Genomic DNA, 56574 nt, shown 5'->3' on the forward strand with positions numbered 1-56574 from the left:
CACCTCGCGGCCGGCGACCGACGCGACCTCCAGTCCGTCGAAGATCGTGCCGCCGCCGTCGTTGCCCACGATGACCTGGATCCGCGGCTCCTGCTCCTGCGGCGGCAGCAGCAGCGCCCCGACGTCGTGCAGGAGGGCGAGGTCGCCGAGCAGCACCCGGGTGACGCCGGGTCCGCCGCCGGCCTGGCTCGCCATCGCGATCCCCGTCGCCGTCGCGACCGTCCCGTCGATCCCGGCGAGCCCGCGGTTCGCATGCACCGGGACCTTCTTGCCCGGCAGCACCTGATCGGCCACTCGCACGAGACGCGACGAGCCGAAGACCAGGCGGTCGTGGGGCCAGGTGGCGCGCCATACCGCGTCGACGAGCCCGGCACGGTCGATCGGAGCCCGGATGACCGACAGCTCGGCGGCGATGGCCCCGAGGCGCTCGCCGGGCACCGCCGACGACAGGCCGTCGGCATCGGGCGCGGGCGGAGTGAGATCGACGGATGCCTCGCGCGAGGCGTGCATCCACGCGCCGAGCCACGCGCGATCGGGGTCGCCGGTCGCCACGGCGATGCGATCCGCGGCGAGGGTCGAGCCGTTGAGGTTGAGCGGCTCGCCGGGCCCGCGGACCGCGACGACCTCGATGTCGGGGTCGGAGAGCAGCGCGGCCGCCTCGCGGCTGAGTGTGGGGTGGCCGAGGACGACCGCCCGCTCCACGCGCCCGCCGAGCTCGGGGTCGCGCAGCAGCGCCCGGTAGCCATGCACGAGGTGCCGTCCGTAGCGCGCGCCGCTCACGATCTCGGCGATGAGCGGCCAGCCCCCGACGTGGGCGAGCTCTTCGGCGTCGGGGCCGGCGTCTGCGCCCGCGATCACCACCGTGCGGGGTCCGCGCTCCAGCACGTGGGGCGCGTCCTCGGGCTCGGTGGGGACGTCGGACTCGCCGATCCCGCCGCCGCCCTGGTAGAGCGCGCCGGATGCCTCGTCCTCCGGGTCGGCCGCCACCGGCGGGCCGTCCGGGTGCCCCACGACCGTCGCCCGGAGCTCTGCCGCCGGGACGCCCAGCCAGGCCGGGAGGACGCCCGCGAGCGGCTCGCGGTAGGGAAGGTTCAGGTGGACCGGACCGGGCGACCGGGTCCCGGCGCCGAGTGCGGCCGCGACGGCCTCCTCGGCGACGGCGCGCAGCATCGCGCTCTGCTCGGTGTCGCCGTCGGGATCGGTCGCCTCGGGAACGGGGACGTCGGCTTCGAACCGGACCGTCGGAGCGAACATCCCCGGCTGACGGGTGGTCTGGTTCGCGCCGACACCGCGCAGCTCCGGCGGGCGGTCGGCGGTGAGGAGCAGCAGCGGCACCCCGGCGTGGTGGGCCTCGAGCGCCGCCGGCAGCAGGTTCGACACGGCCGTGCCCGACGTGCACACGACGACCGCCGGCATCCGGGTCTCCCGTGCGATGCCGAGGGCGGTGAATCCTGCGACGCGCTCGTCGATCCGCACGTGAAGCGCGATCGAGCCGCGTCGCTCCAGCTCGGCGGCGACGAGGGCGAGGGCCTGCGAGCGCGACCCGGGGCTGAGCACGACGTGACGGACGCCGAGCTCCACGAGCCGGCACAGCAGCGCGGCGGCGGCGTCCGTCGCGGGCGCACCGCCGGAGGGTGCGCCGGCGGCGCTGCGGACTGTGCTCACGTCAGCCGATGATCCCGCGCTGACCGCGGGCGTCGTCGTCGCCGTCCGCGGGGCGGATCGGCGGCTTCGCGGGCGGGATGCCGGGCGCGGCCGTGCCTCCCGCCGCCGCGGTGCCCGGCGCGGGCGCCTCGTCGGATGCCGAGGGGGCGGCCGGCGGGTTGAAGCGCGGGTCGTCGTCCTCGGCGTCGAGCTGGGCGAGCTCCTCCTCGAGACGGCGGATGCGCTCGTCCTGGTCGCTGATGGTGCCGATGCGGCCGAGGAACTCGGGGTCGTCGTCGGGTGCCCGGCGGGCGGCGGCGGACGAGCCGCGCGCGCGGCCGACGATGAGCCAGAGGATGCCGCCGAGGACCGGCAGCAGCACGACGATGAGGAGCCAGACGGGCTTGCTGACGCCGCGGTGCCGGGTCGGGGGCTGCACTGCGCAATCGACGATGGTGAAGACCCAGAACGCGGTCGCCACCAGGGCCAGAATCAGCAGCACCCGAGGCATATCCCCATCCTAGGCGGGCATGGCCCGGCGCGGGCGGTTCGCGATCCGTCCGTGACTTAACCGTCGCCCGAGCCCCGGTCGCGGTGAAACGTAGGATGGACGGGTGAAAGCGCGCTCGGCCATCGTCTACTCGGTGCTGCGGCTGCTGGCGTTCCTCGTGCCGTTCGGCATCCTCATGCTGTTCCCGGTCATGCGGACGTACTACTGGCTCGCAGCGATCTTCGCCGCCCTCATCGGGCTGAGCCTGTCGCTGCTGTTCCTGCGCAAGCCGCTCGAGGACGCGACGTCGGGGCTCGCCGCACGCCGCACCGAGGCGCGCACCGCTGTGAGCGACGAGGACGCCGAGGATGCCGCGGCCGATGCCGCAGCGTCGCCCTCCGCGCCCGCGGCTCCCGCCCCGCACGAGGCGGAGCGGCCGGACTCCCGGTCCTGACTCGCTTCCCGCCGGGCGACGGAGGGGTCAGCCGATGAAGGCCCACATCAGGAACGCGCCGTAGGCCACCGAGGTGAGCGACGTCAGTCCCAGCGCGACGACGAGCTCCCGCGGGACCCGGTAGGTCCACACGATGAGGATCGCGGGCAGCGCCGCGAGCAGCGCGAGCAGCGTCAGCCACGCGATCGGGTAGCCGATCCACGCGAGGAATGCCGCGATCGCGAAGGGCACGAGGACGAACATCGAGAAGAGCCACCGCGTCGCGGTGCGCCCGATGAGCACCGTGAGGGTGCGCTTGCCGGCGGCGCGGTCCTGGTCGATGTCGCGCAGGTTGTTCGCCAGCAGCACGGCGCAGGCGATGAGGCCCGCGCCGACCGCTCCGAACCACGCCTCCTGGGGCAGCGCGAGCGCCTGCACCCAGGTGGTGCCGAGCGTGGCGACCAGGCCGAAGAACACGAACACGAAGACCTCGCCGAGGCCGTAGTACCCGTAGGGCCGCTTGCCGCCGGTGTAGAGCCACGCGGCGACGATGCACACCGCGCCGACGGCGATGAGCCACCACTGCTGCGTGCGGATCGTGATGGCGAGACCGGCGATCGCGGCGATCGCGAAGAACGCCAGCGCCACCAGGAGCACGGTGCGCGGCTTCGCCTTGCGGCTCGCCGTGAGCCGCGCGGGTCCGACACGGTGATCGTCGGTGCCGCGGATGCCGTCGCTGTAGTCGTTTGCGTAGTTGACGCCGATCTGCAGCGACACCGACACGATGAGGCAGAACAGGGCGATGACCCAGTGGAAGACATCGGTGACGAGGATCGCCGCGCCCGTGCCGATGAGGATCGGCGTCACGGCGAGCGGCAGAGTGCGCAGGCGCGCCGCGCCGATCCAGTCGGCCGCGGTCGCCGGCTGCACGCGGTCGGGGGCGCGCGACACGTGCGCCTTCTGCGGGTTGCCGCGCGGGTGCTGCTTCTTCCGACCGGCGGTGCTGCGCTTCTTGCTGGGGGTTCCTGCCACGAATGCACATCATAGGCGCCCCCGGCCCGGGCCCCTGTGCGCCACCCCCTCGCGTGGGCGCGGCGCAGCACGCAGGATGGGGCCATGCTGAGCATCGGATCGACCGTCCTGACCGTGGAGGACATCGGACGCGCGGGCGACTTCTGGCGGGCCGCGCTCGGATACGTGAACCGCCGGGAGCCGAGCGACGACTGGGTGGTGCTCGACCCGCCCGGCAAGGAGCACTGGGCGGCCCCGGGGGCGAGTCTCGCGCTCTCGGTGACGGGCTACCCGCAGCACTATCCCCCGCGCATCCACCTCGACCTGTACGCGGAGGACCAGGCGGCGGAGGTCGAGCGGCTGCTCGGCCTCGGGGCGCGCGAGGTCGACTGGAACGACTACCCGGAGGACGCGGACTGGATCGTCCTCGAAGACACCGAGGGCAACCGGTTCTGCGTCGTGCAGACCGGCCCCTACCCGCCGTCGGCCGCGCCCGGCGCCACCCGCTCGTGACGTGCGGCCGGTCGGCGTTCAGTGCAGCGCGAGGACGGCGCGCCGGATGGCCTCGCGGTCGGGCTTGCCCGACGGCAGCAGGGCCAGCTCGTCGACCAGCACGAGGCGCGACGGCCGCGCGTGCGGGCCGATCTCGGCCTGCACCGCGGCGCGGGCCTCCTCGAGCTGGACGGCTTCGCTGCGACGGAGCACCTCGCCGCGCGAGGCCACGACGACGGATGCCTCGCCCCAGCGGTCGTCCGGAACCCCGACCACGACCGCACCGGCAAGGCCCGGGATGCCGCGGACGATCCGCTCCACGCGGTCGAGCGACACGTTGACGCCGCCGGACACGATGACGTTGTCGATGCGGCCGCGCACGCGCAGCACGCCGTCCTCGAGCAGCCCGGCGTCGCCGGTGCGGTACCACCGGGTGCCGTCGCGTTCGCGGAGGAAGGCCGCGGCCGTCAGCTCCTGCGCACCGAGGTAGCCGTCGGCGAGCGTGGGGCCTGACACCTGGACCTCGCCGCGCTCGATCCGCAGGCCGACGCCGCGCAGCGGCACGCCGTCGTAGACGCAGCCGCCGCTGGTCTCGGTGGACCCGTAGGTGCGCACGATGCGCGCGCCGATCGCGTCGGCGCGTTCGAGGGTCGCGGCCGGCAGCGCCTGGCCGCCGATGAGGATGGTCTCGAACGAGCGCAGCGCGGCGAGCACCGCGGGGTCGTGCTCCGCCGCGTCGAGCAGCTTGGACAGCTGCGCGGGCACGAGGGACGTGTAAGTGGGGACTCGTTCGCCCCGATCGGTCGACACCATCATGAGCGCCGTTGCCGCGAATGCCTGCGGCGTGAACGCGCCCGAGAGGATCGCCGGCTCGCGGTCGGCGACCAGCGAGCGCACGAGCACCTGGAGACCCGCGACGTACCCCGCAGGGAGCGCCAGCAGCCACGCGCCGTCGCCGATGCGGTCGGCCGTCGCGAGCGCGCTCGCCGTGAGGGCGTCGCGGCTGAGCACCACGCTCTTGGGCACGCCGGTCGAGCCGGAGGTGGTGACCACCACGGCGGTCCCCGCGCGCACCTCGCCCGGAAGACCGCTCACGAGTCCCAGCCCCAGCGCGGGACCCGCGCCGTGGAGGGCACCGCGCAGGCCCCGCAGGATCTCGCGCGGATCGTCACCGAGGACGGGTACCAGCTTCATGGCGTGCAGCAACTCCTCACGCGCGAGCCCGACGGGGCCGACGCCGCGCGGGTCCGGCCCCGCTCGGGGCGATGCTGAGGAGTTCCGGTCATCGCCGCGCTCAGAAGTGCCAGGGGTAGGGCGACCAGTCCGGGTCGCGCTTCTCGAGGAACGAGTCGCGGCCCTCGACCGCCTCATCGGTGCCGTACGCCAGGCGGGTCGCCTCGCCGGCGAACACCTGCTGGCCCACCATGCCGTCGTCCACCGCGTTGAAGGCGAACTTGAGCATGCGAATCGCGGTCGGCGACTTCGTCAGGACGGTGCGCGCCATCGCGACGGCCTCGCGCTCCAGCTCCCCGTGCGGCACGACGCGGTTGACGGCGCCCATCTCGTACGCGCGCTGCGCCGAGTACTCCTCGGCGAGGAAGAACACCTCCCGCGCGAACTTCTGGCCGATCTGGCGCGCGAAATAGGCCGAGCCGTACCCGGCGTCGAACGAGCCGACGTCGGCGTCGGTCTGCTTGAAGCGGGCGTGCTCAGCCGACGCGATCGAGAGGTCGCACACGACGTGCAGCGAGTGCCCGCCGCCGGCCGCCCACCCGGGGATCACGGCGATGACCACCTTGGGCATGAACCGGATCAGCCGCTGCACCTCGAGGATGTGCAGGCGCCCGGCCCGTGCGGAGTCGATGCTCGCCGAGCCGCCCCCGGTCCCCGAGCCTGTCGAGGGTCCGGCCGCTTCGCCGGCCTCGGCGGGCGTCTCGTACTTGTAGCCGTCGCGGCCGCGGATGCGCTGGTCGCCGCCCGAGCAGAACGCCCAGCCGCCGTCCTTGGGACTGGGACCGTTGCCCGTGAGCAGCACGACGCCGATGCGCGGGTCCTGGCGGGCGAGGTCCAGCGCGCGGTACAGCTCGTCGACGGTGTGCGGGCGGAACGCGTTGCGCACCTCGGGCCGGTCGAACGCGATCCGGGCGATCCGGCCGTCCTTCGAGACGTGGGAGGTGATGTCGGTGTAGCCGCCCTCGGGGGCGCCGGGCGCCGGCATCCACTCGTCTTCGTCGAACAGTTGCGAAACGCTCACCCGGCCAGCCTACGGCGGGCCGCAACCGGGCGTCATCTGCCGTCGGGCATCCGCGCCGCGGCCTAGCCTGGATCGGTGACCTCGACTCTTCGTGCTGCGGCAGCTGCCGCAGCATCCGCCGCCCTCCTGTTCGCCCTCGCCGCCTGCGCATCGCCCGCCCCCGAGCAGGCCCCGACGCCCACGGAGACCAAGACGGTGGCCGTGCTCGACGAGGCCTGCGCCGAGGACGCGGGCGTGACGGTCGTCGTCGACGCCTCGTCGCTGGAGGACGGCGACAGCAAGACCTGGTGCGTCGGCACCGACGAGACGCTCGCCGCGGCCGATGCGCTCACGCTCGTGGGGGTCGAGACCGAGGGCACCGAGGAGTACGGCGACCAGGTCGTGTGCCGTGTCAACGGCGTTCCCGCCGAGAGCACCGCGCTCACCGCGGAGGACGGCTCCGAGTACTTCGAGACCTGCGCGTCGATGCCCGCGGCGTTCGCGTACTGGGCGCTGTGGGTCAAGCCCTCGGGCGACGAGTGGGGCTACGCGCAGGAGGGCCTCTCGACGCTGCAGCTCGAGCCCGGCGACTCGGTCGCACTCCTCTTCACGGTGAACGGCGAGCCGGCCGCTCCGGCGACGTGACATGACCTTCCGGCCCGGTCCCCTGCGGGCGGCGGCGGTCCTCGCCGCCGTGTTCGTGGCGGCCCGGGTGGTGTACCGCGTGCTGTTCCACGGCGCCGACGGCGACGGCGTCGTGCTGCTGGCCCTGCCCGAGATCCGGCTGCCCGCGCCGTTCGCGCACGTCGTGCTGCTCGGCCCGGTGACGGCGGACGGGCTGTGGGATGCCGCCGCCGGCGCGCTTCCGATCGCGCTGGCGATCCTCGCCTTCGGAGTGCTGAACGCCGTCGTCGACCTCACCCGTGTGTTCGCACGCGCCTCACGGCGCGGCCCGCTCCGAGGCGTCGCGCGAGCGCTCGCGATCGCCGCGGCCACGCTCCCGTCGCTCGCCGACGGCGCCCGGGCGGTGGGGTTCGCCCAGCGGCTCCGCGGCGAGCGCGCCGGACCGCGCATGCTGCTCCCCCTGCTCGAGCGCACCCTCGAACGCGCCGGGAACGTCGCCGCAGCCCTCGAGCTTCGCGGCTTCGCGGGGCGGGGGCTCGACGGGGACTGCCTCATGCCCGTCGAGGCTCACGACGTGGAGATCGGCTTCGGGCCTGCCCGCTCGGGCCGGGGCGGACCGGAATCCGCGCCGGATGCCGTCTCGCGCGCCGACGCCCCGCGCACCGCTTCGGCGATGGCGGATGCCGCGAGCCCCGGCATACGTCTCCCCGCCGAGCTCTTCCTCCACGCCGGCACGCTGACCCTGGTGTCGGGCGCGACCGGGTCGGGAAAGTCCACGCTGCTGCGAGCGATCGCCGGCCTGCACTCGCACACCGACGGCGGCTGGATCTCCGGGTCGCTGGGCGTCGTCGGGCACGAACGTGTCCCGGTGCCGCCGCGCGACCTCGCGCAGCGCGTGGGCGTGGTTCTGCAGCATCCGCGCGAGGCGTTCGCGACCGAGCTCGTTCGCGACGAGATCGGCCTCTCGCTCGAGCTGCGCGGCGTGGCGCCCGTGATCGCCGCCGCGCGCGTGGCCGAGGTCGCCGAACGGGTCGGGGTCGCGAGCCTGCTCGACCGCCCCACCCGCGGACTCTCGGCGGGTGAGGCGACGCTCGTCGCGATCGCGGCCGCGATCGTGGAGCACCCGATCCTGCTCCTCGTCGACGAACCCCTCGCCGATCTCGACGCCGACGCCCGCCGGCGGATCGCCCGGCTGCTCGACGCGCTCGCGCACGACGCCGGCATGAGCGTGGTCGTCGCCGAGCACCGCGTCGAGTCCCTGTCGGGGATCGCCGATCTGGTACTGCGCGTGCGGAAGGGCGAGGTCGAGCCGGTCGGGCGAGGCGAGGTAGAGCGGGGCGACGGGGCTGTCGAGCGAGTCGACGGCGCCGAGGTCGAACGGGGCGGGATCGAGCGGCTCGACGGGCCTGTCGACCGGATCGACCACGACGTCCATCCGGTGGGGCCGGCATCGGCCGGGGCGGCCTCTGCGCCGCCGACGTCGGGTTCGGGGCGCTCCATAGGCGTTCGGGGCGCACCGGATGCGCCCCGAACGTACGCAGTGCGCCCCGAACCCGAGGAAGCGCCGGCGACCCTGGGTTGCGCCGGGCAGGAGCCGGTGTTGCGCGCGCGAGGCATCACCGTGCGCCACCGCGACGCGATCGCCGTGACGGGGGCGGATCTCGACCTCTACCCCTGCGAGATCGTCGCGCTCGTCGGACCCAACGGCGCCGGCAAGTCGAGCCTGCTCGCCGCGCTCGCACTCCCCGAGCGCGGAGACCATGTCTCGACGCGCGGCCGCGTGGCGCTCGTTCCGGATGCCTCCGACGACCTCTTCGTCAGCGATTCCGTCCTCGCCGAGTGCGTGCGCGCCGACCGCCGCGCCGTGAAGAGGGCGCCCGACGCTGCGCGCGATCCGCGCCGGCACACGCGCCGCCTGTTCGCCGGCCGGAACGAGGAGAGCCGCCGGAACGAGGACGCCATCGGTCCCATCGATCCTCTGTCCGGCAGATCTCCTCTTCTCGTCGGCCACGGCGGCTCGTCGACTGCCGACAGGTTCGCCGGCTTCCTCGGCCTCGACCCCCGCGACGCCGAGTTCGTGGCGCGACTCGCTCGGCATCCGCGCGACCTCTCCGCCGGAGAGCGGCGCTGCCTGGCGCTGGCCCTCCAGCTCGCCGCCCGGCCCCTCGTGCTCATGGTCGACGAGCCGACCCGGGGACTCGACCCCGCCGCGCGCGAGATGGTGTGGGCCGCCCTCGCATCGGTCGCCGCCGCGGGCGCCGCCGTGCTCGTCGCGTCGCACGAGCCGGGCTTCACCGCGCGCGCCGACCGCACCCTCGCGATGCACGCGGGCGTCCTCGCCGGCGAACACGCCGCTGCGACGACCGCACCGACGTCGGAGCCTGCCTCGCACGCCATGGACGCGTCACCGGACGCGGCCTTCGAGAAGGCGTCCGGGCTCGCAACAGAGGCCGACGCGATGCCGGATCACGAAGCCGCGACGACACCGGCCGCCTACCGCGCCACTCCCGCGCGGAACGGCGACACGAGCGCGCCCCCGACGACCCTGGCCACCGCCGGAACGCCGCCGACGGCACCGCGCGGGGCTGCGGCATCCGTCCCCCTTCGGCCCCTTCCCCGGCAGCACAGCGGGCTCCGTCGGCTGCCGCTGATCGCGCTCGCGGCGGCGAACCTCGTCGCCCTCGGCGCGTTCTGCTGGCCGCTCGTCGCCACCGCGGTGCCCGAGCAGGCGCACGCCGCCGTGCCGGTCGCGGCGCTCGCGCTCGTGCCGCTGGCCGCGCTGGTCGTCGTGGCGACGCTCGACGGCACGGTGCGATCGGCGCATCTGCTCGCTCTCCTCGGCACGCTCGCCGCGATCGGCGCGGCCGTGCGCATCGCGGGCACCGGCGTCGGCGGAGTTGAGGCGGTGTTCATCCTGCTGGTCCTCGCGGGCCGCGCCTACGGCGCACTGTTCGGGATGCTCCTCGGCATGGCGACGATCGCCCTGTCGACGCTGATCACGGGGACCTTCGGCCCGTGGACGCCCTTCCAGCTGTTCGCGTGCGCGTGGGTCGGTGCGGTCGCGGGGCTCCTCCCCCGACGGTCGACCTCGACACGGCGCGGGCCTCGGCGCTCGATCCAGCATCCGGGCTCCGCGGAGATCGCGATGCTCTGCGTCTACGGCGTGGTGGCCTCCTACGTGTTCGGCCTGCTGATGAACCTGTGGTTCTGGCCCTTCGCCGTCGGGTACGGCACCGGCATCTCCTACGACGGCGAGGCGCCACTGGACGTGAACCTCGCCAGCTTCCTCGTGTACTCGCTCGTCACCTCGACCCTCAGCTGGGACACGCTCCGCGCGATCACGACGGTCGTCGGGCTGGTCGTCGTGGGGCGACCGATCCTCGCCGCCTTGCGCCGCACCAAGCCGCTCGCGTCGCGGACGCCCGCCACTCGCGTACCGCGAGAGCGCGCCCCTGCCCTATCGTGAAGCGGCGTGGGTGCACACCACGCCGCCCCCGGGCATCACGGTCCAGCTCACGACGGAATGACGCGACGGATGCTGCGGGCCGCGGCATCCGCTCTCCTTCGCGTCTCGGGTCAGACCGAGAAGTACTTCGCCTCGGGGTGGTGGAAGACGAAGGCGTCGGTGGACTGCTCGGGGTGCAGCTGCAGCTCCTCGCTGAGCTCGACGCCCATGCGCTCGGGGCGCAGGAGCTCGACGACCTTGCGTCGGTCCTCCATGTCGGGGCACGCGGGGTAGCCGAGTGAGAAGCGCGCGCCGCGGTACTCGAGCTTGAACAGCCCGGCCGTCTCGGTCGGATCCTCGTGCGAGAAGCCGAGCTCGGAGCGGATGCGGGCGTGCCAGAACTCGGCGAGCGCCTCGGTCAGCTGCATCACGAGGCCGTTGAGCTCGTAGTAGTCGCGATACTTGTCCTCGGCGAAGAGCTTGGCGGTCACGGAGTCGATGTTGGCGCCGGCCGTCACCAGCTGTACCGGCATCACGTCGACCGCGCCCGATTCGCGCGATCGCACGAAGTCGGCCAGGCACAGGTGGCGGTCGCGGCGCTGGCGGGGGAAGTGGAAGCGCAGCCGGTCGGAGCCGAGCTCGCCGCCCGAACCTCCATCGGGCGCGAGCAGGCCGGGCACGCCGAGCACGGCGGACGGGTCGTCGCCGTGATGCAGCACCACGACGTCGTTGCCGTCCGACACGACGGGGAAGTATCCGTAGGCGACCGATGCGTCGAGCATGCCCTCGGCGAGGATGCGGTCGAGCCAGTACCGCAGGCGCGGGCGGCCCTCGGTGTCGACGAGCTGCTCGTACGAGGCGCCGTCCTCGCCGCGGCCGGGCTTGAGGCCCCACTGGCCCATGAACGTCGCGCGCTCGTCGAGGAACGCGGCATAGTCCTGCAGGGCGATGCCGCGGACGATGCGCGTGCCCCAGAACGGCGGCGCGGGGACGGGATTGTCGGATGCCACATCCGACCGCGCCGGCATGGCCTCGGGCTCCGTGAGGGTGAGCTTGGACCCTGCGGCGTGTCGTCGCTTCTTCAGCGCCGGCAGCCCGACCGTGGCCGGGTCGGCGCCGCGCGCGATCCTCACGAGCGGCTCCATGAGGGCGAGTCCCTCGAACGCGTCGCGGGCGTAGCGCACCTCGCCGTCGAACAGCGACGCGAGGTCGTCCTCGACGTAGGCGCGCGTCAATGCGGCGCCGCCGAGGATCACCGGCCACTTCTTCGCGAGGCCGCGGGACTGCAGCTCCTCGAGGTTCTCCTTCATCACGACGGTGGACTTCACGAGCAGGCCCGACATGCCGATGACGTCGGCGTCGTGCTCCTCGGCGGCGGCGATGATGTCGGCGATCGGCTGCTTGATGCCGAGGTTGATCACGTCGTACCCGTTGTTGGTGAGGATGATGTCGACGAGGTTCTTGCCGATGTCGTGCACGTCGCCGCGGACCGTCGCCAGGACGATGCGGCCCTTGCCCGAGGCATCCGTCTTCTCCATGTGCGGCTCGAGCAGCGCCACGGCCGTCTTCATGACCTCGGCCGACTGCAGCACGAAGGGCAGCTGCATCTCGCCGGCGCCGAATCGCTCGCCGACGACCTTCATGCCCTCGAGCAGGTGGTCGTTGATGATCTGCAGCGGAGCCAGCCCGCCCTCGCGGGCGAGGTCGAGGTCGGCCTCGAGCCCCTTGCCCTCGCCGTCGATGATGCGACGCTCGAGCCGCTCGCCGACGGGCAGCGCCGCGAGTTCGGCGGCCCGCTGGTTGCGCAGGGCCGCCGTGTCGACGCCGGCGAAGAGGTCGAGCATGCGCGCGAGCGGGTCGTACGTGACGTTGCCGTCGGCGTCGTGCTCGCGTCGGTCCCAGACCAGGTCGAGGGCGACCTGGCGCTGCTCCTCCGAGATCGACGCCAGCGGCACGATCTTCGCCGCGTCGATGATGCCCGACGTGAGGCCGGCCTCGACCGCCTCGTGCAGGAACGCGGAGTTGAGCACGCTGCGCGCGGCCGGGTTGAGGCCGAACGACACGTTCGAGACGCCGAGGGTCGTGTTGATGCCCGGGTACTTCGCGGAGATCTGCCGGATCGCCTCGATGGTCTCGATCGCGTCGCGGCGCGTCTCCTCCTGGCCGGTGGCGATCGGGAACGTCAGGCAGTCGACGATGATGTCACTCACCCGCATGCCCCACTCGCCGACCAGCTCGTCGACGAGGCGCGACGCGATCGCCACCTTGCCCTCGGTCGTGCGGGCCTGGCCGTGCTCGTCGATCGTGAGGGCGACGACGGCGGCGCCGTGCTCCTTCACGAGCGGCATGATGCGGCCGAAGCGCGACGTGGGGCCGTCGCCGTCCTCGTAGTTCACCGAGTTCACCACGGGGCGGCCGCCGATGAGCTCGAGTCCCGCGGCGATGACGGCGGGCTCGGTGGAGTCGACGACGAGCGGCAGGGTCGAGGCGCTCGCCAGGCGCGACACGACCTCGCGCATGTCGGCGGCGCCGTCGCGTCCGACGTAGTCGGTGCAGACGTCGAGCAGGTGCGCGCCGACGCGGATCTGCTCGCGGGCGATCTCGACGCAGTCGTCCCACCGTTCCTCGAGCATCGCCTCGCGGAACGCCTTGGAGCCGTTCGCGTTGGTGCGCTCGCCGATGGCGAGGTACGAGGCGTCCTGCTGGAACGACACATGCTGGTACAGCGACGCGACACCCGGATCGACCGCGGGATGCCGCTCCCCCGCGCCGCGCAGCGGGCGCAGGCGCTCGACGACCGCGGCGAGATGCTCGGGCGTCGTGCCGCAGCATCCGCCGACGAGACCCAGCCCGAACTCGCGCACGAACTGCTCGTGCGCCGTCGCGAGCTCGGCCGGCGTGAGCGGGTAGTGCGCGCCGTTCGCGCCGAGCACGGGAAGCCCCGCGTTCGGCATGCACGCGACCGGCACCGTCGCGTGCTTCGACAGGTGCCGCAGATGCTCGCTCATCTCGGTCGGGCCGGTGGCGCAGTTGAGGCCGATGGCGTCGACGCCCAGCGGCTCGATGGCCGTCAGCGCCGCCCCGATCTCGGACCCCATGAGCATGGTGCCGGTGGTCTCGACGGTCACCTCGACGAAGATCGGCAGTCGGATGCCGCGGCTCACGATCGCCTGACGGCAGCCGTTGATGGCGGCCTTGGTCTGCAGCAGGTCCTGGCTCGTCTCGACGAGGAAGGCGTCTGCGCCGCCGTCGATGAGTCCCTCCGCCTGCAGCGCGAACGTCTGCTTGAGGTTGTCGTAGGAGGTGTGCCCGAGGCTCGGGAGCTTGGTGCCGGGTCCCATCGACCCGAGCACCCACCGCACCCGCCCGTCGGCGGCCTCCGCCGCCTCGACCCGCTCGCGCGCGATGCGCGCCCCCCGCTCGGCGAGCTCGGCGATGCGGTCGTCGATGCCGTAGTCGCCGAGGTTCGACCAGTTCGCGCCGAACGTGTTCGTCTCGACGGCGTCGACCCCCACCTCGAGGTACGCGTCGTGGATGGCCGCGACGACGTCGGGCCGGGTGACGTTGAGGATCTCGTTGCAGCCCTCGAGCCCTGCGAAGTCGCCCTCGATCGACAGGTCGTACCGCTGCAGCATCGTGCCCATCGCCCCGTCGGCGATGACGACCCGCTCCCGCACGCCGTCCAGCAGCTGCTGCGACCGCTCGGGCCTGGGCACGCCCTCGATGTCGAGGGCGAAGCGCGGGGCAGACGGTGCGGCGGTCACCCCCGCGATCTTAGCCGCGGCGCCTCGTGCGACTGCGGTTCATGACGGATGCCGCGACGCGGCGAGTGCGGTCGGTGCGCGGCATCCGTCCCCGCCGATATCGCGCGTTCTCGTCGAGAGACCACGTCGTCGTCGCCCGGGACGTGGTCGCTCGGCGAGATCACGGTTTCTCGGCGGGAAGGAGGTCAGCCGTTCTTGGCGTCGCGCCAGCGCAGCCAGCGCTTCACCAGGTCGTAGTCCCAGTCCGGGCCGTGGAACGCGAGCGTGAAGAGGCGCACCCCGGCGGCGTGGAGCTCGTCGGCGAATCCCTCGCCGCGCTGGTGCAGCTCGTTCGAGATCACGAGATCCGACGTGTCGCGCTGCTCGCGCTCGGCCCACCGCTCGATGACCTCGAGCTTGCGCGGCAGCTCGTCGGGGCGCACGAAGCTGTGCCAGATGTCGGCGTGACGGGCGACCAGGCGCAGCGTCTTCTGCTCGCCCTTGCCGCCGATCATGACCGGGATCTCTCGCGTGGGCGCCGGGTTCAGCTTCTGCCAGCGCGCCTCGATGCGCTCCAGGCCCGCCGCGAGGTCGTCCAGACGCGAGCCGGCGGTGCCGAACTCGTAGCCGTACTCCTCGTAGTCGCGGGCGAACCAGCCCGATCCCGTCGCGAAGATGAAGCGGCCCACGCCGTCCTTGGCCGAGATGTGGTCGACCGTGCGGGCCATGTCGGCCTGCAGGTCGGGGTTGCGGTAGCTGTTGCAGTTCACCAGGGCGCCGAACTCGACGCGCTCCGTCTGCTCGGCCCACGCGGCGAGCATGGTCCAGGACTCGAAGTGCAGGCCGTCGGGGTCCCCCGACAGCGGGAAGAAGTGGTCCCAGTTGAACAGGATGTCCACCCCCATCTCCTCCAGACGCAGGACGGCGTCGCGGAACGCGGAGTACGGGGCGTGCTGGGGCTGCAGCTGCACGCCGAGGCGCACAGGAGTATCGAGAAGGGGCATGGGAAAAAGACTAGGGCCGCCGCGAGGGGGCGGTCCCCGTTCCGGCGGCTCCTCAGCGCCGTGCCCGCGCCGCCTTGAGGAAGGAGTCGATGCTGTCCCACGCGGCGATCGCGACGACGCCGAACGCGAACCCGGTCGTGACGACGGTCGTGACGGTGCCGGAGGAATCGGAAGGGATCACCGCGTCGAGAAACTCCGGGTTGACCAGCTGCTGCTGGGACAGCAGCCACAGCGCGCCGCCTGCCACGGTGAGGTTGAGGAACAGGTTCACCGTCGCCGACCCGATGTCCCACCGGCCCTTGGCGTACACCGAGATCGCCAGGAGCGCCTCGAGCACCATGACCGCGAAGAGGCTGCCGATCCACCAGGGCCACAGGCTCGGGGCGAGGAACGACATCCACCCGGTCTCGGGCGTGTACACGAACCCGACGAAGTGGTCCCACAGGATCGCGCCGGCAGCGATCGCGAGGAACACCAGCGATGCCACCAGGTCGCTGAGACCGGTGCCCCGCTCCCGGGGCTCGGGCAGGTCGTCGGGCGTCCAGCGGCTCACGAGCCCGACGTCGGCGCTGTGGGTGGACCGCTCGACGATGAAGAAGACCAGCGTCGTCCAGAAGCCGATGTGGACGATCACGCTGAGCACGACGCTGATCACCGAGCCGATGATCTCGCCGAACTCGGCCCCCGACAGCGTCTGGCCCAGCGCCACGCCGAAGGCAGCGCACACCGGAACGATCGCCCACAGCAGCTTCGTGAGGCGCCACCACGTGAGGTAGTACCGCGGACCCACCAGCCACAGCGGCCGGTCGGTGTACTGCGCGGCGAGCTTGTCGGGGTCGCCGAGCTCGACGAGCACCGCGCGCTCGGCGTCCGGGCGGGGCTCGCCCTGCTCCACGCGCGCCTCGACCTGGTCGTCGATCGATGCCCGCAGCTCGGCGGCGAGGTCGGCGCGCTGGTCGTCGGGCACCGTGCGCATGGCGGCGTCGACGTAGCGGTCGGTGAGGGTGACGGGGGTGGCGTGCATGTCAGTGCTCCTCGGGGAGTGCGTCGATCGCGGCGGCGATCGCGTGGAAGTCGTCGATGAGGGCCGCCGCCAGCCGGGAGCCGGTGGCGCTGGTGCGGTAGAACTTGCGGGGCCGGGCCTCGTCGGTGTTCCACTCGCTCGTGAGGTACCCCTGCTTCTCGAGCCGCCGAAGCAGCGGGTACAGCGTGTTGGTGTCGGTGGCGAACCCGCGCTCGCCGAGCTGCTCGAGGAGCCCGTAGCCGTAGCCCGGCTGCTCGAGGAGCCGAAGGCACGCGAGCACGACTGTGCCGCGCCGCAGCTCCTGCAGATGGGTCTCGAGGACCTCGGATTCGCTCATACCCGACACGATACTGTGTGTCACACAGTATCGTCAACCACACATTGTTCTGACGGGACTGCCCCGCGCGCGGACGAGGAGAACGGGCAGGATGGGGGCGTGAGCACTCCCGCACCCCTCCCTCCGCTCTCCGAGATCATCGCCGGCGCCCGCGTCGTGGCCCTGCCGCTCGTGACGCGGTTCCGCGGCGTCGACGTGCGGGAGGCCCTCGTCTTCGAGGGGCCCGAGGGCTGGAGCGAGTTCTCACCCTTCCTCGAGTATGGCGACGACGAGGCCGCGACGTGGCTCGCTGCCGCGATCGAGGATGCCTGGATGCCACGACCGCAAGCCCGCCGGGATTCCGTCGGCGTGAATGCGACGGTGCCGGCGGTGGACGCGGCATCCGTCCCCGCCGTTCTCGCACGGTTCGACGGCTGCCGGACCGCGAAGGTCAAGGTCGCCGAGCCCGGCCAGCGCCTGGCCGACGACGTCGCCCGCGTGCGCGCCGTGCGCGAGGAGATGGGGCCGGAGGGCCGCGTGCGGATCGACGCCAACGGCGCCTGGAACGTCGACGAGGCCGAGCGTGCCCTCCATGCGCTCGCCGAGTTCGACCTCGAGTACGCCGAGCAGCCCTGCGCGACCGTCGACGAGCTCGCGGAGCTGCGCCGGCGCGTGAAGTACATGGGCATCCCGATCGCCGCCGACGAGAGCGTGCGCAAGGCGGCCGACCCGCTCGCGGTCGCCCGCGCGGGCGCCGCGGACCTCCTCGTGATCAAGGCGCAGCCGCTCGGCGGCGTGCGGCGCGCGCTTGAGATCGTCGCCGAGGCGGGGCTGCCGGCGGTCGTGTCGAGCGCCCTCGACACGTCGGTGGGCCTGTCGATGGGCGTCGCCCTCGCGGCGGCGCTCCCCGACCTCGAGTACGACTGCGGGCTCGGCACGGCGTCGCTCTTGGCGGCCGACATCGCCGACCCGCCGCTCACCCCGCGCGACGGGGTTCTGCACGTCGGCCGCGTGAGGCCCGACCCGTCGCTGCTGGCCGCGCACGCGGCATCCGCCGACCGCACGCAGTGGTGGCTCGACCGCCTCGCGCGGTGCCACGCGATCCTCGCCGCAGCGGCCTGACCGCGGTCAGGCCGGATCGACCAGCGCGGTCGCGAGCCCCGCGGTGCGGTCGTTCACGAGCCGGTGCGTCTCGGCGGCGTCGAGGCCGGTCATGACGGCGTACGCCGACGCGTCCTCCCAGGTCTGCATGATGAGGCCCGCGAACTCGGCGGCCGGGAGCCGCAGCCGGAACCCGTACGACTGGGCGAGGCTCTCGATGAACGAGCCGACGCGCTCTGCCATGCCCTGCTGCCAGGCCACGTAGGTCTCGGCCAGCCGCGGGTCGCGCATGGCGCGGGTGCGGATCTCGCTGGTCAGCAGGATGCCCTGCTTGCGGTCGAACGCCACGTCCAGCAGCTGGCGCACCAGCGCGCCGGCCTCGAGGTTCTCCCCGCGGGACTGCAGCTCGGTGACGCGCTCGGCCACGGCATCGATCTTCTCGCCGGCGACGCGCTCGGTGAGGGCGAGCATCAGCTCGTCCTTCGTCTCGAAGTTCGAGTAGAAGGCGCCGCGGGTGAAGCCGGCGCGCTCGCAGATGGCTTCGACGGATGCCGCGTCCAGGCCGAGCTCGGCGAACACCTCGGCGGCGGCATCCAGCAGCTTCTGCCGCGTCGCCTCACGCCTCTTCGAGGTGCCGGACGCCTCGACCACGGGGGTGTCGCTCATCGGTCCTCTCCTCTTTCACCAGTCTCACACGGACTGTTCAGCTTCGGGCGCGCAACCCGCCTTACGATACACTCATGTATCCGATACAGCGCTGTATCGACAGATCCCGATCTTCCCACCCGTGAACCGGAGGCGCTGTGTCGACTCTTCTCTATGCGCTCGGACGCTGGGCATACCGCCACCCGTGGCGCGTGCTCGTCTCGTGGGTGCTGCTGCTGGCACTGGCCGGCGGCGGCGCACTGGTGTTCATGAAGGGGACCGACAACTCCTTCTCGATCCCCGGCACCGAGGCGCAGGAGGGCATCCAGCTGCTCGATCGCAGCTTCCCGCAGGCCAGCGGCACCAGCGCGCAGCTGGTGATCGTCGCCGCAGACGGTGACCGGGTCGATCAGGAGCCGTACGCCGCGGCGATCGACGACACCGTCGCGCACCTGGAGGACCTCGACGGCGTGATCGCCGTCACCGACCCGTTCGACGAGATGGTCACCGGGATGGTGTCGGACGACGAGTCGGCCGCGATCATCCGCCTGCAGTTCGACGGCCAGGCCACCGACGTCTCGGACGAGACGAAGGCCGGCCTGGAGGACGTCGCCGACGATCTGCGCTCGGCGCTGCCGGAGGGCTCGCAGGTCGCGATGGGCGGCGACCTGTTCTCGACCTCGGTCCCCGCGCTCTCGCTCATCGAGGCCGTCGGCGTGCTCATCGCGCTGTTCGTGCTGATCGTGACGTTCCGCTCGTTCGCGGTGGCGTGGTTCCCGCTGGTGTCGGCGCTGATCGGCGTCGGCCTCGCGATCGCGCTCATCTACGTGTCGACGGCGTTCGCGTCGATCTCGTCGACCACCCCGATGCTCGCCATCATGCTGGGTCTGGCGGTCGGCATCGACTACGCGCTGTTCATCGTGGCCAGGCACCAGGACCAGGTGCGCGCCGGCATCGAGCCGGAGGAGTCGGCGGCCCGCGCGACCGGTACGGCGGGCTCGGCGGTCGTCTTCGCCGGCGTGACCGTGCTGATCGCTCTCATCGGCCTCGGCTTCGCCGGCATCCCGTTCCTCACGACCATGGGCGTCGCGGCCGCCGTCGCCGTCGCCATCGCGGTGGTCGTCGCGATCACGCTGACCCCCGCACTGCTCGGCTTCGCCAAGAGCCGAGTGGCCGGCTGGGGGCACGGCCGGAAGCGCCGGGGGATGCCGCTCCCCGGCCGCTCACGGCCGGTCGGCGCCGCCGCCACCCCTGCCGCCGACGAAGCGGCGCAGGCTCCGGGGCGCCAGGCAGACGGCGCCTCGCCCGCGTCCCCCGCGGTGGCCGTGAAGAAGCCCAATCGCTGGGTGATGCTGGTGACCACGCACCCGCTGATCACGACGATCGCCGTCGTGGTGACCCTCGGGATCATGGCGATCCCCGCCGCGAGCCTCGGCCTCGCGCTGCCCAATGCCGGCGTGCAGCCGGAGTCGAGCCAGGCGCGGCAGGCGTACGACCTCACGGCCGAGCACTTCGGCCCCGGTGCGAACGGTCCCCTCATCATGACGGGCACGATCGTGACCTCGACCGACCCGCTCGGACTCATGGAGGACCTGGCCGCCGAGATCGAGCAGGTCCCCGGCGTCGAGGAGGTCGCGCTGGCGACGCCGAACGAGACGGCCGACACCGGGCTCATCCAGATCGTGCCCGAGACGGCGCCCGACGACCCCGCGACCGCCGACCTCGTCCGCGCGCTGCGCGACCTCGCTCCAGAGCTCGAGGACGAATACGGCGTCGACCTCCTCGTGACCGGCTTCACCGCCGTGGGCATCGACATCTCCGATCGCCTGGGCGCCGCCCTGCTGCCGTTCGGCGTCTTCGTCGTCGGCCTGTCGCTGGTGCTGCTGATGATCGTGTTCCGGTCGATCTGGGTGCCGATCAAGGCGGCGCTGGGCTACCTGCTGTCGGTCGCCGCGTCGTTCGGGGTCGTCGCCGCCGTGTTCGAGTGGGGCTGGGGCGCCGACCTCCTGCACGTCACCCGCACGGGCCCGGTCATCAGCTTCATGCCGATCATCCTGATGGGCGTGCTGTTCGGCCTGGCGATGGACTACCAGGTGTTCCTGGTCAGCCGCATGCGCGAGGACTACGTGCACGCACGCCGCGGCGCCGGCGGTCACGCCTCGCACAGCCGTCGCGACATCGCCATCGGGGCCGTGCGGTCCGGCTTCACGGCCTCGGCCCGCGTCGTCACCGCCGCGGCGATCATCATGTTCGCCGTGTTCGCGGCCTTCGTGCCCGAGGGCGACTCGTCGATCAAGCCGATCGCGTTGGGGCTGGCGGTCGGCATCGCCGTCGACGCCTTCCTCGTGCGCATGACGCTCGTGCCGGCGGTGATGACGCTGCTGGGCGACAACGCGTGGTGGATGCCACGGTGGCTCGAGCGGATCCTCCCCCACTTCGACATCGAGGGCGAGGCCGTCGAGCGGGAGCTCGCGCTCGCGTCGTGGCCGGAGCCCCACACGACGGCGGTCGTCGTCGGCGAGTCCGTCGGCGTCCGTGCCGACGCGGGTGGAACGGCCGGCGAGGTGGTCCTGTTCGAGGATGCCGCGTTCCGCGTGGAGCCCGGCGGTACCCTGATCGCCACCGGCGACCCGCGCGCCGCGCGCGCGTTCGCCCTCACGATCGCCGGCCGCTTGGCCCCCACCGACGGGCGCCTCCGTGTCGCGGGACACCTGCTGCCCGAGCGCGCGGCATGGGTGCGCGCGCACGTGGGCCTCGCCCTCCTCGGCGACGGCGACGAGCGCGTGCCCGCGCTGCGACGCGCTCTCGCCGGCAGGGCGAGCCTCGTCGTCATCGACGGGGTCGACACCCTGGACGCCGCCGAGCGCGACCAGGCCGCGGCGCTCCTGCGCGACGCGACGCAGTCGCTTCTCGATGACGCCCGCCTCACCCTCGTCCTGACCGCGCGCACCGAGAGCGCCGCACTCGCGCTCCTCGCGGACGCGCACCGGCCCGACGTCGCAGCGATCGCGCTGCGGGCGGGCAGCACACAGACCACTCGCTCCGCAGAGGTGAACGCATGACGCTTCCCATCGAACGCTCCCGCACGCGCCGGCCCGTCACCTGGCTGACGCTCATCGGCGTGCTGCTGCTCCCCGTCGTCATCGGCGGCATCCTCGTCGCAGCCCTCTACAACCCGGTCGAGCGCCTCGACGCCCTCACCGCGGCCGTCGTGAACGAGGACGAGCCGGTCACGATCGACGGACAGATGGTGCCGCTCGGCCGCCAGCTGACTGCCGGGCTCGTCGAGGGCTCGGACGAGCTCGACAGCAACCTCACCTGGAGGATCTCCAACGCCGAGGATGCCGAGGAAGGGCTCGCCGACGGCACCTACGCCGCCGTCATCACCATCCCCGAGAACTTCTCCGCCGCGGCGACGTCGACGCAGCCCGGCGAGACGCCCGAGCGGGCCACGATCGAGGTGACGACGCCGCCGGACAGCCTGATCGTGGACGACGCCATCACGGCGCAGGTCGCCACCGCCGCCGCGGGCACGATGGGCGCGCAGCTGTCGACCGTGTACCTCGAGAACGTGTTCCTCGGATTCACCACGCTCGGCGAGCAGCTCGGCAGCGCGGCGGACGGCGCGACACAGCTCGCCGACGGCGCCACGCAGGCCGCGGACGGCGCCGCCGAGCTGCCGGGCGGGATCACGGCGCTCGCCGACGGCACCGCACAGCTCTCGGACGGTGCGACGCAGCTCGCCGGCGGCGCCGGTCAGCTCGCGGGGGGCGCGAGCTCGCTGCAGTCCGGCCTCTCGACCATCGCGGGCAAGACGCGCGATGCCGCGGGCGGCGCGCAGCAGCTCGCCGACGGCGTGACCGGCGGCGCGACCGAGCTCGAGCAGACCGGGCTCGTCCCCGACGAGCTGTACGCGGGAGCCGACATGACCGCGACGCTCGCCGGCGACACGGAGGCGGCCGCCGCGAAGACGCTCGAACTCGCGAACAGGTGCTTCGCCGTCAGCAGCGACCCGCAGCTCTGCGTGGACCTCGTCACCCAGGCGACGATCACGCAGAAGACCGCCGAAGGTGCCGAGCAGGCGGCCCAGGGGACGGCGGGCGGGCTGCGCGCCTTCGACACCGGCGCCACCACCGAGTTCGCCGCCCAGTTCCGCGAGATCGCCGCGAACGTGTCCACACTGAGCGGCGGCCTCTCGCAGCTCGCGGGCGGCATCGACCAGTCCGCCGCCGGCGCGGGTGAGCTCGCGAGCGGCGCCGTCGGCATCCAGACCGGCGCGAACGGACTCGCCGCCGGCGCGTCGCAGCTCGCCTCCGGCGCCGACCAGGCAGCCGACGGCGCCACCAGCCTCGCCGACGGCGTGGCTCAGCTCGCGGACGGCACCGGAGAGCTCGCGAGCGGGCTGGCGACGGCATCCGATTCCATCCCCACCTACAGCGATGCCGAGGCGACGGATCTCGCCTCTGTCGTGGCGGACCCGGTCGAGGCGGAAGGCGTGGGCACCTCGCTGTTCGGCGCGTCGGCCGTTCCGCTGCTGGCGACGCTGGCGCTGTGGTTCGGCGGCCTGGGCACGTTCATCGCACTGCAGGCGGTGTCACGCCGCGCACTGACCTCGCGGGCGCCGTCGGCGCTGCTGGCGCTGCGCTCGTTCGCACCGGCCGCCGGCATCGGCGCGCTGCAGGGATTCCTCGTCGGCGGCGTGGTCCAGCTCGCGGCGTCGTACTCGTGGGCGGAGTGGACGGTCTTCACGCTGGTCTGCGTCGTCGCGGGCATCGCGTTCGCCGCGGTGAACCAGGGCTTGGTTGCGGTGTTCGGCGGTGCCGGCCGGTGGGTCTCGGCGCTCGTGGGCACGTTGGCGATCGCGACCGGAGTGGTCTCCACGGTGCCCGGCGTCCTCGCCGGCGTCGCCGCGCTGATGCCCACGACGCCCGCGTACCAGGGCATGGTCGCGGCGCTCACGTCGGCGTCGGGGCTGGGCGCGGCGATCGTCGGGCTGGTCGTGTGGACGCTGCTCGGGCTGGGGGCGACGATCCTCGTCGTCGCTCGCCGCCGCAGCACCTCGGCGCAGGATCTGGTCAAGGCCGTGCCCGCCGCGGCCTGACCCGCGCGCACGAAGGCCCGCGACCCCAAGGTCGCGGGCCTTCGTCATGTCAGGGGTGCGTCAGCACCGATTCGCCGGGCGGGTCCTCGGGCCCGCGCTCCTGCCGCTGTCGCCGACCTGCTGCGCGGAGCCAGCCGGGTTGACATCAAGACGCCGGGAGGCGAGGGGCACGATCAGGGAGTCAGCTCAGGCCGGAATAGGCGTGGAGGCCCTTGAAGAACATGTTCACGATGGTGAAGTTGAAGATCACGGCCGTGAAGCCGATGATCGACAGCCACGCGGAGCGCGCCCCGCGCCAGCCGCGCGTCGCTCGGGCGTGGATGTAGCCGGCGTACAGCACCCAGATGACGAAGGTCCACACTTCCTTGGTGTCGAAGCCCCAGTAGCGGCCCCACGCGTCGTTGGCCCAGATGGAGCCGGCGATCAGGGTGAACGTCCAGAAGATGAAGCCGAGGATCGCGAACCGGTACGCCAGCGACTCCAGGGCGTCGGCGCTCGGAAGCGTGCGGAGGAACCCGGGGCCGGTCTTGACCGTCCCGCTCTCGCCGGCGCCGTCGCGCGCCGCACGGTCGGCGGCAGCCACCTTGCGCTCGCGGCGGCCCTGCATGAGCTGCAGCACCGAGAGCCCGAAGGCGAGGGCGAACAGCGCTGTGGCCAGCGACGCGACGAAGACGTGGATGACGAGCCACACCGACTTCAGCGGATCCATGAGCGGGACGATGTCGGTGTAGAACCAGATCGCCGTGCCGCCCAGCAGAATGACCGTGAGGCCGGTGATGAACGTCCCGAGGAACCGCAGGTCGTAGCGGAACAGCACCCCGAGGTACACCGCGACGATGAGGAGCGTGCCGGTGAGGGCGAACTCGTACATGTTCGACCACGGCACGCGGCCCGCCGCGATCCCGCGGGTGACGTCTCCGCCGAGGTGGAACAGGAAGCCGAGCACGGTCAGGGAGGTGCCGATGCGCGCCCACACGAGGCGCTGGCGGCGGCCGACGGGGGCGTTGAGCGCCGCCTCCGACGCGACCTCCTGATCGCGGAGCCGCTGGACGGGACCCGAGCGGTCCGCACCGGCGCCGCCGGCGGCGACGAGCTGACGCTCGCGCACGCTGCGGGCTGCGGCATCCCTCGAGTCGACGGCGACCGCACCGCGGCGGGCGAGGTCGACGGCGTACCCGATGAAGGCCAGCGCGTAGACCGCGATGGCCGTCCAGACCAGGAGCACCGAGACCGAGTCGAGCGAGAACGAGGAGGCATCGGGCATGGGCTCAGTCTACTTCCGGGGTTGATTCAGGCCTCGGGCTCCGGTCGGGCGCGGACGAGGCGGCGGGGGCGGCCAGCGACGCGAGATGCTGCTGGGCGAGCTGGGCGACCGCTGCGTCGAGGGTCGGGTCCTCGCCGCGGGCGAGGCCGGCGTACTCCAGCCGGACCGTGTGGCCCTCGGTCGTGGCCTTGACCCACATGCGACGGCGGGGGACGAAGAGGGCGGCGAGCAGTCCAGCGGTTGCGAGCGTCGCGAACACGAGCACCCAGGTCGCCGACGCGTCCCGGTGGATCGACAGCGACACGTAGCGCTTGACGGACTCCTTGAAGTCGGCGGCGCCCTCCCCGGACTCGTCGTCGAACGAGATCGAGCCCAGCCCGTCGGGCAGGTCCACCGTCTCGCCGGGCATGAGCGCCAGCGCCTGCGTACCCGAGTCGCCGCCGGCGAGCTGCGTCATCTCGCTCGGATCCAGCGTGTACACCGACCGGGGGACGCCGTCGTTGATGCCGAGATCGCCCGAGTACACCCAGAACGTGAGCATCGGGTACTCGAGGTCGCCGTACACCGACGTGAACGCGCCGTTGGTGAGCTCCTGCGCGGTCGGGTAGAAGAACCCGACCAGGCCGACCTGCTCGCGCAGTCCGTCGGGCACCTTCACGACGCCCTGCGAGGTCATGTTGTTGTCCTGCGGCAGGAAGGGCACCGGCTCGGAGAACACGACCTCGCCGTCGGTGTCGCGGATCGTGATCGTCGGGGCGTAGCCGTTGCCCATGAGGTAGATGCGGTCGCCGGCGATCTCGAGCGGATGGTTCACCCGCACCTCGCCCTGCGCGGCGTCGGCGTCGGGGAACTGCGTCGTCAGGTGCGCGACGAAGTCCCCGGCCTGCCCCGCGCCCTGCTGCCCCGGAGCCACGTACGACAGCGAGAACTCGTCGAGCGTCAGCGCGTACGGCTCGAGCGCGTCCTCGTCGACGAAGCGCCCGGGGTTGAAGGACGTGTAGTCGAGCATCGTGTTGACCCACGTGCGGCCTTCGATGATGACCGTCTGCCCGGTGTAGGTGAAGCCGCCGCCGATGCCGACCGCGAGCAGGACGCCGACCAGCGCGCCGTGGAAGACGAGGTTGCCCGTCTCGCGCAGGTAGCCGCGCTCGGCCGACACCGACGTCGTCCCGGCCGCGTCGTACCGCTCGACCCGGTAGCCGGCCTTGCGCAGCTGCTGCCGCGCGGCGTCGATCGCGGTCGACGCGCCGGCGGCGGCCTCCTCGGCACCCGCGAACTCCAGGACCTCGGAGCGGTGCGCGTCCAGCCGCGACAGTCGGGCGGGGGTGCGAGGCGGCTGAGCCCGCATGGCCTTGTAGTGGTGCTTCGTGCGCGGGATGACGCACCCGACGAGCGAGATGAACAGCAGGATGTAGATCGCCGAGAACCAGGGCGACGTGTAGACGTCGAAGAGGCTCAGGTTGTCGAGCACGGGCGCGAGGTCGGGGTTGTCGACGAAGTACTGGCGGACGCCGTTCGGGTCGGCGCTGCGCTGCGGCACCAGCGACCCGGGCACGGCCGCGATCGCGAGGAGCAGCAGCAGCACCAGTGCCGTGCGCATCGACGTGAGCTGCCGCCATCCCCAGCGGAGCCAGCCGACCACGCCCAGTGCGGGCTGCTCGACGTCCGAGGCCGCCGCCGGCGCGTCGCCGTCGGCGTGGTCCGAGGGACGCAGGGTCCCTTCGACGGGCTCGGCGGGCGATGACGGGCCCGCCGGCGACTCAGAGCGGGGCCGGGACACTCGCGAACACCCCCTGCAGCTGAGCCATGATCGCCGTCCAGACACCCGTCACCATCAGCAGGCCGAGCACGACCAGCAGTGCGCCGCCGACGAGGTTGACCACGCGGATGTGGCGCCGCACGAACGACACCGATCTGGTCGCCCACCCGAAGCCGAGAGTGAGGAGCAGGAACGGGATGCCGAGGCCCAGCGAGTACGCGACACCGAGGAGCGCGGCGCGCGCGGCGGAACCCGAGTCGAACGCCATCGTGAGGATGACGGCGAGCGTCGGGCCGATGCACGGCGCCCAGCCGATCCCGAGCGCGACGCCCAGCAGCGGGGCCCCGATGAGCCCGAGGTTGCCGCGCACCTGCGGGCGCGCGATCCGCTGCGCGACCCCGAGCCAGCCGATGAAGACCAGGCCCATGGCGATGATGACGACGCCCAGGATGCGCGTGATGACCTCGGCGTACTCGACCAGGAAGCGGCCGAGCGTCCCGCCGAGCATCGCGATGCTGACGAACACCACGGTGAAGCCCGCGATGAACAGGACGACGCCGAGCACGAGCCGGCCGCGGCCGGGTCCTTCGACGACGTCCGGCGCCGGCGCGCCGGCCGCCGCAGCGCCGGTCCCGGTTCCCGTCGCCGAGGCCGTCGAGGCTCCCACCGTCACCGCGGCGGGACGCGGGCTCACCGCGCCGCCGATGAAGCCGAGGTAGCCCGGCACGAGCGGCAGCACGCACGGCGAGAGGAACGAGATCGCCCCGGCGAGGATGGCGATCGGGATGGCGACGAGGAGCGACCCGTCGGCCACCAGCGCGCCGATGCTCACGTCTCCTCCAGCGTCTCGCGCACCAAGGTCTCGAGGATCGACGCGTCATCGATCTGTCCGACCAGGCGTGCCGCGACGCGGCCGTCCTTGTCGAGCACGAGCGTGACCGGGACGGCGTTCAGCGGCGTCTCCCCCGCGAACGCGAGCTTGATCGAACCGTCCTCGGTGGCCAGCGCGCTCGGGTACCCGACGCCGTACGTCGACGCGAACGCCCGCGACGCCTCCGCGCCGTCGTACAGGTTCACCCCGAGGAACGACACGTCCTGGCCCTCGAACGCGGCATCGGCGGCGGCGAGCTCGGGGGCCTCGACGCGGCACGGCGCGCAGCCGGCGTACCAGAAGTTCACGACGAGCACCTGGCCGGCGTAGTCGGCGCTGGATGCGGTGCCGCCGGTGTCGAGGACGGCCTCGAAGTCGACCGGGTCGGTGCGCTCCGCGGCCGGGATCTCGACCACGCGGAAGCCGTCGGCGGCGACGAAGCCCTTGTTGTCACCCGAGCGGTACTGCTCGGCCAGCGGGTCCTCCGAACACGCCGCCAGCCCGGCGATCAGCCCGATGGCCAGGAGCGCGGATGCCGCAGCCCGCGCCCTCGCTCCGCGACGCGTCGTCCGCGGCCGGTGCCCGGTGGTCATACCGCCCCCACATCCACGGCGCCGGCCGTCGACGCCGGCTCCGCGTAGGCGGTCTCGGTCCACTTCCCGTCGACCATCTCGAAGCTCGTCACGCTCGACAGCGCACAGCGTCGCGCGCGAGGGTCGTGGCGCAGCGGGAGGCCCGCCACGGCGAGGTGGGTGATCCAGATGGGCAGCTGGTGCGAGACGACCACGACATCGCCCCCGTCGGCCGAGTCCCATGCGTGGGTCATCGCCGAGTTCATGCGGCCGACGACGTCGGCGTACGGCTCTCCCCAGCTGGGCAGCGCGGGCTTGCTCAGGTGCCGCCAGTTCCACGGATTGAGGAGGGCCATCATCATGCGCTTGCCCTCGAAGACGTTGGTGGGCTCGATCACACGCTCGTCGAGCACCGGCTCGAGCCCGAACAGTTCGGTGAACGCCTCGGCCGACTCCTGCGTGCGCTGCAGCGGCGAGGAGACGAGTGCCGAGACGGGGCGTTCGAGCGACTGCAGGTACTCGGCCGCCTGGCGGGCCATCCGACGCCCGTCCGCGCTCAGCCCGAATCCCGGAAGTCGACCGTAGAGCACGCGTCGGGGGTTGTGGACCTCCCCGTGACGCACGAGATGGAGGCGGTCGGCGGGCACCGCACCAGTCTACGTGCGCCGGTTCTGTGGGGCGGCTGAGCGTCAGTCCAGGTCCGGCTCGGCGCTTCCCGCGCGCTCGCCGAGGAGCGCACGGATGCGCACGACGAGGAACCAGCCGACCGCGAGCACCGTGACGCCGATGACGACGTACTGGAGGAGGTCGGCGTACCGCTCGACGATGTGCCACGACTCTCCGAGGAAGTAGCCCGACAGCACGAAGATCGAGTTCCACAGCAGGCTGCCGGCCGCGGTCAGCAGCGTGAAGCGCCACACCGGCATCCTCGTGATCCCCGCCGGGATCGAGACGAGGCTGCGGAAGATCGGGATCATCCGCCCGAAGAACACCGCCTTGCCGCCGTGCCGGCCGAACCAGGCCACGGTGCGGTCGATGTCCTCGGGATGCAGCAGCGGCACCTTCGCGGCGATCGCGCGCAGGCGCCCCAGCCCCAGCCACACCCCCAGTCCGTACAGGAGGAGCGCGCCGATCACGGAGCCCGCCGTGGTCCACACGAGCGCCTCCACGAGCGAGAAGGAGCCTCGGCTGGCGGCGAGCCCGGCCATCGGCAGGATGACCTCGCTCGGAAGCGGCGGGAAGAGGTTCTCCAGCGCGATGGCGACGCCGGCTCCGACCGGTCCGATGATCTCCATGAGCGACACGGCCCAGTCGGAGAGCGTGGTGAGCCACGAACCGTCGGTCGTCGCTGCGGTCGTCGTCGCGGTCGTCATTCGTCGGATCCCGTCCGTCGGTGGCATCTGGTGGCGGCGGCCGCGGCCCGTCCGGGCGCGACTCCTCCACGCTACGGAAGGAACATGGGCGAAACCCGGGGGCTGGCCCCCCGATCGCCGTGGGGGATGCCTGAGCCGCCGTCAGACGCCGGCTTCGGGCACTCCCGCGGCGGTCACGGTGAAGGCCAGCACGAGGGAGAGCACGATGAGCGCCGCACCGGCCAGCGGCACCCAGAATGCGAGGCGGCGCTTGACCATGAGCACGATGGACACGATCGCGGTCGCCGCGAAGGCCACCCACGGCAGGATCATGCCCATGAGCCAGCCCAGCGTGATCAGATCGGTGCTGCAGTCGCGGACGCCGCACGGGTCCGACGCCATCACGAGGAACATCCCCATGAAGGACGCGAGGCCGGCCAGCACGGCGTCGCCGACCAGGAGGATGATGGTGATGACCACGTCGAGGGTCCTCACGGGCGGTTTCGCCGGTAAGGGGGCGGCGTGGGGCCCGCCGGGATACGCGCCTGTCATGCCGGACCTCCAGCCGTCTCGCGAACGCCTCGCATGGATCGGAGGATAGCTCCTGCGCGGGCGGGCGGGCGACCCAGGCGGTCGGCAGCGCATCGCACCCCGGCGACCCGGCGTCAGCGGGGCGGAGCGCCACCCCAGGACGCGACCAGGTCCGCGGTGGCGTCGTCTCCGGCCGTCCGCGCGCTCTCGACGCACGCTGCCGCCGCCTGAGCGAACACCTCGTCGAATCTCGCCGGGGCACCCGAGCGTGCGGACGCGACCGCCGCCTCCACCATCGCCAGGCTCCAGATGTTCGATCGGATCTCGCCCGAAGGAGCCGGCCCGCCCTCGAGCGCGTCGAGGAATTCGGCGAGGGCGGCGTCCAAGCCCTCGGGCTCGTCCGCCGGTTGCCGCATCCGCACCGGTCCATCGCCGTCCTGCGCGCGCACCGACGTCTCGCCGTCCCACTCCACCGAGCCGCCGGCCGCGCTCGCCCGCCAGGCGCCGTTCCACGACGTCGTGAGCCCGTCCGCGCACCAGCTGCCGGAGTAGCCGAACCTCGCACCGTCCTCGAAACGGAAGACCGCGTGGGCCGCCGCCCCGCCGCGGTACCAGCTCCATGGCGGCGAGAACTCGTCGCAGAAGACGGACTCCGGTTCGCTGCCGAGCACGAAGCGCGCCTGATCGAACGTGTGGATGGCCATGTCGACGAGCAGCGGCGATTCCATCTCGTCGCGGAAGCCGCCGAAGCGCGGGTTCTGGAAGAACGCCGCGTCCAGCTGGGCGGCGCCGCCGTATGCCGCCACGGCGTCTCTGAACGCCCGCAGCCCCGGCGAGTGCCGCCGGGACTGGCTCGTCGCCAGCAGCGTGCCGCACTGCTCGCTGATGGCGGCGAGCGCCAGCGCGTCGGCCACCCGCGGCGTCACCGGCTTCTCGCTGAGCACCGGGACCCCGGCACGCAGAGCGGCCTCGCTGACCGCGCGGTGGGCGTCGGGGACGGTGACGTTGAGAAGCAGGTCCGGCCGGTCCCCCGTCGCCAACGCCTCCTCGACGGTCGCGACGCACGGGACGTCCCAGCCGCGCTCGCGTGCCGCCTGCTGCGCCGACGCGACCGACAGGTCCACCACCGCACCGACCCGCAGATCCGGCCGTCGGGCGACCGTGTCCATCCACGCGCGGCCCATCGCACCCGCGCCGACCAGGACGACCTGCCTCATCGAAGCTCCTCCCCGTCCCACGAGCGGGGCGTCGCGAACTCTCCGGTGCGGTGCATGGTCAGGCGCGGAACCTCGCGCGGCCTGTCCTGGAACGCCCAGCCGGCCGCGTTGCCGAGCACGCGCTGGATCTCGGGCTGGTGGTAGACGGGGTAGTCCTGGTCACCGGGCGAGAAGTAGAAGATGCGTCCGCGGCCGCGCGAGAACGTCATCCCCGAGCGGAACACCTCTCCCCCGGAGAAGCTCGAGACGAACACCAGCTCGTCGGGCGCCGGCACATCGAAGAACTCGCCGTACATCTCCTGCGCCGGAATGACGATCGGATGCGGCACGCCGGCCGCGATCGGATGCGTCGGCGCGACCGTCCAGACCAGCTCGCGGTCCTCGCCTTGGCGCCAGCGGAGGCTGCAGGTGGTGCCCATGAGGCGGATGAAGATCTTCGAGAAGTGCCCCGAGTGCAGCACCACGAGCCCCATGCCGCCCAGCACGGCGCGATGCACCCGTTCCACGACCGCGTCGTCCACGGCGTCGTGCCGCGCATGCCCCCACCAGAAGAGCACATCGGTGTCGGCCAACCGCTCCTCGGTGAGCCCGTGCTCGGGCTGGTCGAGCGTCGCCGTGTCCACGACGGCGTCGGCGCCGAGGACGGCCCGCAGGCCCGCGGCGATCGTCGCGTGCATGCTGTCGGGGTACAGGCGCTGCGTCGCCTCGTCGTGCTTCTCATGGTGGTTCTCGCCCCACACCAGGACCTTCATCGGACGCGACTGCGTCATTCCGTCTCCTCCGGCTCGATACCGTCCACATGCCACACCGTCGGCGGAGCGCGGCCGGGGACGACACGCCGATCTCCTCGCTGAGAGATCTCGGTACGCTCGTTCCTCGCTACTCGATCTTGACCCGCTGCGGGTCAACGTAGACTTGTCGACCGTGACTGAACGCGTCCTCGTCAACCAGCTGCAGGGTCTCTCCGACGGCCCCGTCTCCGTCTCCGGGTGGGTCGAGACCGTCCGCGACCAGAAGAAGGTGCAGTTCGTCATCCTTCGCGATGAGACGGGCGCGGTGCAGCTGGTGAATCCGGCGACGCGCCCGGCGGAGGACGGCTCGGAGCAGGATGCCGCGGCCCTCGCCCTCACCGAGACGATCTCGAACCTCGCGACGGGCACGTTCCTGACCGTCCGCGGCGAGCTGAAGCACGACGAGCGCGTCAAGCTCGGCGGCGTCGAGATCAAGATCTGGAGCCTCGACATCGCGGCCGCTGCGCTGCCCGAGACCCCCATCGCCGCCGACAGCGGCATGGACAAGCGCATGGACTGGCGATTCCTCGACCTCCGTCAGCGCCGCAACAACCTGATCTTCCGCGTGCAGACGACCCTCGAGCACGCCTTCCGCACCTACTGGATCGAGCGCGACTACATCGAGGTGCACTCGCCGAAGCTCATGGCCTCGGCATCCGAGTCCAATGCGGAGCTCTTCTCGCTGGAGTACTTCGGCGAGCAGACGGCGTACCTCGCGCAGTCCCCGCAGTTCTTCAAGCAGATGGCCCAGGTCGCCGGCTTCGGCAAGATCTTCGAGATCGCGCCCGCCTTCCGCGCGGACCCCTCGTTCACCTCGCGCCACGCCACCGAGTTCACCTCGATCGACGCCGAGATCAGCTGGATCGACTCCCACGAGGACGTCGCCCGTATGCAGGAGGAGCTGCTACAGGCAGGCTTCCAGGCCGTCAAGGACAAGCACGGCGCCGAGATCGAGGAGCTCTTCGGCGTCGAGGTGCAGGTGCCCGCGATCCCGTTCCCGCGCATCCCGCTCGCCGAGGCCCGCGAGATCGTCAAGAGCCGTGGCTACGAGATCCCGCGCACCGACGGCGACCTCGACCCCGAAGGCGAGCGGCAGATCTCCGCGCACGTCGAAGAGACGTACGGCCACCAGTTCGTCTTCATCACCGACTACCACCCCGAGATCCGCGCGTTCTACCACATGCGCGACGAGGAGACCGGGCTGACGAAGTCGTACGACCTCCTGTTCAAGGGTGTCGAGATCACGACCGGCGCGCAGCGCGAGCACCGCGTCGACGTGCTCATCGAGCAGGCGCAGGAGAAGGGCCTCGAGCCCGAGCACCTGGACTTCTACTTCGACTTCTTCCGCTACGGCGCCCCGCCCCACGGCGGGTTCGGCATGGGTCTCGCCCGCGTGATGATGCTGCTGCTGGGCGAGTCGTCCATTCGCGAGGTCACCTACCTCTTCCGGGGCCCCACCCGCCTCGCTCCCTGAGGCGGATGCCGCGGCTCAGCCGGCGAGCGCCGCGCGCAGGCGGTCGGGCGACACGCGCCAGTGGCCGTGCAGCTCGCCGTCGATGAGCACGACCGGGATCTTCTCCCACCACTGCGCGTACAGCGCCGGGTCGTCGGCGATCGACAGCTCCTGGATGTCGACGGCGTCCTCGGGCAGCTCGGCGACGACGGTCTCGACCACCTCGCGGGCCACGTCGCACAGATGGCAGTCGGGCTTGCCGATGAGGGTGACGGTGGTCATGCCGGCCGCTCAGCGCTCGACGGGAAAGCCCGAGGCGACCCAGTCGTTGGTTCCGCCGTCGACGTTCGTGGCGTCGTAGCCGCGAGCCTCGAGGGCCTCCACGACCCGGCCGGAGCGGCCGCCCACCGCGCAGATGACGTCGAACGCGCCGTCGGGGAGTTCGTCGAGCCGGCCGCCGATGGCCGACATCGGGATGTTGATCGCGCCGGGCACGTGGCCGGCGGCGAACTCGTCGACCTCGCGGACGTCGATCAGCGGAACGCCGGTGCGCTCGCGCAGCTGCTGGACGGTGATGGACTTCATCGATGCCTCTCGGGACGCGGATTCCGGATACACGAAGCGCCCCCTTCCGACGGTTGCTGGGCTTGTCGAAGCGCAGCGCCGTGGGGGCGCTTGGTGCGGATGCCGCTTACTTCTTGTTGCGGCGCTGGTGGCGAGTCTTGCGAAGCAGCTTGCGGTGCTTCTTCTTCGCCATGCGCTTGCGGCGCTTCTTGATGACAGAACCCACGGAGAACCTCACTATGTCGGGGTCTGGGCGCGGCGTGTGCGCACCCGGGAACGGGCAGATACGGAAAATGCCTCGGAACAGTCTAGCCGACGTCGGCGATCGGCCGTTGCAGGGCCTCGGTCACCGCCGTCTCGGGCACGCGATAGCTGCGACCGAACCGGACGGCCGGCAGTTCGCCCGAGTGGACGAGGCGGTAGACCGTCATCTTGGACACCCGCATCAACTCGGCGACCTCGGCCACCGTGAGGAAGCGCACATCAGGCAGTTCCGCCATGTCGATCCCCTTCCCCAGAAGTACTGCGATCACTTTAGACCGCCGCGGACCGGCGTGTAAACCGGGGCTGCTGTGAACTGCTGTGACGGATGGTGCTGGTGAGCGCCGTCATGCATCGGAGCGCTGGCGGGCGCGACGATCCCGCGCCTCGCGCGCGACCTGCCGCTCCATCTTCCGGGCATCGCGCAGCGCCTTCTCGGCCGCCCGCACCGCCCGCTGCGCCTCCCGGTACCGCTTGTCGTCGACGAGATCCGCATCGTCGGGAGCGAACCAGGACTCGCGGGGCGGGCGCTGCCCCTCCCCGATCGCCTGGATGTAGCCGCCTACGCCGTCGAGCCCGCGCGCGAGCGCGAACGAGAACGGATCGGACTCGTCCAGGAACGCCCCGGCCTCGATCGCGGCGCGCAGCTCGGGATACGCGTCGGCCGTGATCAGGGCTCGGAACAGCGCGTCCTCCTTGCGGGCGATCTCGTCGTCGCGAAGTCCCTGCTCGCGCTCCACCCGCGCGTAGGCGGCCAGCACCGTCCCCGCCCAATGCGCGGTGCCCGTGACGAGCAGCATCACGGCGAGGCGCTCTTCGTACGACAGCGGGGTGTCGGCGAGCGCGCTGAGGCCGGCATCCATCCACGCGGCGCTGTTCGGCGTCGCCGGCACGCCCGAGATCGGGATCTCGAGCACCCAGGGGTGGGCGAGATAGTGCTGCAGCTGCTCGCGGTACAGCGCCTCGAGCCGTTCCCGCCAGCCCCCCGCGGTCCGCGTCGCCTCCGAGGGTGCACCGGTGGCCTCCTCCTGCATGAGCAGCATGAGGTCGTCCTTGGCGCTGACGTAGCGGTACAGCGACATGGGCGTGAATCCGAGGCGGGACGCGACCGCAGCCATCGACACGGCGCCGAGACCGTCGGCGTCGGCGATCTCCACCGCCGCCTCGACGATGCGCTCCACGCTCATCTCGCGCTTCGGCCCCCGCTGCGGACTCGCGGCGATGCCCCACGCCAGGGCGATGCCGCGCGGGAGCTCGGGCTCGACTGCGTCCGTCATGCGGTCAGTCTAAGACTGTTTATGTTGTACACCTCATGATCGTGTGATACACAGTTAGTCGCATAAACAGTTTACGACGTACTCGAAAGGAACCTCATGCACTCCCCTGCCGCTCCGCCGGTCATCGTCGCCGACGGGCTCCGCAAGACGTTCGGCCGCGAGCGCGTCCTCGACGGCGTCAGCTTCGCCGTGGGCCGGGGCGAGGTCTTCGCCCTCCTGGGTCCGAACGGCGCCGGCAAGACCACCACCATCAATGTGCTGACGACGCTCGTCCGCCCCGATGCCGGCACGGCCGGCGTCGCCGGCTTCGACGTGACCCGCGAGCCCGAGCAGGTGAAGCGGCGCATCAGCCTGACCGGCCAATCCGCCGCGGTCGACGACGCCCTCACCGGCACCGAGAACCTGGTCATGCTCGGCCGCCTGTCGGGCCTGAACCGCCGCGCTGCCCGTGCCCGCGCCGCCGAGCTCCTGGAGCGATTCGGATTGACGGATGCCGCGACCCGCCGCGTCGGCGCCTACTCCGGTGGCATGCGACGGCGGCTGGACCTGGCGCTCAGCTTCGTCGTCGCGCCCGAGGTGCTCTTCCTCGACGAGCCCACGACGGGACTGGACACCCGCAGCCGTCGCGAGCTGTGGGACGTCATCCGCTCCCTCGCCGACGCGGGCACCACCGTCTTCCTCACCACCCAGTACCTCGAGGAGGCCGATCAGCTGGCCGACCGCGTCGCCGTGCTCGACGGCGGTCGGGTCGTCGCCGGTGGCACCGCCGCAGCGCTCAAGTCCCGCATCGGCGGCGACACCGTCGAGGTGCACGACCCGCAGGGCGCCCTCGTGCGCGAGGTCCCCACCGACGGCTCGGTCTCGGGCCTCCGCCGGGCCCTGGACGTGCTCGACGAATCCGGCGCCGAGGGCATCGTGACCCTCCGGCGGCCGAGTCTCGACGACGTCTTCCTCGCCCTCACCTCGCCCGACGGCCGCGGCGCACCGGGCGTCCGGCACTCCGACACCGCCAAGGAGCTCGCATGACCGCCCTCGCCCCTGTCCCCGCCCTCCGCTCCCGCATCTCCGGCCTGACCGCCGAGAGCGTCTTCGTCGGCCGGAGCCTGCTGCACTCGCTGCGGGACGGCGAGTCGCTCGTCATGGCGATCATGCTGCCGGTGCTGCTCATGGTGCTCTTCACCTACGTCTTCGGCGGCGCGATCGATCCGACGGGCGGCTACGTGGACTACGTGGTGCCGGGCATCATCCTGCTGTGCGCCGGCTTCGGCGCGGCGTCGACGGCGGTGTATGTCGCCAACGACATGAAGGCCGGGATCATCGACCGGTTCCGCACCATGCCCCTCCGGGCGAGCGCCGTGCTCACCGGCCACGTGGTCGCCAGCCTGCTGCGCAACCTGCTGGCCACCGGCGTCGTCATCGGCGTCGCGCTCCTCGTCGGCTTCCGTCCCACGGCCGGCGCGTGGGGCTGGGTGGGTGCGATCGCCCTCATCGCGCTGTACATCCTCGCGATCACCTACCTGTTCGCCGCGATCGGCCTGGCGGCAGGCAGCCCAGAGGCCGCGAACGGCTACGGGTTCATCATCCTGTTCGTGCCGTACCTCTCGAGCGCCTTCGTGCCGGTCACGACCATGCCGGAGTGGCTGCAGTGGGTTGCCGAGAACCAGCCGGTGACGCCCATCATCGAAGCGCTGCGCAGTCTGCTGCTGGGCACGCCGATGGACGACAACGCCTGGTGGGCCGTGGGCTGGTGCCTGGCGATCCTCATCGTCTCGTTCGCCTGGGGAGCCTGGCTGTTCCGGCGCAAGGCAGGACGGCGCTGACCGGCGCTGCGCCGGGCGACGACCGACGGCGGCCTCAAGGTTTGTCGCAGGTCACCGACCGGGCAGACGCTTGAGCGCGTTCTCCAGGGCGTGCTTGGCCGACGCCGCTGCGCGGCCGACGACCTCCGCCGCGTGAGCAGCGCTGTCCGGCAGCGCAGCGGCGGCGCCGTCGTCGGGCACGGCGGCGCCGTTGTCGTCGAGGAAGGGGACGAGCCAGTCATCGACCTCGTCGAGCGGGGCGGCGGACAGACTGTAGTAGCGGTGCTGGCCCTCTTCGCGCACCGACACCAGGTGCGCGTCGCGCAGCACCTTGAGGTGCTTCGAGACGGTCGGCTGGCTGGCTCCGAGCTCTGTGACGATGTGCGAGACGCTGGTGCCCCGGTCTCCGGCGGATGAGCGGTCGAGGAGGAGTCGCAGGATGTCGCGACGCGTTCTGTCCGCGATCACGTCGAAGATGTCCGCCATAGGCTCAGAGTAGTCGGGACCCCAGCGGAGTACCATGATGGCGCCCCGCGCCCGTCGACATGGGGTCGCACTGCACGAGGAGACCACATGACGGATGGCAGGCGAGGCGCCGCCGTCACCCCTGCGGCCCGGCTTCGCAGCGCCGGCCGCGGTGTCAAGGAGTACTTCCGCGAACTGACCCAGCGCTCCCCGGCACGGTTCGCCATCATCATCTTCCTGTCGCTGATCCTCGTCTTCACGGGCCTCTTCTCGCTGCCGATCGCCTCCGCGACCGGCGAGGTGACGCCCTTCGCCGACGCGTTCTTCACGGCCGTCTCGACGATCTGCGTCACAGGCCTGGCCACCGTCGACATGGCGACGCACTGGTCGCCGTTCGGCCACGTGCTGGTGTTCGTGGGCGTGCAGATCGGCGCGCTGGGCGTGCTGACGATGGCATCGATCCTGGGCCTGGTGATCTCGCGCCGTCTCGGGCTGCGCGCGAAGCTGATGGCCGCGAGCGACTCGAACCCGCTGCGCACCCACGGCGGTCCGGTCAACGAGGGCCAGACGGTGCAGCTCGGCCAGATCGGCAGCCTGCTGGCCACCGTGGCGCTGTCCACCCTCGTCATCGAGGCGATCATCGCCGTCCTCCTCTTCCCCGGCCTCATCCTCGCGGGCGTGCCGTGGAACGCGGCACTGTGGGAGGCGCCGTTCTACGCGGCGATGGCGTTCACCAACACGGGCTTCACGCCCAACGCCGAGGGCCTGGAGCCGTTCCGTCACGACTACTTCTTCCTGACGGCGCTGATGGCGGGCGTCTTCCTCGGCTCGATCGGCTTCCCGGTCATCTACACGCTCCGCCGCGAGCTCTGGCACGTGCGCCGCTGGTCGCTGCACGCCAAGCTGACGCTCATCACGACGGTGCTGCTGTTCTTCCTGGGCGGAGCCGTCTTCCTCGTGCTCGAGTACGACAACCTGCTGACCCTGGGCACCGAGGACGCCTGGGACACCACGTTCCAGGCGTTCTTCCTCTCCGCCATGACCAGATCCGGCGGGTTCGCGATCCTCGACATCGGCGAGCTCAACCAGTCCAGCCTGCTGGTCGGCTGCATGCTCATGTTCGTCGGCGGCGGCTCGGCGTCCACGGCAGGCGGGATCAAGGTCACCACGCTCGCGGTGATCGCGCTCGCCGTCGTCTCGGAGGCCAAGGGACGCGCCTCCAACCAGGTGTTCGGCCGGCGCATACCCAGCGACGTGCTCCGGGTGGCGCTGTCGGTCGTGGCGTGGGGATCGACGATCGTCGCGCTCTCGACCATCATCATCACGCAGATCACGAAGGCCGATCTCGGAGACGTGCTGTTCGACGTCATCTCCGGCTTCGCCACCGTCGGGCTGTCGACGGGGCTCACCGCGGAGCTGCCGGATCCGGCTGTGTATGTGCTGGCGATCACGATCGTCATGGGACGCGTTGGTACAGTGACTCTCGCAGCGGCGGTGGCCGCGGCATCCCGTTCGCAGTTGTACTCGCTTCCTGTCGAAAGGCCGATCGTTGGTTGAGCGGATCAGGGGCGACGCGCCCGTCCTCGTGATCGGACTCGGTCGCTTCGGCGCCGCCTGCGCCGGAGAGCTCGACCGCCTCGATCGGGAGGTGCTCGCGATCGACGAGAGCCTGGACCTCGTGCAGAAGTGGTCCGAGCGCGTGACGCACACCGTGCAGGCCGACGCCCGCAACATCGATGCGCTCAAGCAGATCGGCGCCCAGGAGTTCCAGGTCGCCGTCGTCGCCGTGGGCTCATTGATCGAGGCCTCGGTGCTCATCACGGCCAATCTCGTCGACCTGAAGGTGCCGCAGATCTGGGCGAAGGCGGTGTCGCAGTCGCACGGCAAGATCCTCGCCCGCGTCGGCGCGAACCACGTCATCTACCCCGAGCGCGAGGCCGGCGAGCGCGTCGCGCACCTCGTGAGCGGCCGCATGCTCGACTTCATCCGCTTCGACGACGACTTCGCGCTGGCCAAGCTCTACCCGCCGAAGTTCATCCGCGGCGTCGGACTGAACGAGTCGGGCGTGCGCACGAAGTACAACGTCACGGTTGTCGGCGTGAAGAGCCCGGGCAAGCCGTTCCGCTACGCGGAGGCCAACACCGTGGTCACCAACCACGACCTGATCATCGTGTCGGGCACGAACTCCGACATCGAGAGGTTCGCCGCGCTCGAGCGCTGATCCACGGCGGTCCCGCACTCAACCGCGCGACCTCTCGGCATCGCGCTCACGCGCCGGCGGCGAGCTCCTTCGCGCGGGCGAGTGCGGCATCGGTCGCGTCCGCGAACACCTCGTCCAGGCGCGCCTCTTGCAGGACGGCGATCGCGCGCTCGGTCGTGCCCTTAGGGCTCGTCACGCGCCGGCGCAGCTCGGCCGGATCGTCGGCGGATGCCTCGAGCAGGGCAGCCGCACCGATGAAGGTCTGCTCCGCCATCACCCGGGCTTCGGCCTCGGCGAAGCCCTTGCCGATCGCGGCCTTGGTGAACTCCTCCACCAGCAGGAAGAAGTACGCCGGGCCCGACCCCGAGATCGTCGACAGGGCGTCGATCCGGGACTCCGGGACCTCGACGACGGTTCCGACGGTCTCGAACAGCCGGCGTGCGACGTCGAGGGCGGCGGCGTCCGCGCGGGGCCCCGCCGCGAGCCCCGTCACCGCGCGGCCGACCACCGCCGGGGTGTTCGGCATCGATCGCAGCACCGCGATCCCGGTGCCGAGGATCTGCTCGAACGTCTCGATGGTGACCCCGGCGGCGAGGCTCACCACGATCGTCCCCGGGCGCACGGCCGGCGCGATCTCACGCAGCAGGTCGGGCACCATGGCCGGCTTCACGCCCACGAGGATGACGTCGGCGGCGGCCGCGGCATCCGTGTTCCCCGTCGCGTCATCCTCCAGCGCGACGCTCGTCACCGCCTCGAGCCCGTCCAGCTCGGCGGCCTTCGCGCGCGAGCGGTTCGTCGCGGTGACGCCCGCCCCGGCGAGCCCCGAGCGCGAGAGACCGCGGGCGATGGCACCGCCCATCGAGCCGGCGCCGAGGATCGCGATGGGAGGGAGTGCCGGAGTGTCGGATGCCATGGCGTCATCCTACGAGCGCAGGCCCGTGGGCGGGCGGGCACGAAGATCACTGTTGACTTATATAAGTTCGCGCGCAATGATGGAGCCGTGCACGCGCTCGACGTCCTCGGCGATCCGGTCCGCCGACGCATCCTCGAACTCCTCGCGGAGGGCGAACTCAGCGCCGGCCGGATCGGCGAAGAGGTCCAGCGCGAGTTCGGCATCTCGCAGCCGGCCGTCTCGCAGCACCTCCGCGTGCTGCGAGAGGCGGGATTCACGACCGTCCGCCCCGACGGCACGCGGCGCCTCTATGCGATCGACCCCGCGCCGCTGGAGGACGCGGCGGCGTGGTTCGACCCGTTCCGTCGCTTCTGGCAGCCGCACCTGGACGCGCTGGCGACGGAACTGGCGCGTGGTCGCAGAGAGCGGCGCCGCGCCGCCGCAGGGACGGACGCCGCGGAGCCGGATGCCGAACCCGGGCAGTCCGAGAAGGCAGACGAGTCAGGAACAGACGAGAAGGAGGACTGACATGGTCGACGTACAGGCGCAGGTCGCCGCAGTGACGCGAGAGGTCGCGAGCGAGGAGATCGACGGGTTCCCGTCGCGGGTGCAGACGCTCGCGCAGACGTACCCCTCCCCCATCGATGACGTGTGGGACGCGGTCACGACGGCACCCCGCATCGCCCGGTGGTTCCTCCCGGTCTCGGGCGACCTCGCGCTCGGGGGCCGGTACCAGCTCGAGGGGAACGCCGGCGGCGTCGTGCAGGAGTGCGCGCCGCCCTCGGGCGGCCGGGCACACTTCAAGGCGACGTGGGAGTTCGGCGGCGGCGTGACGTGGCTGACGGTGCGGCTGACGGCGGAAGGGGCGGATGCCACCCGCCTCGAGCTCGAGCATGTCGCCCGCACCGAGGACGTCCCCGAGGGGTTCTGGGAGATGTACGGCCCCGGCGCGACCGGCGTCGGCTGGGACGGCGGGATGCTGGGCCTGGCCCTGCACCTGGCCGGAGCCGGCGACGGCCCGACCCCGGAGCAGGCGGAGGCCTGGGCGGTCACGGACGAGGGGCAGGCGTTCTACCGTGCGGCGGCGGACGGCTGGGCCACGGCGCACGCCGCCGACGGCGCGGACCCCGAGACGGCCCGTCGCGCCGCCGACAGCACGTTCGCGTTCTACACCGGGCAGAGTGCCGGCGGCGACGGAATGGCGTGAGCCCGGCACGCGCTCGTGCGCCGGCGCGCGCGTGTCGTGGCATCCGCACGCCGAAGTCGATTGCGCGCGGCGCGGGCCGGTCTATTCTCATGAGTGCGGGGACGCAGAGGCCCCCGCAGGACGTGGGAGGCACCCGACATGACCCTCTTCGACGGCATCACCGCACGCCGCGTCGAGACGCCCGATCTGACCGTCAACGTGCTCGAACGCGCCGGCGACGATCCTGCGACGCCTCCCGAGCGGACGGTGGTCTTCGTCCACGGAAACGTGTCGTCGTCGCTGTTCTGGCAGCAGACCATGCTGGATCTGCCGACCGATCTCCGCGCCGTCGCGATCGACCTCCGCGGCTACGGCAGCACCGAGCACGCTCCGATCGACGCGACCCGCGGCGTCCGCGATTTCAGCGACGACGTCCGTGCGACGCTCGAGGCGCTGGAGATCCCGACCGCGCACTTCGTGGGCTGGTCGATGGGGGCCGGGGTCATCATGCAGTATGCCCTCGAGCACCCGGTGCTGAGCCTCACCCTGGAAGCGCCGATCTCGCCCTACGGGTTCGGCGGCACGCGCCGGGACGGCAGCCGTCTGACCGACGACGACGCCGGCTGCGGCGGCGGCACCGTCAACCCCGACTTCGTGCAGCGGTTGATCGATCACGACACCGGCGACGAGGCGCCGACGTCGCCGCGCAGCGTGTTCCGGTCGGGATACGTCGCGCCGGGCTTTGCGACCGAGCATGAGGACGTGTGGGTGGAGTCGATGCTCACCACGTCCACCGCCACCGGCAACTACCCGGGCGATTCGATCTCCAGCGAGAGCTGGCCCGGATTCGCCGCGGGCGGGATCGGCGTGCTCAACACGATGACGCCGGGCCACTTCGATGTGTCGGGGATCGTCGACCTCGACCCGAAGCCGCCCGTGCTGTGGATCCATGGCCGTCTCGACCCGATCGTGTCGGACTCGTCGTTCTACGACTACAACAACCTGGGCAAGCTGGGGATCGTCCCCGGCTGGCCGGGCGACGAGATCGCACCGCCGCAGCCGATGGTGTCGCAGACCCGCGACGTGCTGGCGCGGTACGCCGACGGCGGCGGGGAGGTCATCGAGCTCGACCTCGAGGACGTCGGCCACACGCCGCACCTCGAGCGTCCGGGGCAGTTCCGGCACGCGCTGCTCGAGGTGATCGGATACGTCGGGCACCCGAGCGACCCGGCCCCGCCGACCGAGGCCATCATCCTGCGCTCGTCCGACTGACGCGAGGGGCGCCGGCCACGCAGCCCCTCGGCTCGCCTGACACGGAGCGGGGCGCGACGCAAGGGGTTCGGGGCGCGGCGTGCGGCGTCCGTAGACTCGTCGCATGAGTGCTTCCGGCGGCGGCAAGGCCATCATGGCCGCGTTCCTGGCCAACATGGGCATCGCCGTGGCGAAGTTCATCGCGTGGTTCCTCTCGGGATCCGCGTCGATGCTCGCCGAGGCCATCCACTCCGTCGCCGACTCGGGCAACCAGCTGCTGCTCCTGCTCGGCGGCCGGCAGGCCAAGCGCCGCGCGGATCGGGAGCATCCGTTCGGCTACGGACGCGAGCGCTACGTCTACGCGTTCGTCGTCTCGATCATCCTGTTCTCGGTCGGCGGCCTCTTCGCCATCTACGAGGGCGTCGACAAGCTGAGGCATCCGCACGCCCTCGACGAGCGCTGGTGGTGGCTGCCCATCGTCGTGCTCGTCGTCGCCATCGGCCTCGAATCGTTCTCGCTGCGCACGGCCATCGTCGAGAGCAACCACGTCCGCGCCGAGGGGCAGTCGTGGGTCTCGTTCGTCCGCCACGCGAAGGCGCCCGAGCTCCCCGTCGTGCTGCTCGAAGACATCGGGGCGCTCACCGGCCTGGTGTTCGCCCTCTTCGGCGTGGGGCTCACCGTCATCACCGGCAACACCGTGTTCGACGCCATCGGCACGCTCATGATCGGCACGCTGCTGATCCTCATCGCGATCGTTCTCGGCATCGAGACGAAGAGCCTCCTGGTCGGCGAAGGGGCGACGGATGCCGACCACCGGCGCATCGTCGACGCCATCGAGGCCGGACCCGAGGTGCAGCGGATCATCCACATCAAGACCCTGTACCTCGGCCCCGACGAGCTGCTGGTGGCGGCGAAGCTCGGCTTCCCCTCGGACGCGCCGCTGGCGCAGGTCGCGTCGCACATCGACCGGGTCGAGCAGCGGGTCCGGGCGGCCGTGCCCACGGCGCGCGTGATCTACTTCGAGCCCGACATCTACCGCCCCGATGACAGTGCGGCCCCGCCGACGTCCCAGTTCGTGATCAAGTCCGCCGACTGATCCGCCGCCCCCTCCGGCCGGCATCCCGGCCGCAGCGCGGCTCGACGCCGCCCGGGGCCGCCCGTCCTTCATCCCCATGCGAGGAGCACCCATGCCGATCGAGTACTGCGTCTTCACCGAACCCCAGCAGGGAGCGAGCTACGACGACCAGCTCGCGTTCGCGCAGGCGGCCGAGCGGCTCGGTTTCGACGGGTTCTTCCGCTCCGACCACTACCTCCACATGGGAGACGGCGACGGACTGCCCGGTCCCACCGACGCGTGGACCACGCTGGCCGGCCTCGCCCGCGAGACCTCGCGCATCCGGCTCGGCACGCTCGTCTCGTCGGTGACCTACCGCGTGCCCGGCCTGCTCGCGATCCAGGTGGCGCAGGTCGACGCGATGTCGGGCGGACGCGCCGAGCTCGGCCTCGGCACCGGCTGGTTCGCCCGCGAGCACGAGGCGTACGGCATCCCGTTCCCCGCCAAGCGGTTCGACATCCTCGAGGAGCAGCTCGAGCTCGTCACCGGCCTCTGGTCCACCCCTGTCGGCGAGACCTACAGCTTCGACGGGGCGCACTACCGGCTGACGGATGCCCCCGCGCTGCCGAAGCCGGTCCAGCAGCGGGTGCCCGTGATCGTGGGCGGCGGCGGCCCGCGGCGCACCCCCGAGCTCGCAGCCCGCTTCGCAACCGAGTTCAACATCGGCTTCCGCTCGGAGGCGGAGTCGGCGGAGAAGTTCGCCGGCGTGCGCGCGGCGTGCGAGCGGATCGGACGCGACCCCGCGTCGCTGAAGCTCTCGGTCGCGCTGCCCACGCTCGCCGGGGCATCCACCGCCGACCTCGACCGGCGCGCCGCCCGTATCGAGCGGACCGTCGACGAGCTGCGCGGCGACGTGAACATCGTCGGCGACCGCGACGAGATCGTCGCGAAGGTCGAGCGGCTCGTGGCGCTGGGGGCCCAGCGCGTGTACTTCCAGCTCATGGACCTGCAGGACATCTCGCACGTCGAGTATCTCGGCGAGGTGCTGCCGCACCTTCCGCGCTGACGCTAGCGGCGCGCGTCGAAGAAGGCGCGCAGGAGAGCGGATGCCTCGTCCTCGCGCACACCCGCCACGACCTCGGCGCGGTAGGGCAGGCGCCGGTCGCGGACCACGTCGTACATCGACCCGGCCGCCCCGGCCTTCTCGTCCCACGCGCCGAACACCAGTCGCGAGATGCGGGACTGCAGCACTGCGCCGGCGCACATGACGCAGGGCTCGAGCGTCACGACGAGCGTGCAGCCCTCGAGGTTCCAGGATCCGCGCGCGGCGGCGGCTGCACGCAGCGCGACGACCTCCGCGTGCGCGGTGGGGTCGTGGTCGAGCTCGCGCAGGTTGCGGCCCTCGGCGATGACCGCGCCGGAGGCATCCGTCACCACCGCCCCCACCGGCACGTCGCCCGACTCCCCCGCCTGGGCGGCCAGCGCGAGGGCGCGCTGCATCGCCGCGAGATCGGCGGTGTCGGGGTGCACACGACGAGCGTAGCCGCGCGGGCCCACATCGGCCCGGCGCCCACGGCGGGACGCACTACCCTTGGGCGTATGCGCCTGCACGTCGCCGACCACCCCCTCATCACCCACAAGCTCACGGTGCTGCGCGACCAGCGCACGTCGTCGCCGGTGTTCCGTCAGCTCACCGAGGAGCTCGTGACGCTGCTCGCCTACGAAGCGACCCGCAACGTGCGGGTCGAGCAGATCGAGATCCAGACGCCGGTCACCACGACCACCGGCGTCAAGATCGGCGACCCGCGTCCGCTCGTCGTACCGATCCTGCGTGCGGGGCTCGGGATGCTCGAGGGCATGGTCAAGCTCATCCCGACCGCCGAGGTCGGCTTCCTCGGCATGGTGCGCAACGAGGAGACCCTCGAGCCGTCCACGTACGCCGAGCGCCTGCCCGACGACCTCAGCGACCGCCAGTGCTTCGTGCTCGACCCCATGCTCGCGACCGGGGGCTCCCTGGGCGCGGCGATCGAGTTCCTGTTCCGCCGCGGCGCACAGGACGTCACGGCGATCTGCCTCCTCGGCGCCCCCGAGGGCGTCGCGGCGATCGAGAAGCAGGTCGACGGACGCGACGTCACCCTGGTGCTCGGCGCCCTCGATGAGCGGCTCAACGAGAAGGGCTACATCGTGCCCGGCCTCGGCGACGCCGGCGACCGCCTCTACGGCACCGTCTGACCCTCCGGCGCACGCAGCTCGACTCTCGGGAGGGCGGTCGCGCCCGTCACCGCACCGCCGTCGACGACCGCGACCGGCGTGAACGGGCGCCCGTTGAACCGCGTCGCGGTGACGGTGGTGTACGCGCCCATCGTCGGGCTGACGAGGAGGTCGCCCGGCTGCAGGTCGGGCAGCAGCACCTCGCGCGCGATGACATCCGACGAGTCGCACGTGGGGCCGGCGAGGGTGGCCCACCGGTGATCCTGCGGCCTCCGGCGGCGGCCGTCGTGGCCGGCGCCGCCGAGATCGCGCTCCGCGAAGACGAGCGGGTGCACGTCCTCGGTGAGCACGTTCGAGTACGACCCGTAGAGCCCGTCGTCGAGGTAGTACCACCGCCCGTCGGCGCGCTCGGCGACGCCCACGACGCTCGTGATGAGGCTCATCGCCTCGGCCACCATGACGCGACCCGGTTCGGCGATGATGTCGAGCCGCCGCGCGTGCGGGGCGAGGACCGGCCTCAGCGCGGCGGCGACCTCGTCGATCCCGGACGCCTCGCTGTCGTACGACGCCGGCAGCCCGCCCCCGATGTCGAGCGTGTCGAACTGCACGTTCAGTCGTCGCTCGAGGATCCCCATGAGCTCGAGGGTGTCGGCGGCCGCCGCGGCGAAGCGCGGCGGGTCGTCGAGCTGGCTGCCGACGTGATAGCTGAAGCCCGCGACCCGCACCCCCGACGCCAGCGCGCTCTCGACGAGCCGCGCGGCCTCGAACGGCCCGACGCCGAACTTGCTGGACAGGTCGCTCTTGGCGTGAGGGCTGCGGTAGGCCAGGCGCACCAGCAGCCGGGTGTCGGCCGGGGTGCCGTGGAACTTGGCGATCTCGGCCTCGTTGTCGACCACGAACGTGCGGACGCCGGCTGCGAGCGCCTCGGCGATCTCGGCCGGCTTCTTGATCGGGTGCGTGTGGATGATCCGCGTCGCCTCTACGCCGCGTCGGGTGAGCAGCCGCAGCTCCTCCCCGGTCGCGACATCGAACCCGCACCCGGCGCCGTCGAGGACGTCGAGCACCGCCTCGTGCGCGAGGGCCTTCACCGCGTAGTGGAAGCCGACGAACGGCAGCGCGGCGCGCAGACGCCCGTACTGCGCCTCGACGCGCGCCGGGTCCAGCAGCAGCACGGGAGTGCCGTGCACGGCGATGGCGGCGCGTGCAGCGACGGTGGACAGGAGAGCGGATGCCTCGGCCCGGCGACGGTCCTCGTAGGGGCGGGTGGTGCGCGGCTCGCGCCGCAGCGCGCCGAGGTTCATGACGCCACCGCCCTCGCGTGCCGGCCGTCGCGCAGACCGGACCTGGCGGTCACGGTGAAGGCGCCGGCGGCGATGGAGTAGAAGACGACGTCGGCGGCGATCTTGCCGGCGAGCATTCCCCACAGCGGGTCGGGGATCAGCCACACGCCGAGCAGGAGCGCGGCGGGACGGATCACGAAGGTGTCGAGCAGTTCCGCCGCACCGAACTCGGCGAGCAGCAGCATCGCGGTGCGCGCCACGGCACGCCGCCGCGTCGCCGACACCCGCGCCTGCTCGCTGTAGATGGTGACGGCGAGCACCAGGTAGAACCCGAGGATCTCGCCGCCGAGCGCGGCCAGCGCGATGAGGGGCGCGGCGTCCGTCCACATGGCGGCGAGGAGTCCGCCGAACACCATCGCGGCGGTGCCCGCCAGTTCGGCAGGGAGGTAGCGGACGATCCAGAAGACCAGCCCGCGGCGCCGGGCTGCGGCATCCGTCCGGCTGTCCTCCGTCGCCGACCCGGTCCCGGCGAGCCGGTGCTCGATGGTGCTCATGTCGTCCTCCTCGGTGTGGAGGAGGAGGGGGCGCCGGGGGTGATACCGCACGAATACGGCGCGGCATCCGCCCCTCGCCGAACGGATGCCGCGCCTCTGCGTCTATGCGACGCATGCCCCACCCAATCACGTGGGAGAAAGACCCCCAACGGGGTTGACATCGGCGAGCCGTTTGCTTACGGGAGGCGTGGCCGCGCCGGCCCGGTGCGTCAGTCTCCGAGCGGCTCCTGCGGGTTGCGGCGGCCCGTCTCGCGCTCCCAGAACTCCAGCTGCTGGGTCAGCGCCTTGGCGAGCTCGAACACCTGGTCGGGCGGGATGCGGATCCGGCTCACCACGCGGGCGGGCACGACGGTGTGGCGCTGCCCGGTCTCGGCGTCCACCTGCTCCCTCGGCGGCTGGGCGAGCGTGAGGAAATCCATCACGAACACGGTGGGCGTATGCCACACGTTCGCGAAGTCGGCGTAGGCGCCGCCGATCAGTTCCGGCGGGAGATCGATCTCGAACTGCTGGGATGCGTCGTCGGCCATGCGGGCTCCTCTTCGGGCGTCGGGTCTCGCGGCGTGGGACCGGGGCAGGACGCGCCGGTGCTGTCTGTGCGACGTGTGCGCGAGTCTACGCGGCGCTCAGCCCCTGCCGACCAGTCGCGCGAAGCCGCTGAGACGGGCCACCGCCTCCGGCGTGTACGGGAGGTCGTCCAGCAGCCCGGGGGAGTACACGACGTAGGCGGTGTGCATGGCGCGCGAGATCGCGACGTTCAGCCGGTTGCGCAGGAGCAGGAACTCCAGGCCCCGCGGAGCGTCCCGCCCGCTCGATGCGGCCAATGACACGATCGCGACCGCTGCCTCCTTGCCCTGGAACTTGTCGACCGTGCCGACGGGGACGTCGGGGAAGCCGGCGGCGGCGAGCGCGGCCTCGACCGCGACCTGCTGCGCGTTGTACGGCGTGACCACGATGATGTCGCCCTGCTCGAGCGGGCGCGGCGGCAGGGCCACCGACGTCCCGTCGGCGTCCGCGGTCGCGGCGTCCGTCCAGTCGCGGCCCACCAGGTCCGATACGAGGCGAGCCACCTCGGCGGCCTCCTCGAGGGACTGCGTGGCGTTTCCTCGATGGCGCAGCGGAACAGGAACGAGGCCCGGACGGATGCCGTCGATGCGGCGCAGCGCGGTCGACGGGTGCGCCTCGAGCTCGCCCCGGTACGACAGCGTCGAGACGGGCGCGGCCACCTCGGGCCGCATGCGCCGGGTCTGAGCGAGGAAGTAGCCGTACTCGGGCGGCACGACGTCGGCGCCGTCCATGACCCAGCCCAGGGCCGACGTGTCGACGGGCGCGGGGTGCGTGCCCTGGCTCACCTGCGGCAGCTGCTGGGGGTCGCCCAGCAGCAGCAGGCGGGGGGCCGCCAGCGACACCGCGATGGTGGACGCGAGCGAGAACTGCCCCGCTTCGTCGACGACGAGCAGGTCGAGGCTCCCGCGCGGCACGCGCCCCTCGTGGCTGAAGTCCCACGCCGTGCCGCCGATCACGTATCCGGATGCCTCGTGCTCGGCCGTGAACGCCGCGACGCCGTTCTTCGGGAGCACCGTGAACGAGTGGGCCGACGACGCGTCCTTCGGCGCCTTGCCGACCTGGACGGCCGGGACGCCCGCGGCGATCACGCGGTCGAGGAGCTGCTCGATCGTCGCATGGCCCTGGGCGACGACGCCCACCCGGTAGCCGTGCTCGCGGACGAGGCGCGCGATCACGTGGGACCCCACGTAGGTCTTGCCGGTGCCGGGGGGTCCCTGCACCGCGAGGTAGCTGCGGTCGAGGTCGCGGACCGCCCGTGTGATCGCGTCGACGATGTCACCGCCCGCCGCGGGCAGCAGGCCCGACAGGGTGCGCGGCGGACGACGGCAGAGGATGTCGGTGGCGGGGCCCGGGGGAAGTTCCGGTGCGGCGGCGATGACGGCATCCGCCCACGCGTCGATCGCCGCCTGCTGGTTTCCTGCCGCCGGCGGCGCCTGAGGGGTCAGCGCCAGGGGCAGGTCGGTCCAGGTCACGCCGTCGACGGCCGTCTCTTCGACGACCGCGCCGTCGTCGAGCACCTCGAGGACGGTCACCGAGCGGTACGAGTGGATCCACCGGGGCGACGGCTCGAACGGGTAGGGCGCCGGCAGCTCGTACAGCGCGAAGGGGTTCGTGCCCTCGCTCAGCCGCGTTCCCGGCGCGAGATCGCCGCGCAGTTCGACGATGCGGCGCTCCCCGCCGCGGCCGCTCTCGGCGAAGTGCCAGTCCTCGCGCACGCGGCTGCGCGCGGGATCGATCGTGACGACGTCGCGCGTCTCGTCCCAGAGCGACACCGGCTCGCGCAGCCGGAGGAAGTGCGTCGCCCAGAACGACTTCGCCTCGCGGGGGTAGTAGTCGATCGCGGCGGCCCCGAGGCGCAGCGATCGCGCGGGGACCGAGTCCTCCGGGTGGCGGTGCGCGAGGGCCTCGAGCGTGGTCGCCCGGGGCGACGGCTCGTACGCGCGCTCATCGGGCTCGGGATTGGGCGAGGGCACCAGGGCGGCCTCGCGGGCGCGGTCGACCAGCCAATCGCGCAGACGGCGCGTCGACACGCAGTCGTAGCGGTTGTAGTCCGCGAGATCGTCGAGCACGAGCCGGGCCTCGGCGTCGTCGCCGTCGTCCTGCAGCGCCCGCGCCTGGACGTACCGCACGATCGAGTCGTCGCCCTTCTGGACGTCGCTCGTGCGCACCTCGTCGCCCATGTAGAGCGGTTCGAGCTTCTTGATCGAATACGAGCGCGATCCGACCCGCAGCGCCCGGCGCACGATCGGGTAGAGGTCGACGAACACGCCGTCGCGCAGGAGCCGGTCGACGTCGGCCTCACGCACGCCGTGCCGCGCGGCCATCGCCAGCAGGTGCGTGGGCTCGTAGGGGGCGTAGTGGTAGATGTGCATGCCGGGGTGCTGCTGCCGGCGCAGGTTGACGATGTCGAGGAACGTCTCGAGAGCGCGCTTCTCGTCGGCGAACGAGTGCGCCCACAGCGCCGTGTACTGCTCGCGGCTGTCGACCCATCCGAACAGGTAGTCGATCCCCCACTGCGTGGGCTCCCCCGGCAGCGACGGCTCGGTGTGCAGCGGATCGCCCTCGAAGTCGAAGAAAAGGTCGCCGTGGTCGGGACGCGGCAGCGCCCCGAGCGCCTTGGGCGCCACGACCTCGAACACCGGGACGGGCGGCGGCTCGGGCGCCGCAGCCGGCACCTCGAGGACCGCGGCCAGCGTCACCGTCCCCTGCGCCGCGACGCCGCCGTCGGACGCGACGATGCTCTCGGCCGCCGGCGCCTGCGGTCGGGCCGGCTTCGGCGCTGTGAGCGGCGGCGTGCCGGCCGGGCTCTCGAGCTGCAGCCGCGCCTGCGTGCGCAGGGAGGCGAAGACGTCCGGATTCATCCCGACGGGACCCACTGCGGCGTGGGCGAGCTGCTCGATGGTCGAGATGCCCGCGGCGCGAAGGCGCTCGCGCTGCACCGGGCGCATCCCCGCCACGAGGAGCAGATCGCGGGATGCCACCACCTCGGCGTCGCACGTCGCGCAGCGCCCGCAGGCGACGACGGCGAGGTCGCCCCGCGGGTCTCCCCACGGGACCGGCTCGCCCGCCGCCCCGAGGTCGAGCCGGCGGTCGGCGATGAGCGCCGCGAGACGCTCGCGCCGCAGCGAGAAGACCGGGAGCAGGTCGTCGACCTCGTGCTCGCTGACGCTGCCGTCGCCGAGCAGCAGCTGCACCCGGTCGGAGCGCGGAACGGCGAGCCGGTCGAGCTGGTCGACGTATGCCGCCAACTGCATGAGGGCGGTCACCCGCGCGTGGCGCGCGAGCTTCGTGTCCTGCACGAGCCACGGCCTCGTCGCCCCCGCGCCCGACGACGGGTCGCGCACGAGGAAATCGGCGAAGCCGACGAACGAGTCGGTGGCGAAGGCGGCCTGGTAGACCACCTCGGCGTCGGAGTCCAGTGCCGCGTTGGTCAGGGCGACGGCCTCCGCGAGGGCAGCGGCGTCGGACGAGCGCGTCTCGGGGATCTGGACGACCCGATCGCCGTAGCGCCGGACGTAGTCGGCGAGCACGCGCTGCTCGTGCACCGTGCCGAGGCGCCCGGCCCGCTCGAGCGTCAGATCTTCGGGCTCTTCCACGGCGGCGATGCGCCCGAGCCGCGCGTCGATCGCCCGCAGCCACGCGAACTCGCACTCCGCGGCGGCCTTGAGATCGCTCGCGCTCCAGACGATCCGGCCTTCGTCCTCGATGTATCGCATGCCCCGCCCTTCCCCATCGACCCTAGCCGCGGCATCCGACACCCCCGGCACGACCCCGGACGGCCCGCGGGGGCACCTGACAGACTGGTGCGCATGAGCCTGCCCTTCGAGAGCGCATACCGGCACGGATTCGCCCGCGTCGCGGCCTGCACCATCCCGATCTCGATCGCCGATCCGCAGTCCAACGCCGAGGCGGTGCTGGCATCGGCCCGGGAGTGCGACGCTGAGGCGGTCGCCGTCGCGGTCTTCCCCGAGCTCTGCCTGACCGGCTACAGCATCGAGGACCTCGTCATGCAGGACGCCGTGCTCGACGCCGTCGTGGCGGCGATCGAACGGCTGGTCGAGGCATCCGTCGATCTGCTCCCGATGCTCGTGGTCGGCGCGCCGCTGCGCCATCGCAGCCGGCTGTACAACTGCGCCGTCGTGATCCACCGCGGCGAGCTGCTGGGCGTCGCGCCCAAGTCGTACCTGCCGACCTACCGCGAGTTCTACGAGCGGCGCTGGTACGCCGCCGGCGACGACCAGGGCGGGCAGGACATCCGGGTGGGTGCTCTCGAGGCGCCGTTCGGCCCGGACCTGCTGTTCGAGGCGCTCGACGTGCCGGGGCTCGTGGTGCACGCGGAGGTGTGCGAGGACGTCTGGGTCCCGATCCCGCCGTCCTCGGCCGCGGCGCTCGCGGGCGCGACCGTGCTGCTCAACCTCAGCGGCAGCCCCATCACCATCGCGCGCGCCGAAGACCGCAAGGACCTCTGCAAGTCGCAGTCGCTGCGGTGCCTGGCCGCCTACGCGTACGCCGCCGCGGGCGACGGCGAGTCCACGAACGACGTCTCGTGGGACGGCCAGACGATGATCTACGAGGGCGGCAACCTCCTCGCCGAGACGGAGCGCTTCCCCGACGGTCCCCGCAAGTCCGTCGCCGACGTCGACCTCGACCGGCTGCGGCAGGACCGGCTGCGACAGGGCACCTTCGACGACAACCGCAGGACGACGGGGGCGGATGCCGCGTTCCGCACCGTGCACTTCGAGCTCGATCCGCCGCAGGCCGACGTCGGCCTGCGGCGCGTGCTCGACCGCTTCCCGTTCGTGCCCGACGACCCGGAGCGCCTCGCGCTGGACTGCTACGAGGCCTTCAACATCCAGGTGTCCGGCCTGGTTCAGCGCATGCGCGCGATCGGCGGTCCCAAGCCCGTCATCGGGGTCTCGGGCGGCTTGGACTCGACGCACGCGCTGCTCGTGGTTGCCCGCGCCATGGATGTGATGGGCCGCCCGCGCAGCGAGATCCTGGCGTACACGATGCCCGGCTTCGCCACCAGTGAGCACACCAAGTCCAACGCCATCGCGCTGGCCGAGGCAGTGGGCGCCTCGATCGAGACGATCGACATCCGCCCGCTCGCGATCGAGATGCTCGAGCGACTGGATCACCCGTTCGCCGACGGCGAGCCGGTGCACGACATCACCTTCGAGAACGTGCAGGCGGGCCTTCGCACCGACTACCTGTTCCGGCTGGCGAACCACCACGGCGGCATGGTCATCGGCACGTCCGACCTGTCGGAGCTCGCCCTCGGCTGGGCGACCTACGGCGTCGGCGACCACATGAGCCATTACGCCGTGAACGCCGGCGTGCCCAAGACCCTCATCCAGCACGTGATCCGCTGGGTGATCTCGCACCGCGGCGACGAGGGCGGCTCGGCCGATCTGAGCGATCGCGCGCGCGAGGTGCTGCAGTCGGTCCTCGACACCGAGATCTCGCCCGAGCTCGTCCCGGCCGGACAGGACGGCAGGATGCAGTCCACCGAGGATCGCATCGGTCCGTACGCACTCCACGACTTCGCGCTGTACCACGTGCTGCGCTTCGGGTTCCGGCCGTCGAAGATCGCGTTCCTCGCGGCCGCCGCGTGGGGCGACAAGGACGCCGGCGCCTGGCCGCCCGGCTTCCCCGACGAAGACCGCTACGCCTACGACCTGCCCACGGTCGCGAAGTGGCTGCAGGTGTTCCTGAAGCGCTACTTCGCCTTCGCGCAGTTCAAGCGCTCGGCGATCCCGAACGGACCGAAGGTGTCGCCGGCCGGCTCGCTGTCTCCTCGCGGGGACTGGCGGGCCCCGTCCGACGGCAACGCCCGCGCCTGGCTCGCGGAGCTGGAGGCGGCGCTTCCCGAGCTCGTCGAGGAGTGACGACGGATGCCGCGGGTCAGCTCGCCGGAGCGTGGGTGTACGCGAGCGTGATGATCCAGCTGTCGCGCGAGAGGTCGGCCAGCTGGTAGAAGACCTTGCGATCTGGGATCCAGCCCTTCGAGAGCGGGCTGTCCAGGCGCACGTGGTCCGCGGCGACGCGCGCGCCGCGCCCGTCCGCGTCGCGCACCGCCTGGACCCGCGTCCAGTGGGCGAGGAGCTTGCGCAGGTCGTCCTCTTCGAACAGGTGCGAGTGCCGCTTCATCAGGTGCAGCTCCGCGTCGTCCGGGTGTGCGTCGCGCAGGTCGAGCCCCAGTGCGGTGTCGGCGTCGCTGACGGCCACGACCGTGGCGGCGCGGAAGCTGACGTTCCGGATCTTCAGGGGCACCTCGGCGCCGTCCACCTCCGCGATGAGCTGGGTGTGGAACCCGAACGTTCGGGGAGCCTCCCGCTCGACGCGCACGCTCTCCGGCTCGACACCGAGGCGCGTCGCGACGAGCTCCTTCGCGAGGAGGCGTTTGCGGTCATGCTCGGGCAGCTTGGGATCCCAGCCGAGCCGGGCCGTGATCCCCGTCGGAGTCTCCAGAAGCACCGATTCCATGATCCACACCCCATCCCCGCGGGCCGTCCGCACCTCCATCCTGGCGAAGCACCGAGCGGGGTGGTAGACCGCCACGCGGGCGTCGCGCAGGGGGCGCCGTCCGCGTGAGGGCGTCCGCGCGTCAACCCCCTGCCGCGCGCCCGGTCCGTGTCGCAGGATGGCACCATGAGCGGGCGGGCGGCGGAGACCGAGGCGTGACCGCGGGCACAGCTCACCTATGGACGGTTTCGCGGCGGTCGACTTCGAGTTCGCGCGGCAGGTGCTCCAGCGGGGGATCGCCGCGCTCTTCGTCGTCGCCTTCGTCTCGTCGCTGAACCAGTTCCGGCCGCTGCTCGGCGAGCGCGGGCTGCTCCCGGCGCCCGAGCTGCTGGACTGGGCCAGTTCGTCGGCCCGGGCAGGGCGCCTGCTCCGCCCTACGCTGTTCCGGTACGTGCGGTACACCGATCGCCGGCTCGTGGCGCTCTGCGCGGCCGGCATCGTCGTCGCGGCCGCGCTGGCGGCCGGCATCCCGCAGCTGGGCCCGCCGTGGGTGCCGATGGCGTGCTTCCTCGCGCTGTGGCTGGGATACATGTCGATCACGAGCATCGGCCAGACCTTCTACGGCTTCGGCTGGGAGATGCTGCTGCTCGAAGCGGGGTTCCTCGCGGCGTTCCTCGGCTCGGACGACCAGCCCCCGCCGACGGCGGTGATCGTCCTGTTCTGGTGGCTGGTGTTCCGTCTCGAGTTCGGCGCCGGCATGATCAAGATCCGCGGCGGCCGCGAGTGGCGCGACCTCACGGCGCTGATGTACCACCACGAGACGCAGCCGATGCCGGGCCCGCTGAGCCGTCAGGCGCACCTGCTCCCCCGCTGGTTCCACCGCGGCGAGGTGGTGGGGAACCACTTCGCACAGCTCGTCGTGCCGTGGTTCCTGTTCGCTCCGCTTCTCGGCACCGTCGTGCCCGGCCCGGTGCCGGCCGTCATCGGCGCGGTCGCGGCCGCCGTCGTGATCGCGACGCAGGCGTGGCTGGTCGTCACGGGCAACTTCGCCTGGCTCAACTGGATGACGATCGTGATCGCGTTCTCGGCGATCGGGCTGCCGGGGATCGGGAGCGACGCCCGCCCCGCGGCATCCGCCCCGCCCTGGATCGTCGACGGGATGCCGCTGTACTGGGTCGTCGTCACCGGCGCGGTCGGCGCGCTCTACGCGGTGCTCAGCTGGTGGCCGCTCCGGAACCTCTTCGCGCGACGGCAGCTGATGAACGCGTCGTTCAACCGCTGGCAGCTCGCCAACGCGTACGGCGCCTTCGGGACGGTGACGAAGGAGCGCATCGAGATCGTCGTGGAGGGCACGATGGACGACGATCCGGATGCCGCGACGTGGCACGAGTACGGCTTCAAGGGCAAGCCCGGAGACGTCCGCCGGGTCCCCCGC

At 72.0% G+C, this 56574-nt stretch carries 52 protein-coding genes (2 of these 52 cut by a window edge); 20 read left to right on the plus strand and 32 right to left on the minus strand.

All coding sequences use genetic code 11. From position 1 onward, the window contains the following. Together menD and ACWGUG_RS10800 are read right to left on the minus strand one after the other, a co-directional pair. Positions 1 to 1665: the 5' portion of a 2-succinyl-5-enolpyruvyl-6-hydroxy-3-cyclohexene-1-carboxylic-acid synthase gene (gene menD / locus ACWGUG_RS10795; RefSeq protein WP_452324663.1), read on the minus strand. The gene continues 162 nt to the left of window position 1, outside the view; only the first 1665 of its 1827 coding nucleotides appear in the window; it begins with the start codon at positions 1663 to 1665; its stop codon lies beyond the left edge, outside the window. Position 1666: 1 nt separating this feature from the next. Next, on the minus strand, positions 1667 to 2155 hold the full coding sequence (locus ACWGUG_RS10800; RefSeq protein ID WP_336394792.1) for a PLDc N-terminal domain-containing protein: 489 nt from the start codon (positions 2153 to 2155) through the stop codon (positions 1667 to 1669). Between the two features lie 103 nt (positions 2156 to 2258). On the opposite strand from ACWGUG_RS10800, the gene ACWGUG_RS10805 reads away from it, so the two are divergent. Continuing rightward, a complete protein-coding gene (locus ACWGUG_RS10805) occupies positions 2259 to 2588 on the plus strand; it encodes a DUF4229 domain-containing protein (protein ID WP_452324664.1) in 330 nt (109 codons plus the stop codon). A gap of 27 nt (positions 2589 to 2615) precedes the next feature. Here the strand turns inward: ACWGUG_RS10805 and ACWGUG_RS10810 are convergent, their stop codons facing one another. Further along, on the minus strand, positions 2616 to 3599 hold the full coding sequence (locus tag ACWGUG_RS10810) for a 1,4-dihydroxy-2-naphthoate polyprenyltransferase (RefSeq protein ID WP_452324665.1): 984 nt from the start codon (positions 3597 to 3599) through the stop codon (positions 2616 to 2618). Positions 3600 to 3683: 84 nt separating this feature from the next. Between ACWGUG_RS10810 and ACWGUG_RS10815 the strand changes: the two genes are divergently transcribed. Then, positions 3684 to 4091, plus strand: coding sequence for a VOC family protein (locus ACWGUG_RS10815; RefSeq protein ID WP_452324666.1), 408 nt, complete (start codon positions 3684 to 3686; stop codon positions 4089 to 4091). 18 nt (positions 4092 to 4109) lie between these two features. Here the strand turns inward: ACWGUG_RS10815 and ACWGUG_RS10820 are convergent, their stop codons facing one another. Continuing rightward, positions 4110 to 5264: an AMP-binding protein gene (locus ACWGUG_RS10820; protein ID WP_336394788.1), complete on the minus strand. Its 1155-nt coding sequence runs from the start codon at positions 5262 to 5264 to the stop codon at positions 4110 to 4112. A gap of 100 nt (positions 5265 to 5364) precedes the next feature. Beyond that, entirely contained in the window at positions 5365 to 6288 is a 924-nt protein-coding gene (locus ACWGUG_RS10825; RefSeq protein WP_442928107.1) for a 1,4-dihydroxy-2-naphthoyl-CoA synthase, read from the minus strand. A gap of 111 nt (positions 6289 to 6399) precedes the next feature. Here ACWGUG_RS10825 and ACWGUG_RS10830 point away from each other — a divergent pair, with 111 nt between their 5' ends. Both ACWGUG_RS10830 and ACWGUG_RS10835 read left to right on the plus strand, forming a co-directional pair. After that, entirely contained in the window at positions 6400 to 6948 is a 549-nt protein-coding gene (locus ACWGUG_RS10830; RefSeq protein ID WP_452324667.1) for a hypothetical protein, read from the plus strand. Position 6949: 1 nt separating this feature from the next. After that, positions 6950 to 10393 carry an ATP-binding cassette domain-containing protein gene (locus tag ACWGUG_RS10835; RefSeq protein ID WP_452324668.1) on the plus strand — a complete coding sequence of 1148 codons (3444 nt, stop codon included), beginning with the start codon at positions 6950 to 6952 and terminating at the stop codon, positions 10391 to 10393. A gap of 110 nt (positions 10394 to 10503) precedes the next feature. Here ACWGUG_RS10835 and metH read toward each other — a convergent pair whose 3' ends face one another. From metH to ACWGUG_RS10855, 4 genes are all read right to left on the minus strand, one after another. Continuing rightward, the gene (gene metH / locus ACWGUG_RS10840) at positions 10504 to 14136 is read right to left on the minus strand and encodes a methionine synthase (RefSeq protein WP_452324669.1); all 3633 of its coding nucleotides are present in this window, start codon (positions 14134 to 14136) and stop codon (positions 10504 to 10506) included. Positions 14137 to 14321: 185 nt separating this feature from the next. After that, positions 14322 to 15119: an LLM class F420-dependent oxidoreductase gene (locus ACWGUG_RS10845; RefSeq protein WP_452324670.1), complete on the minus strand. Its 798-nt coding sequence runs from the start codon at positions 15117 to 15119 to the stop codon at positions 14322 to 14324. Between the two features lie 52 nt (positions 15120 to 15171). Continuing rightward, positions 15172 to 16143 carry a permease prefix domain 1-containing protein gene (locus ACWGUG_RS10850; RefSeq protein WP_452324671.1) on the minus strand — a complete coding sequence of 324 codons (972 nt, stop codon included), beginning with the start codon at positions 16141 to 16143 and terminating at the stop codon, positions 15172 to 15174. A 1-nt stretch (position 16144) separates the two neighbouring features. Continuing rightward, on the minus strand, positions 16145 to 16480 hold the full coding sequence (locus ACWGUG_RS10855; RefSeq protein ID WP_336394781.1) for a PadR family transcriptional regulator: 336 nt from the start codon (positions 16478 to 16480) through the stop codon (positions 16145 to 16147). A 99-nt stretch (positions 16481 to 16579) separates the two neighbouring features. Between ACWGUG_RS10855 and ACWGUG_RS10860 the strand changes: the two genes are divergently transcribed. After that, positions 16580 to 17581 carry an o-succinylbenzoate synthase gene (locus ACWGUG_RS10860; protein ID WP_378883553.1) on the plus strand — a complete coding sequence of 334 codons (1002 nt, stop codon included), beginning with the start codon at positions 16580 to 16582 and terminating at the stop codon, positions 17579 to 17581. A 6-nt stretch (positions 17582 to 17587) separates the two neighbouring features. Here the strand turns inward: ACWGUG_RS10860 and ACWGUG_RS10865 are convergent, their stop codons facing one another. Next, positions 17588 to 18226: a TetR/AcrR family transcriptional regulator gene (locus ACWGUG_RS10865; RefSeq protein WP_378883556.1), complete on the minus strand. Its 639-nt coding sequence runs from the start codon at positions 18224 to 18226 to the stop codon at positions 17588 to 17590. Between the two features lie 137 nt (positions 18227 to 18363). On the opposite strand from ACWGUG_RS10865, the gene ACWGUG_RS10870 reads away from it, so the two are divergent. Then, entirely contained in the window at positions 18364 to 21267 is a 2904-nt protein-coding gene (locus ACWGUG_RS10870; RefSeq protein ID WP_378883559.1) for an MMPL family transporter, read from the plus strand. Next, positions 21264 to 23306, plus strand: a complete 2043-nt coding sequence (locus ACWGUG_RS10875; protein ID WP_452324672.1) for a YhgE/Pip family protein — start codon at positions 21264 to 21266, stop codon at positions 23304 to 23306. Before ACWGUG_RS10870 ends, ACWGUG_RS10875 begins: the two co-directional genes overlap by 4 nt. A gap of 181 nt (positions 23307 to 23487) precedes the next feature. On the opposite strand, the gene ccsB is transcribed toward ACWGUG_RS10875, so the two are convergent. The 9 genes from ccsB to ACWGUG_RS10920 form a co-directional block, all read right to left on the minus strand. Continuing rightward, positions 23488 to 24570, minus strand: coding sequence for a c-type cytochrome biogenesis protein CcsB (ccsB, locus tag ACWGUG_RS10880; RefSeq protein ID WP_452324673.1), 1083 nt, complete (start codon positions 24568 to 24570; stop codon positions 23488 to 23490). Positions 24571 to 24574: 4 nt separating this feature from the next. After that, complete coding sequence (gene resB / locus ACWGUG_RS10885; RefSeq protein ID WP_452324674.1) at positions 24575 to 26350, minus strand: cytochrome c biogenesis protein ResB; 1776 nt, start codon at positions 26348 to 26350, stop codon at positions 24575 to 24577. Further along, a complete protein-coding gene (locus ACWGUG_RS10890) occupies positions 26331 to 27161 on the minus strand; it encodes a cytochrome c biogenesis CcdA family protein (RefSeq protein ID WP_452324675.1) in 831 nt (276 codons plus the stop codon). The genes resB and ACWGUG_RS10890 overlap by 20 nt, the downstream gene beginning before the upstream one ends. Continuing rightward, positions 27158 to 27793 (minus strand): TlpA family protein disulfide reductase, encoded by a 636-nt coding sequence (locus ACWGUG_RS10895; protein WP_452324676.1) that lies wholly within the window; start codon positions 27791 to 27793, stop codon positions 27158 to 27160. Before ACWGUG_RS10895 ends, ACWGUG_RS10890 begins: the two co-directional genes overlap by 4 nt. Continuing rightward, positions 27790 to 28419, minus strand: a complete 630-nt coding sequence (locus tag ACWGUG_RS10900; protein WP_336394772.1) for a histidine phosphatase family protein — start codon at positions 28417 to 28419, stop codon at positions 27790 to 27792. The genes ACWGUG_RS10895 and ACWGUG_RS10900 overlap by 4 nt, the downstream gene beginning before the upstream one ends. Positions 28420 to 28461: 42 nt before the next feature. After that, positions 28462 to 29145 carry a DedA family protein gene (locus tag ACWGUG_RS10905; protein ID WP_452324677.1) on the minus strand — a complete coding sequence of 228 codons (684 nt, stop codon included), beginning with the start codon at positions 29143 to 29145 and terminating at the stop codon, positions 28462 to 28464. 141 nt (positions 29146 to 29286) lie between these two features. Continuing rightward, complete coding sequence (locus ACWGUG_RS10910) at positions 29287 to 29769, minus strand: DUF6264 family protein (protein ID WP_452324678.1); 483 nt, start codon at positions 29767 to 29769, stop codon at positions 29287 to 29289. A gap of 20 nt (positions 29770 to 29789) precedes the next feature. Continuing rightward, a complete protein-coding gene (locus ACWGUG_RS10915; RefSeq protein ID WP_452324679.1) occupies positions 29790 to 30872 on the minus strand; it encodes a Gfo/Idh/MocA family protein in 1083 nt (360 codons plus the stop codon). Continuing rightward, positions 30869 to 31642: a ThuA domain-containing protein gene (locus ACWGUG_RS10920; RefSeq protein ID WP_336394768.1), complete on the minus strand. Its 774-nt coding sequence runs from the start codon at positions 31640 to 31642 to the stop codon at positions 30869 to 30871. Before ACWGUG_RS10920 ends, ACWGUG_RS10915 begins: the two co-directional genes overlap by 4 nt. Before the next feature lie 154 nt (positions 31643 to 31796). On the opposite strand from ACWGUG_RS10920, the gene aspS reads away from it, so the two are divergent. Then, complete coding sequence (gene aspS / locus ACWGUG_RS10925; protein WP_452324680.1) at positions 31797 to 33137, plus strand: aspartate--tRNA(Asn) ligase; 1341 nt, start codon at positions 31797 to 31799, stop codon at positions 33135 to 33137. A gap of 15 nt (positions 33138 to 33152) precedes the next feature. Here aspS and ACWGUG_RS10930 read toward each other — a convergent pair whose 3' ends face one another. The 5 genes from ACWGUG_RS10930 to ACWGUG_RS10950 all read right to left on the minus strand — a co-directional run bounded on the left by ACWGUG_RS10930 (position 33153) and on the right by ACWGUG_RS10950 (position 35218). Continuing rightward, positions 33153 to 33398, minus strand: a complete 246-nt coding sequence (locus ACWGUG_RS10930; protein WP_336394766.1) for a glutaredoxin family protein — start codon at positions 33396 to 33398, stop codon at positions 33153 to 33155. Between the two features lie 9 nt (positions 33399 to 33407). Continuing rightward, positions 33408 to 33701: a rhodanese-like domain-containing protein gene (locus ACWGUG_RS10935; RefSeq protein WP_336394765.1), complete on the minus strand. Its 294-nt coding sequence runs from the start codon at positions 33699 to 33701 to the stop codon at positions 33408 to 33410. 106 nt (positions 33702 to 33807) lie between these two features. Further along, positions 33808 to 33906 (minus strand): 30S ribosomal protein bS22, encoded by a 99-nt coding sequence (locus ACWGUG_RS10940; RefSeq protein ID WP_003792170.1) that lies wholly within the window; start codon positions 33904 to 33906, stop codon positions 33808 to 33810. A gap of 82 nt (positions 33907 to 33988) precedes the next feature. After that, on the minus strand, positions 33989 to 34180 hold the full coding sequence (locus ACWGUG_RS10945; protein WP_336394762.1) for a helix-turn-helix domain-containing protein: 192 nt from the start codon (positions 34178 to 34180) through the stop codon (positions 33989 to 33991). Positions 34181 to 34288: 108 nt separating this feature from the next. Further along, positions 34289 to 35218, minus strand: a complete 930-nt coding sequence (locus ACWGUG_RS10950) for a TetR/AcrR family transcriptional regulator (RefSeq protein WP_336394761.1) — start codon at positions 35216 to 35218, stop codon at positions 34289 to 34291. Between the two features lie 96 nt (positions 35219 to 35314). On the opposite strand from ACWGUG_RS10950, the gene ACWGUG_RS10955 reads away from it, so the two are divergent. Together ACWGUG_RS10955 and ACWGUG_RS10960 are read left to right on the plus strand one after the other, a co-directional pair. Beyond that, positions 35315 to 36244: an ATP-binding cassette domain-containing protein gene (locus tag ACWGUG_RS10955; protein ID WP_336394760.1), complete on the plus strand. Its 930-nt coding sequence runs from the start codon at positions 35315 to 35317 to the stop codon at positions 36242 to 36244. Continuing rightward, entirely contained in the window at positions 36241 to 37038 is a 798-nt protein-coding gene (locus ACWGUG_RS10960) for an ABC transporter permease (RefSeq protein ID WP_452324681.1), read from the plus strand. Before ACWGUG_RS10955 ends, ACWGUG_RS10960 begins: the two co-directional genes overlap by 4 nt. A 51-nt stretch (positions 37039 to 37089) precedes the next feature. Here ACWGUG_RS10960 and ACWGUG_RS10965 read toward each other — a convergent pair whose 3' ends face one another. After that, complete coding sequence (locus ACWGUG_RS10965; RefSeq protein ID WP_336394758.1) at positions 37090 to 37503, minus strand: ArsR/SmtB family transcription factor; 414 nt, start codon at positions 37501 to 37503, stop codon at positions 37090 to 37092. An 87-nt stretch (positions 37504 to 37590) separates the two neighbouring features. On the opposite strand from ACWGUG_RS10965, the gene ACWGUG_RS10970 reads away from it, so the two are divergent. Together ACWGUG_RS10970 and ACWGUG_RS10975 are read left to right on the plus strand one after the other, a co-directional pair. Further along, on the plus strand, positions 37591 to 39039 hold the full coding sequence (locus tag ACWGUG_RS10970) for a TrkH family potassium uptake protein (RefSeq protein WP_378883594.1): 1449 nt from the start codon (positions 37591 to 37593) through the stop codon (positions 39037 to 39039). Further along, the gene (locus tag ACWGUG_RS10975; RefSeq protein ID WP_336394756.1) at positions 39032 to 39703 is read left to right on the plus strand and encodes a potassium channel family protein; all 672 of its coding nucleotides are present in this window, start codon (positions 39032 to 39034) and stop codon (positions 39701 to 39703) included. Before ACWGUG_RS10970 ends, ACWGUG_RS10975 begins: the two co-directional genes overlap by 8 nt. A gap of 46 nt (positions 39704 to 39749) precedes the next feature. On the opposite strand, the gene proC is transcribed toward ACWGUG_RS10975, so the two are convergent. Next, positions 39750 to 40595 (minus strand): pyrroline-5-carboxylate reductase, encoded by an 846-nt coding sequence (gene proC / locus ACWGUG_RS10980; protein WP_336394755.1) that lies wholly within the window; start codon positions 40593 to 40595, stop codon positions 39750 to 39752. 87 nt (positions 40596 to 40682) lie between these two features. On the opposite strand from proC, the gene ACWGUG_RS10985 reads away from it, so the two are divergent. The 5 genes from ACWGUG_RS10985 to ACWGUG_RS11005 all read left to right on the plus strand — a co-directional run bounded on the left by ACWGUG_RS10985 (position 40683) and on the right by ACWGUG_RS11005 (position 45131). Beyond that, positions 40683 to 41102, plus strand: a complete 420-nt coding sequence (locus ACWGUG_RS10985) for an ArsR/SmtB family transcription factor (protein ID WP_336394754.1) — start codon at positions 40683 to 40685, stop codon at positions 41100 to 41102. 1 nt (position 41103) lies between these two features. After that, positions 41104 to 41781 (plus strand): SRPBCC domain-containing protein, encoded by a 678-nt coding sequence (locus tag ACWGUG_RS10990; protein WP_452324682.1) that lies wholly within the window; start codon positions 41104 to 41106, stop codon positions 41779 to 41781. Between the two features lie 138 nt (positions 41782 to 41919). Next, positions 41920 to 43032, plus strand: a complete 1113-nt coding sequence (locus ACWGUG_RS10995) for an alpha/beta hydrolase (RefSeq protein WP_452324683.1) — start codon at positions 41920 to 41922, stop codon at positions 43030 to 43032. Between the two features lie 103 nt (positions 43033 to 43135). Next, positions 43136 to 44107 (plus strand): cation diffusion facilitator family transporter, encoded by a 972-nt coding sequence (locus ACWGUG_RS11000; RefSeq protein WP_336394751.1) that lies wholly within the window; start codon positions 43136 to 43138, stop codon positions 44105 to 44107. Between the two features lie 97 nt (positions 44108 to 44204). Continuing rightward, positions 44205 to 45131: an LLM class F420-dependent oxidoreductase gene (locus ACWGUG_RS11005; protein WP_378883844.1), complete on the plus strand. Its 927-nt coding sequence runs from the start codon at positions 44205 to 44207 to the stop codon at positions 45129 to 45131. A 2-nt stretch (positions 45132 to 45133) separates the two neighbouring features. Here ACWGUG_RS11005 and tadA read toward each other — a convergent pair whose 3' ends face one another. Then, complete coding sequence (tadA, locus tag ACWGUG_RS11010; RefSeq protein ID WP_336395056.1) at positions 45134 to 45565, minus strand: tRNA adenosine(34) deaminase TadA; 432 nt, start codon at positions 45563 to 45565, stop codon at positions 45134 to 45136. A gap of 99 nt (positions 45566 to 45664) precedes the next feature. Between tadA and upp the strand changes: the two genes are divergently transcribed. After that, on the plus strand, positions 45665 to 46297 hold the full coding sequence (gene upp, locus ACWGUG_RS11015) for a uracil phosphoribosyltransferase (protein ID WP_336394750.1): 633 nt from the start codon (positions 45665 to 45667) through the stop codon (positions 46295 to 46297). Here the strand turns inward: upp and ACWGUG_RS11020 are convergent. The 4 genes from ACWGUG_RS11020 to ACWGUG_RS11035 form a co-directional block, all read right to left on the minus strand. Then, entirely contained in the window at positions 46282 to 47577 is a 1296-nt protein-coding gene (locus tag ACWGUG_RS11020; protein ID WP_378883610.1) for a type III PLP-dependent enzyme, read from the minus strand. The two genes, upp and ACWGUG_RS11020, sit on opposite strands and share 16 nt — an antisense overlap. Continuing rightward, complete coding sequence (locus ACWGUG_RS11025; RefSeq protein WP_336394748.1) at positions 47574 to 48110, minus strand: hypothetical protein; 537 nt, start codon at positions 48108 to 48110, stop codon at positions 47574 to 47576. Before ACWGUG_RS11025 ends, ACWGUG_RS11020 begins: the two co-directional genes overlap by 4 nt. A 209-nt stretch (positions 48111 to 48319) precedes the next feature. Continuing rightward, the gene (locus ACWGUG_RS11030) at positions 48320 to 48637 is read right to left on the minus strand and encodes a DUF3467 domain-containing protein (RefSeq protein WP_336394747.1); all 318 of its coding nucleotides are present in this window, start codon (positions 48635 to 48637) and stop codon (positions 48320 to 48322) included. A 96-nt stretch (positions 48638 to 48733) separates the two neighbouring features. After that, positions 48734 to 52390, minus strand: a complete 3657-nt coding sequence (locus ACWGUG_RS11035; RefSeq protein ID WP_452324684.1) for a TM0106 family RecB-like putative nuclease — start codon at positions 52388 to 52390, stop codon at positions 48734 to 48736. Between the two features lie 93 nt (positions 52391 to 52483). Here ACWGUG_RS11035 and ACWGUG_RS11040 point away from each other — a divergent pair, with 93 nt between their 5' ends. Then, complete coding sequence (locus tag ACWGUG_RS11040) at positions 52484 to 54562, plus strand: NAD(+) synthase (protein ID WP_452324685.1); 2079 nt, start codon at positions 52484 to 52486, stop codon at positions 54560 to 54562. Between the two features lie 16 nt (positions 54563 to 54578). On the opposite strand, the gene ACWGUG_RS11045 is transcribed toward ACWGUG_RS11040, so the two are convergent. Next, positions 54579 to 55160 carry a hypothetical protein gene (locus tag ACWGUG_RS11045; RefSeq protein WP_336394744.1) on the minus strand — a complete coding sequence of 194 codons (582 nt, stop codon included), beginning with the start codon at positions 55158 to 55160 and terminating at the stop codon, positions 54579 to 54581. Positions 55161 to 55377: 217 nt separating this feature from the next. On the opposite strand from ACWGUG_RS11045, the gene ACWGUG_RS11050 reads away from it, so the two are divergent. After that, a protein-coding gene (locus ACWGUG_RS11050; protein ID WP_452324686.1) for a lipase maturation factor family protein crosses the window boundary here: on the plus strand, positions 55378 to 56574 show its 5' portion. It continues 288 nt past the right edge of the window; the window shows 1197 of its 1485 coding nt (coding positions 1-1197); it begins with the start codon at positions 55378 to 55380; the stop codon falls past the right edge of the window.

The organism is Microbacterium sp. NPDC055455 (assembly GCF_053619935.1).

Coding starts and splice junctions, on each gene's coding strand:
- ACWGUG_RS10800 (WP_336394792.1), bottom strand. CDS start 2,155: ATGCCTCGGGTGCTGCTGATTCTGGCCCTGGTGGCGACCGCGTTCTGG.
- ACWGUG_RS10815 (WP_452324666.1), top strand. CDS start 3,684: ATGCTGAGCATCGGATCGACCGTCCTGACCGTGGAGGACATCGGACGC.
- ACWGUG_RS10820 (WP_336394788.1), bottom strand. CDS start 5,264: ATGAAGCTGGTACCCGTCCTCGGTGACGATCCGCGCGAGATCCTGCGG.
- ACWGUG_RS10825 (WP_442928107.1), bottom strand. CDS start 6,288: ATGCCGGCGCCCGGCGCCCCCGAGGGCGGCTACACCGACATCACCTCC.
- ACWGUG_RS10835 (WP_452324668.1), top strand. CDS start 6,950: ATGACCTTCCGGCCCGGTCCCCTGCGGGCGGCGGCGGTCCTCGCCGCC.
- ACWGUG_RS10845 (WP_452324670.1), bottom strand. CDS start 15,119: ATGCCCCTTCTCGATACTCCTGTGCGCCTCGGCGTGCAGCTGCAGCCC.
- ACWGUG_RS10850 (WP_452324671.1), bottom strand. CDS start 16,143: ATGCACGCCACCCCCGTCACCCTCACCGACCGCTACGTCGACGCCGCC.
- ACWGUG_RS10855 (WP_336394781.1), bottom strand. CDS start 16,480: ATGAGCGAATCCGAGGTCCTCGAGACCCATCTGCAGGAGCTGCGGCGC.
- ACWGUG_RS10865 (WP_378883556.1), bottom strand. CDS start 18,226: ATGAGCGACACCCCCGTGGTCGAGGCGTCCGGCACCTCGAAGAGGCGT.
- ACWGUG_RS10875 (WP_452324672.1), top strand. CDS start 21,264: ATGACGCTTCCCATCGAACGCTCCCGCACGCGCCGGCCCGTCACCTGG.
- ccsB (WP_452324673.1), bottom strand. CDS start 24,570: ATGCCCGATGCCTCCTCGTTCTCGCTCGACTCGGTCTCGGTGCTCCTG.
- ACWGUG_RS10895 (WP_452324676.1), bottom strand. CDS start 27,793: ATGACCACCGGGCACCGGCCGCGGACGACGCGTCGCGGAGCGAGGGCG.
- ACWGUG_RS10905 (WP_452324677.1), bottom strand. CDS start 29,145: ATGACGACCGCGACGACGACCGCAGCGACGACCGACGGTTCGTGGCTC.
- ACWGUG_RS10910 (WP_452324678.1), bottom strand. CDS start 29,769: ATGCGCTGCCGACCGCCTGGGTCGCCCGCCCGCCCGCGCAGGAGCTAT.
- ACWGUG_RS10915 (WP_452324679.1), bottom strand. CDS start 30,872: ATGAGGCAGGTCGTCCTGGTCGGCGCGGGTGCGATGGGCCGCGCGTGG.
- ACWGUG_RS10920 (WP_336394768.1), bottom strand. CDS start 31,642: ATGACGCAGTCGCGTCCGATGAAGGTCCTGGTGTGGGGCGAGAACCAC.
- ACWGUG_RS10930 (WP_336394766.1), bottom strand. CDS start 33,398: ATGACCACCGTCACCCTCATCGGCAAGCCCGACTGCCATCTGTGCGAC.
- ACWGUG_RS10935 (WP_336394765.1), bottom strand. CDS start 33,701: ATGAAGTCCATCACCGTCCAGCAGCTGCGCGAGCGCACCGGCGTTCCG.
- ACWGUG_RS10945 (WP_336394762.1), bottom strand. CDS start 34,180: ATGGCGGAACTGCCTGATGTGCGCTTCCTCACGGTGGCCGAGGTCGCC.
- ACWGUG_RS10950 (WP_336394761.1), bottom strand. CDS start 35,218: ATGACGGACGCAGTCGAGCCCGAGCTCCCGCGCGGCATCGCCCTGGCG.
- ACWGUG_RS10955 (WP_336394760.1), top strand. CDS start 35,315: ATGCACTCCCCTGCCGCTCCGCCGGTCATCGTCGCCGACGGGCTCCGC.
- ACWGUG_RS10960 (WP_452324681.1), top strand. CDS start 36,241: ATGACCGCCCTCGCCCCTGTCCCCGCCCTCCGCTCCCGCATCTCCGGC.
- ACWGUG_RS10965 (WP_336394758.1), bottom strand. CDS start 37,503: ATGGCGGACATCTTCGACGTGATCGCGGACAGAACGCGTCGCGACATC.
- ACWGUG_RS10970 (WP_378883594.1), top strand. CDS start 37,591: ATGACGGATGGCAGGCGAGGCGCCGCCGTCACCCCTGCGGCCCGGCTT.
- proC (WP_336394755.1), bottom strand. CDS start 40,595: ATGGCATCCGACACTCCGGCACTCCCTCCCATCGCGATCCTCGGCGCC.
- ACWGUG_RS10990 (WP_452324682.1), top strand. CDS start 41,104: ATGGTCGACGTACAGGCGCAGGTCGCCGCAGTGACGCGAGAGGTCGCG.
- ACWGUG_RS10995 (WP_452324683.1), top strand. CDS start 41,920: ATGACCCTCTTCGACGGCATCACCGCACGCCGCGTCGAGACGCCCGAT.
- ACWGUG_RS11000 (WP_336394751.1), top strand. CDS start 43,136: ATGAGTGCTTCCGGCGGCGGCAAGGCCATCATGGCCGCGTTCCTGGCC.
- tadA (WP_336395056.1), bottom strand. CDS start 45,565: ATGCAGCGCGCCCTCGCGCTGGCCGCCCAGGCGGGGGAGTCGGGCGAC.
- upp (WP_336394750.1), top strand. CDS start 45,665: ATGCGCCTGCACGTCGCCGACCACCCCCTCATCACCCACAAGCTCACG.
- ACWGUG_RS11020 (WP_378883610.1), bottom strand. CDS start 47,577: ATGAACCTCGGCGCGCTGCGGCGCGAGCCGCGCACCACCCGCCCCTAC.
- ACWGUG_RS11025 (WP_336394748.1), bottom strand. CDS start 48,110: ATGAGCACCATCGAGCACCGGCTCGCCGGGACCGGGTCGGCGACGGAG.
- ACWGUG_RS11030 (WP_336394747.1), bottom strand. CDS start 48,637: ATGGCCGACGACGCATCCCAGCAGTTCGAGATCGATCTCCCGCCGGAA.
- ACWGUG_RS11035 (WP_452324684.1), bottom strand. CDS start 52,390: ATGCGATACATCGAGGACGAAGGCCGGATCGTCTGGAGCGCGAGCGAT.
- ACWGUG_RS11040 (WP_452324685.1), top strand. CDS start 52,484: ATGAGCCTGCCCTTCGAGAGCGCATACCGGCACGGATTCGCCCGCGTC.
- ACWGUG_RS11045 (WP_336394744.1), bottom strand. CDS start 55,160: ATGGAATCGGTGCTTCTGGAGACTCCGACGGGGATCACGGCCCGGCTC.